This is a genomic window from Rhodococcus sp. ACS1 (genome assembly GCF_002300155.1).
Taxonomy (GTDB): Bacteria; Actinomycetota; Actinomycetes; order Mycobacteriales; family Mycobacteriaceae; genus Rhodococcus_F; species Rhodococcus_F koreensis.
This window is the reverse complement of record NZ_NSDZ01000004.1, coordinates 172,671-228,570: the sequence shown is the minus strand read 5'-3', so window position 1 is coordinate 228,570 and position 55,900 is coordinate 172,671. Positions and strand designations below refer to the sequence as shown.

The 55,900-nt window shown below is 66.2% G+C and carries 58 protein-coding genes and 1 pseudogene (1 of these 59 running past the window's edge); 16 read left to right on the top strand and 43 right to left on the bottom strand.

The window, feature by feature from the left end; genetic code table 11:
- Positions 1–138: 138 nt before the first annotated feature.
- The 3 genes from CJ179_RS13410 to CJ179_RS13400 form a co-directional block, all read right to left on the bottom strand.
- Positions 139–1,341 (bottom strand): cytochrome P450, encoded by a 1,203-nt coding sequence (locus tag CJ179_RS13410; RefSeq protein WP_179377616.1) that lies wholly within the window; start codon positions 1,339–1,341, stop codon positions 139–141.
- 29 nt (positions 1,342–1,370) lie between these two features.
- Entirely contained in the window at positions 1,371–2,345 is a 975-nt protein-coding gene (locus CJ179_RS13405; RefSeq protein ID WP_072936866.1) for a PDR/VanB family oxidoreductase, read from the bottom strand.
- Positions 2,346–2,443: 98 nt separating this feature from the next.
- Positions 2,444–3,112, bottom strand: coding sequence for a TetR/AcrR family transcriptional regulator (locus CJ179_RS13400; protein WP_072936865.1), 669 nt, complete (start codon positions 3,110–3,112; stop codon positions 2,444–2,446).
- A gap of 104 nt (positions 3,113–3,216) precedes the next feature.
- Here CJ179_RS13400 and CJ179_RS13395 point away from each other — a divergent pair, with 104 nt between their 5' ends.
- Complete coding sequence (locus tag CJ179_RS13395) at positions 3,217–4,257, top strand: NAD(P)-dependent alcohol dehydrogenase (RefSeq protein ID WP_244163712.1); 1,041 nt, start codon at positions 3,217–3,219, stop codon at positions 4,255–4,257.
- A 1-nt stretch (position 4,258) separates the two neighbouring features.
- On the opposite strand, the gene CJ179_RS51360 is transcribed toward CJ179_RS13395, so the two are convergent.
- The 7 genes from CJ179_RS51360 to CJ179_RS13365 all read right to left on the bottom strand — a co-directional run bounded on the left by CJ179_RS51360 (position 4,259) and on the right by CJ179_RS13365 (position 9,743).
- Positions 4,259–4,414 (bottom strand): hypothetical protein, encoded by a 156-nt coding sequence (locus CJ179_RS51360; RefSeq protein ID WP_179377577.1) that lies wholly within the window; start codon positions 4,412–4,414, stop codon positions 4,259–4,261.
- Between the two features lie 76 nt (positions 4,415–4,490).
- Positions 4,491–5,243: an IclR family transcriptional regulator gene (locus CJ179_RS13390; RefSeq protein WP_095861858.1), complete on the bottom strand. Its 753-nt coding sequence runs from the start codon at positions 5,241–5,243 to the stop codon at positions 4,491–4,493.
- Between the two features lie 27 nt (positions 5,244–5,270).
- Positions 5,271–6,908: an ABC transporter permease gene (locus tag CJ179_RS13385; RefSeq protein WP_095861857.1), complete on the bottom strand. Its 1,638-nt coding sequence runs from the start codon at positions 6,906–6,908 to the stop codon at positions 5,271–5,273.
- Positions 6,905–7,834: an ABC transporter ATP-binding protein gene (locus tag CJ179_RS13380; RefSeq protein ID WP_095861856.1), complete on the bottom strand. Its 930-nt coding sequence runs from the start codon at positions 7,832–7,834 to the stop codon at positions 6,905–6,907. Before CJ179_RS13380 ends, CJ179_RS13385 begins: the two co-directional genes overlap by 4 nt.
- Positions 7,835–7,842: 8 nt before the next feature.
- The gene (locus tag CJ179_RS13375; protein ID WP_095861855.1) at positions 7,843–8,547 is read right to left on the bottom strand and encodes a TetR/AcrR family transcriptional regulator; all 705 of its coding nucleotides are present in this window, start codon (positions 8,545–8,547) and stop codon (positions 7,843–7,845) included.
- A 48-nt stretch (positions 8,548–8,595) separates the two neighbouring features.
- Entirely contained in the window at positions 8,596–8,976 is a 381-nt protein-coding gene (locus CJ179_RS13370; RefSeq protein ID WP_095861854.1) for a decarboxylase, read from the bottom strand.
- Between the two features lie 146 nt (positions 8,977–9,122).
- Entirely contained in the window at positions 9,123–9,743 is a 621-nt protein-coding gene (locus CJ179_RS13365; RefSeq protein ID WP_095861853.1) for a hypothetical protein, read from the bottom strand.
- Between the two features lie 126 nt (positions 9,744–9,869).
- On the opposite strand from CJ179_RS13365, the gene CJ179_RS13360 reads away from it, so the two are divergent.
- The 3 genes from CJ179_RS13360 (at position 9,870) to CJ179_RS53765 (ending at position 11,851) form a co-directional block, all read left to right on the top strand.
- Positions 9,870–10,760 (top strand): alpha/beta fold hydrolase, encoded by an 891-nt coding sequence (locus tag CJ179_RS13360; RefSeq protein WP_095861852.1) that lies wholly within the window; start codon positions 9,870–9,872, stop codon positions 10,758–10,760.
- 174 nt (positions 10,761–10,934) lie between these two features.
- A complete protein-coding gene (locus CJ179_RS13355; protein WP_095861851.1) occupies positions 10,935–11,189 on the top strand; it encodes a hypothetical protein in 255 nt (84 codons plus the stop codon).
- 122 nt (positions 11,190–11,311) lie between these two features.
- Positions 11,312–11,851 (top strand): hypothetical protein, encoded by a 540-nt coding sequence (locus tag CJ179_RS53765; RefSeq protein WP_095861850.1) that lies wholly within the window; start codon positions 11,312–11,314, stop codon positions 11,849–11,851.
- Between the two features lie 54 nt (positions 11,852–11,905).
- Here CJ179_RS53765 and CJ179_RS13345 read toward each other — a convergent pair whose 3' ends face one another.
- Positions 11,906–12,385: an SRPBCC family protein gene (locus CJ179_RS13345; RefSeq protein ID WP_095861849.1), complete on the bottom strand. Its 480-nt coding sequence runs from the start codon at positions 12,383–12,385 to the stop codon at positions 11,906–11,908.
- Positions 12,386–12,481: 96 nt separating this feature from the next.
- Here CJ179_RS13345 and CJ179_RS13340 point away from each other — a divergent pair, with 96 nt between their 5' ends.
- The gene (locus tag CJ179_RS13340; protein WP_095861848.1) at positions 12,482–12,943 is read left to right on the top strand and encodes a hypothetical protein; all 462 of its coding nucleotides are present in this window, start codon (positions 12,482–12,484) and stop codon (positions 12,941–12,943) included.
- A 29-nt stretch (positions 12,944–12,972) separates the two neighbouring features.
- Positions 12,973–13,344 carry a hypothetical protein gene (locus tag CJ179_RS13335; RefSeq protein ID WP_072936853.1) on the top strand — a complete coding sequence of 124 codons (372 nt, stop codon included), beginning with the start codon at positions 12,973–12,975 and terminating at the stop codon, positions 13,342–13,344.
- Positions 13,345–13,598: 254 nt separating this feature from the next.
- Here the strand turns inward: CJ179_RS13335 and tnpB are convergent, their stop codons facing one another.
- On the bottom strand, positions 13,599–14,900 hold the full coding sequence (gene tnpB, locus CJ179_RS13330) for an IS607 family element RNA-guided endonuclease TnpB (protein WP_095861847.1): 1,302 nt from the start codon (positions 14,898–14,900) through the stop codon (positions 13,599–13,601).
- A complete protein-coding gene (locus CJ179_RS13325; protein ID WP_095861846.1) occupies positions 14,897–15,493 on the bottom strand; it encodes an IS607 family transposase in 597 nt (198 codons plus the stop codon). The genes tnpB and CJ179_RS13325 overlap by 4 nt, the downstream gene beginning before the upstream one ends.
- A 70-nt stretch (positions 15,494–15,563) precedes the next feature.
- Between CJ179_RS13325 and CJ179_RS13320 the strand changes: the two genes are divergently transcribed.
- From CJ179_RS13320 to CJ179_RS13295, 6 genes are all read left to right on the top strand, one after another.
- Positions 15,564–16,106, top strand: coding sequence for an SDR family oxidoreductase (locus tag CJ179_RS13320; protein ID WP_373560147.1), 543 nt, complete (start codon positions 15,564–15,566; stop codon positions 16,104–16,106).
- A gap of 36 nt (positions 16,107–16,142) precedes the next feature.
- A complete protein-coding gene (locus CJ179_RS13315; RefSeq protein WP_095861845.1) occupies positions 16,143–17,618 on the top strand; it encodes an aldehyde dehydrogenase family protein in 1,476 nt (491 codons plus the stop codon).
- Between the two features lie 191 nt (positions 17,619–17,809).
- Positions 17,810–19,228, top strand: a complete 1,419-nt coding sequence (locus CJ179_RS13310; protein WP_095861844.1) for a wax ester/triacylglycerol synthase family O-acyltransferase — start codon at positions 17,810–17,812, stop codon at positions 19,226–19,228.
- A gap of 394 nt (positions 19,229–19,622) precedes the next feature.
- Complete coding sequence (locus tag CJ179_RS13305; RefSeq protein WP_257015479.1) at positions 19,623–20,828, top strand: cytochrome P450; 1,206 nt, start codon at positions 19,623–19,625, stop codon at positions 20,826–20,828.
- Between the two features lie 77 nt (positions 20,829–20,905).
- Entirely contained in the window at positions 20,906–21,232 is a 327-nt protein-coding gene (locus CJ179_RS13300) for a 2Fe-2S iron-sulfur cluster-binding protein (RefSeq protein ID WP_095861842.1), read from the top strand.
- A 2-nt stretch (positions 21,233–21,234) separates the two neighbouring features.
- A complete protein-coding gene (locus CJ179_RS13295) occupies positions 21,235–22,473 on the top strand; it encodes an NAD(P)/FAD-dependent oxidoreductase (protein ID WP_095861841.1) in 1,239 nt (412 codons plus the stop codon).
- A 243-nt stretch (positions 22,474–22,716) separates the two neighbouring features.
- Here the strand turns inward: CJ179_RS13295 and CJ179_RS13290 are convergent.
- The 8 genes and pseudogenes from CJ179_RS13290 to CJ179_RS13255 form a co-directional block, all read right to left on the bottom strand.
- Positions 22,717–23,727, bottom strand: a pseudogene (locus tag CJ179_RS13290) (transposase).
- A gap of 179 nt (positions 23,728–23,906) precedes the next feature.
- Positions 23,907–24,152, bottom strand: a complete 246-nt coding sequence (locus CJ179_RS13285; protein WP_095861840.1) for a hypothetical protein — start codon at positions 24,150–24,152, stop codon at positions 23,907–23,909.
- Between the two features lie 181 nt (positions 24,153–24,333).
- The gene (locus CJ179_RS13280; RefSeq protein WP_241031354.1) at positions 24,334–24,645 is read right to left on the bottom strand and encodes a DUF3263 domain-containing protein; all 312 of its coding nucleotides are present in this window, start codon (positions 24,643–24,645) and stop codon (positions 24,334–24,336) included.
- 199 nt (positions 24,646–24,844) lie between these two features.
- On the bottom strand, positions 24,845–26,062 hold the full coding sequence (gene ribB, locus CJ179_RS13275; protein WP_095861839.1) for a 3,4-dihydroxy-2-butanone-4-phosphate synthase: 1,218 nt from the start codon (positions 26,060–26,062) through the stop codon (positions 24,845–24,847).
- Positions 26,063–26,114: 52 nt separating this feature from the next.
- Positions 26,115–26,432: a hypothetical protein gene (locus CJ179_RS13270; protein WP_074933867.1), complete on the bottom strand. Its 318-nt coding sequence runs from the start codon at positions 26,430–26,432 to the stop codon at positions 26,115–26,117.
- Positions 26,429–26,941 carry a flavin reductase family protein gene (locus CJ179_RS13265; RefSeq protein ID WP_072936842.1) on the bottom strand — a complete coding sequence of 171 codons (513 nt, stop codon included), beginning with the start codon at positions 26,939–26,941 and terminating at the stop codon, positions 26,429–26,431. The genes CJ179_RS13270 and CJ179_RS13265 overlap by 4 nt, the downstream gene beginning before the upstream one ends.
- Before the next feature lie 4 nt (positions 26,942–26,945).
- Positions 26,946–28,112, bottom strand: coding sequence for an LLM class flavin-dependent oxidoreductase (locus CJ179_RS13260; protein WP_095862656.1), 1,167 nt, complete (start codon positions 28,110–28,112; stop codon positions 26,946–26,948).
- 94 nt (positions 28,113–28,206) lie between these two features.
- On the bottom strand, positions 28,207–29,421 hold the full coding sequence (locus tag CJ179_RS13255) for a zinc-binding dehydrogenase (protein ID WP_095861838.1): 1,215 nt from the start codon (positions 29,419–29,421) through the stop codon (positions 28,207–28,209).
- A gap of 202 nt (positions 29,422–29,623) precedes the next feature.
- Between CJ179_RS13255 and CJ179_RS13250 the strand changes: the two genes are divergently transcribed.
- On the top strand, positions 29,624–30,268 hold the full coding sequence (locus CJ179_RS13250; RefSeq protein WP_257015475.1) for a LuxR C-terminal-related transcriptional regulator: 645 nt from the start codon (positions 29,624–29,626) through the stop codon (positions 30,266–30,268).
- Here the strand turns inward: CJ179_RS13250 and CJ179_RS13245 are convergent.
- The 22 genes from CJ179_RS13245 to CJ179_RS13140 all read right to left on the bottom strand — a co-directional run bounded on the left by CJ179_RS13245 (position 30,239) and on the right by CJ179_RS13140 (position 52,847).
- Entirely contained in the window at positions 30,239–31,051 is an 813-nt protein-coding gene (locus tag CJ179_RS13245) for an SDR family NAD(P)-dependent oxidoreductase (RefSeq protein WP_072951366.1), read from the bottom strand. The genes CJ179_RS13250 and CJ179_RS13245 overlap by 30 nt on opposite strands.
- Before the next feature lie 330 nt (positions 31,052–31,381).
- A complete protein-coding gene (locus tag CJ179_RS13240; RefSeq protein ID WP_095861836.1) occupies positions 31,382–32,326 on the bottom strand; it encodes a LysR family transcriptional regulator in 945 nt (314 codons plus the stop codon).
- A 141-nt stretch (positions 32,327–32,467) separates the two neighbouring features.
- Complete coding sequence (locus CJ179_RS13235; protein ID WP_095861835.1) at positions 32,468–32,911, bottom strand: hypothetical protein; 444 nt, start codon at positions 32,909–32,911, stop codon at positions 32,468–32,470.
- A 128-nt stretch (positions 32,912–33,039) separates the two neighbouring features.
- Complete coding sequence (locus CJ179_RS13230; RefSeq protein ID WP_095861834.1) at positions 33,040–33,489, bottom strand: succinate dehydrogenase; 450 nt, start codon at positions 33,487–33,489, stop codon at positions 33,040–33,042.
- A 14-nt stretch (positions 33,490–33,503) separates the two neighbouring features.
- A complete protein-coding gene (gene sdhC, locus CJ179_RS13225; protein ID WP_083395731.1) occupies positions 33,504–33,926 on the bottom strand; it encodes a succinate dehydrogenase, cytochrome b556 subunit in 423 nt (140 codons plus the stop codon).
- Between the two features lie 89 nt (positions 33,927–34,015).
- On the bottom strand, positions 34,016–35,236 hold the full coding sequence (locus CJ179_RS13220) for an NAD(P)/FAD-dependent oxidoreductase (protein ID WP_072951375.1): 1,221 nt from the start codon (positions 35,234–35,236) through the stop codon (positions 34,016–34,018).
- A 69-nt stretch (positions 35,237–35,305) separates the two neighbouring features.
- Positions 35,306–35,788, bottom strand: a complete 483-nt coding sequence (locus tag CJ179_RS13215) for an Rrf2 family transcriptional regulator (protein WP_072951377.1) — start codon at positions 35,786–35,788, stop codon at positions 35,306–35,308.
- Between the two features lie 262 nt (positions 35,789–36,050).
- Positions 36,051–36,413 carry a WhiB family transcriptional regulator gene (locus CJ179_RS13210; protein WP_072951380.1) on the bottom strand — a complete coding sequence of 121 codons (363 nt, stop codon included), beginning with the start codon at positions 36,411–36,413 and terminating at the stop codon, positions 36,051–36,053.
- Between the two features lie 20 nt (positions 36,414–36,433).
- Positions 36,434–37,912, bottom strand: coding sequence for a pyruvate kinase (gene pyk / locus CJ179_RS13205; RefSeq protein ID WP_244163708.1), 1,479 nt, complete (start codon positions 37,910–37,912; stop codon positions 36,434–36,436).
- Positions 37,913–37,962: 50 nt separating this feature from the next.
- Entirely contained in the window at positions 37,963–39,165 is a 1,203-nt protein-coding gene (locus CJ179_RS13200) for a glycerate kinase (protein ID WP_095861833.1), read from the bottom strand.
- Positions 39,166–39,284: 119 nt separating this feature from the next.
- Positions 39,285–40,427 carry a sugar diacid recognition domain-containing protein gene (locus tag CJ179_RS13195; protein ID WP_095861832.1) on the bottom strand — a complete coding sequence of 381 codons (1,143 nt, stop codon included), beginning with the start codon at positions 40,425–40,427 and terminating at the stop codon, positions 39,285–39,287.
- A 109-nt stretch (positions 40,428–40,536) separates the two neighbouring features.
- A complete protein-coding gene (locus tag CJ179_RS13190) occupies positions 40,537–41,793 on the bottom strand; it encodes an ATP-grasp domain-containing protein (protein WP_095861831.1) in 1,257 nt (418 codons plus the stop codon).
- Positions 41,790–43,109 carry an MFS transporter gene (locus CJ179_RS13185; protein WP_095861830.1) on the bottom strand — a complete coding sequence of 440 codons (1,320 nt, stop codon included), beginning with the start codon at positions 43,107–43,109 and terminating at the stop codon, positions 41,790–41,792. The genes CJ179_RS13190 and CJ179_RS13185 overlap by 4 nt, the downstream gene beginning before the upstream one ends.
- Positions 43,106–43,855: a hypothetical protein gene (locus tag CJ179_RS13180; protein ID WP_095861829.1), complete on the bottom strand. Its 750-nt coding sequence runs from the start codon at positions 43,853–43,855 to the stop codon at positions 43,106–43,108. The genes CJ179_RS13185 and CJ179_RS13180 overlap by 4 nt, the downstream gene beginning before the upstream one ends.
- Positions 43,852–44,772: a branched-chain amino acid transaminase gene (locus CJ179_RS13175; protein ID WP_095861828.1), complete on the bottom strand. Its 921-nt coding sequence runs from the start codon at positions 44,770–44,772 to the stop codon at positions 43,852–43,854. The genes CJ179_RS13180 and CJ179_RS13175 overlap by 4 nt, the downstream gene beginning before the upstream one ends.
- On the bottom strand, positions 44,763–46,028 hold the full coding sequence (locus CJ179_RS13170) for a GNAT family N-acetyltransferase (RefSeq protein ID WP_095861827.1): 1,266 nt from the start codon (positions 46,026–46,028) through the stop codon (positions 44,763–44,765). Before CJ179_RS13170 ends, CJ179_RS13175 begins: the two co-directional genes overlap by 10 nt.
- Positions 46,025–47,251 carry an acetyl-CoA carboxylase biotin carboxylase subunit family protein gene (locus tag CJ179_RS13165; protein ID WP_095861826.1) on the bottom strand — a complete coding sequence of 409 codons (1,227 nt, stop codon included), beginning with the start codon at positions 47,249–47,251 and terminating at the stop codon, positions 46,025–46,027. Before CJ179_RS13165 ends, CJ179_RS13170 begins: the two co-directional genes overlap by 4 nt.
- Positions 47,248–48,327 carry an Ldh family oxidoreductase gene (locus CJ179_RS13160; RefSeq protein WP_095861825.1) on the bottom strand — a complete coding sequence of 360 codons (1,080 nt, stop codon included), beginning with the start codon at positions 48,325–48,327 and terminating at the stop codon, positions 47,248–47,250. Before CJ179_RS13160 ends, CJ179_RS13165 begins: the two co-directional genes overlap by 4 nt.
- Positions 48,324–49,814 (bottom strand): GNAT family N-acetyltransferase, encoded by a 1,491-nt coding sequence (locus CJ179_RS13155; RefSeq protein ID WP_095861824.1) that lies wholly within the window; start codon positions 49,812–49,814, stop codon positions 48,324–48,326. Before CJ179_RS13155 ends, CJ179_RS13160 begins: the two co-directional genes overlap by 4 nt.
- Complete coding sequence (locus CJ179_RS13150) at positions 49,811–51,133, bottom strand: KamA family radical SAM protein (RefSeq protein ID WP_095861823.1); 1,323 nt, start codon at positions 51,131–51,133, stop codon at positions 49,811–49,813. Before CJ179_RS13150 ends, CJ179_RS13155 begins: the two co-directional genes overlap by 4 nt.
- Entirely contained in the window at positions 51,130–52,140 is a 1,011-nt protein-coding gene (locus tag CJ179_RS13145) for a diiron oxygenase (protein WP_095861822.1), read from the bottom strand. The genes CJ179_RS13150 and CJ179_RS13145 overlap by 4 nt, the downstream gene beginning before the upstream one ends.
- The gene (locus tag CJ179_RS13140; protein ID WP_244163706.1) at positions 52,137–52,847 is read right to left on the bottom strand and encodes a TauD/TfdA family dioxygenase; all 711 of its coding nucleotides are present in this window, start codon (positions 52,845–52,847) and stop codon (positions 52,137–52,139) included. Before CJ179_RS13140 ends, CJ179_RS13145 begins: the two co-directional genes overlap by 4 nt.
- 386 nt (positions 52,848–53,233) lie before the next feature.
- Between CJ179_RS13140 and CJ179_RS13135 the strand changes: the two genes are divergently transcribed.
- The 3 genes from CJ179_RS13135 to CJ179_RS13125 all read left to right on the top strand — a co-directional run.
- Positions 53,234–54,229 carry an alcohol dehydrogenase catalytic domain-containing protein gene (locus tag CJ179_RS13135; protein WP_095861821.1) on the top strand — a complete coding sequence of 332 codons (996 nt, stop codon included), beginning with the start codon at positions 53,234–53,236 and terminating at the stop codon, positions 54,227–54,229.
- A 12-nt stretch (positions 54,230–54,241) separates the two neighbouring features.
- The gene (locus tag CJ179_RS13130) at positions 54,242–55,603 is read left to right on the top strand and encodes an MFS transporter (RefSeq protein WP_095861820.1); all 1,362 of its coding nucleotides are present in this window, start codon (positions 54,242–54,244) and stop codon (positions 55,601–55,603) included.
- 134 nt (positions 55,604–55,737) lie between these two features.
- Positions 55,738–55,900, top strand: partial view of a dihydroxyacetone kinase subunit DhaK gene (locus tag CJ179_RS13125; protein ID WP_095861819.1) — the 5' portion only. Its footprint extends 845 nt past the window's final position; only the first 163 of its 1,008 coding nucleotides appear in the window; it begins with the start codon at positions 55,738–55,740; the stop codon falls past the right edge of the window.

The following is a 55,900-nucleotide window of genomic DNA, read 5'->3' as shown; positions in this document are numbered from 1 at the left end:
TCGGTGGTGAGTTCGGTGGATACGGACGAGCGAGTCCGTGGTCCCTCTCTCCGCGGCGATGGGGGTTGGGAGCATCGTATCGGCGGGACCGCCCGAGTCGTGCGACTTTCCGCAGTATCAATACATACGTACGTATGGTCAGGCGAGCCGCACCCGCACCGGCACCGATTCCCACGACCGCAGCGTGTTGTTGAGGTGACGGCGCACCGGCCCGGCGATCTCCAGCGACTCCACCCGGGATGCCAGCGCCGTCAGCAACGCCTCCGATTCGAGGCGGGCGACATGCTGGCCGACGCACTGGTGGATGCCCATCCCGTACCCCACGTGCCCGGACGGATTCCGGCCGAGATCGAACGCGTCCGGATTGTCCCACCTGCGCGGATCACGGTTCGCGGCACCGAGGAACATCAGAATCTTCCTGCCGTCGGGGATCACCGTGCCGCCGATCTCGGTGTCACTCGTGGCCGTGCGGAAGAACGTCTGGACCGATGACTCCCACCGCACGGCCTCGTCGAACGCCGTCCGGGCCAGCGTGCGGTTCTCCCGCAGCCTCGCCCACTGCTCCGGATGTTTTGCGAACGCGTAGAGCACGGCCGCGAGCCCGTTGACCGTGGTGTCCACGCCTGCCGTCAGCAGCGAGCGCACGGCGAGCGGCGCCTGCTCGTACGTGATGTCGCCGCGGTCCGCCGCCGCCCAGATCTGCGCACCGAAGCCGTCGCCGGTGAGCGCGTCGCGCGCGCACTGCTCGTTGACCCAGCCGGACAGTTCGGCTACCCGGGGCGCCCCCTTCTCCACCAGGCTGTTGAGCGGACCGAAACTGTTGAAGGCGTGGTCCCCGTACGGCAGCAGGTTCTCCCGTCCGGTGCCGGAGATGCCGACGGCATCCGGGAAGACCCGCAGCGGGAACGCGGCAGCGAGGTCGGTGACCACGTCGAATTCGGTTGTGTTAGAGAGCAACTGGTCGACAAGGATGTCTGCGTCCCGAATCCACGACGCCCTGAGCTTCTGCAGTGCGCGCGGACCCAGAATTTTGCTCAGCACCGCCCGCGGGGCGTCGTGGTGCGGCGGGTCGGCCTCGAGCAGGATGCTCGGGGGCCGCCACGGGGTCTCGTACCGGAAGTTGCTCAACCCGACCCCGGCGGCGGAGTGGAACGACTGCCAGTCGGTCAGCGCGGCATGGACCTGCTCGTAGCGACCGAGCGCGAAGACGTCGTAGCGCCGCAGGTACACGACCGGGCCCGCATCCCGCAGGTCCGCCTGGAACGGCAACGGGTCCTGCAGGACGTCGAGGGCGAACGGGTCGGCGTCGCTGACGGGCAACGCGGGGGCGGGGGCGAACATCGTCACGGGAAATCCCTTCGCTGGGTGTGTCAGAGATCGAGCACGAGACGGTCGGAGCACGACCGTGAGACGCAGATGAGCATGCAGTCGCCTGCGGATCGCTCGTCGTCATCGAGGACGGAATCGCGGTGGTCGGGGGCGCCGGCAAGGACGGTCGTCTCGCAGGTCCCGCACGTGCCCTCGCGGCACGAGGACAGGACGTTGACCCCGGCCGCCTGCACCGCGTCGAGGACGCTGGCGCCGGGAGTCACCGTCACCGCGAGGCCGGAGCGCGCGAGTTCCACCTCGAACGGTACGTCGCGCAGCGGTGCGCCCCGGTCCTGCGGCACGAAACGCTCGGTCCGTAGCGAGCCCACACGCCAGTCGGCGCAACAGCTTTCGACGGCCGCGAGCAGCGGCCCGGGTCCGCACACGTAGACCTTCGCCTCGGCGGCGGCCGCGGCGGCGAGATACGCGGGCAGGTCGGGGTGGCCCTGCTCGTCCCGGGGCACGACGACCACCCGGTCGCCGTAGCCGGCGAGTTCGTCCCGGAACGCCATGGACGTCCGGGTGCGGCCGCCGTACAGGAGTTGCCAGTCGATTCCCATCAGTTCTGCCTGGCGGATCATCGGCAGCAGCGGAGTGATTCCGATACCGCCGGCGATGAACAGGTACCTCGGCGCGGGGGCGAGCGGGAAGTTGTTGCGCGGGCCGCCGACCCCGACGAGGTCGCCCTCGGCCAGTTCGTCGTGGACGTACGCGGACCCGCCGCGGCCGGCGGGTTCCCGCAGCACCCCGACCCGGTAGGTGTGCGCGTCCCAACGGTCACCGCACAGCGAGTACTGGCGGGTCAGCCCGTTCGGGAGCATCAGGTCGATGTGGGCGCCGGGCGCCCAGTCCGGCAGCCGCCGGCCGTCCGGGTGCCGCAAGGTCAGCGCTACGACACCCTCCGCGACAACCTCTTTGGCGACAACTCGCAGCGCCGCGTCCGCTGGCGCACCGGAAGAAACCGGGTTCTGTGGCATCTCGACTCCTCGATCTCGCGTTTGTTCGAGGATCTTCCGAGCAGGGGCCGAGCCGCCAGAGCATTTTCAATAGTTGAAAGTCGAGGCCGCAACCGAGGTCACTCCCCCAGGCGAATTTCCGGTGCCGTCACACGCTCGAGTCCGTCCAGAACGAGATCCAGCCCGTACTCGTACTCGTCGCCGAAGTCGTAGCCGGGAGCCATCGCGTGCTCCGTCACGAACTCGGTGAGGTGGGGGTACTCGTCGGCCCGGACACTCGCCAGGATCGCCTCCGCCACGTCGGCGAGTTCGCCGGAGGAGCCGAACGGCAGACTCGCCTCCTGCATCGCGAACCCGTAGATATAGCTGTCCAGCACCGAGAAGGCGTGCGCGGCAAGCTCGATGGAGAATCCCGCTGCCCGCAGAATCCCCAGTACCGCGTCGTGGTGGCGGAGCGTCGCGGGACCGGGCGTCGCGCGGGACTCCATCAGAACGGTGGCCCAGCGGTGCCGAGCGAGCACGTCGCGTGCGGAGATCGCCCGCCGGCGCATCGCGGTCTTCCAATCAAGCCCGGTCTGCGGCAGGTCGATCTCGCCGAAGACGACGTCGACCATGCCGTCGAGGAGGTCGGGCTTGTTCTTCACGTGGCGGTACAGCGACATCGCCTCCACCCCGAGCGCCTGCGCGATCCGGCGCATCGTGAGCGCGTCGACACCGCTGTCGTCGGCAAGGTCGACGGCGGCGCGCAGGACGCGCTCCCGGGTCAGGGGAACACGGAGTTCCGTCATCGCTCATTCTCCATCGGGACAGTTAAACGTTGTACGCATCAGGCTTACATTGTAAGCGTACGCTGTAAGCAGAGGCCGATCACTCTCCGAACGGAGCCCCGACAATGGAGTCACCGACCGAACCCGAACGCCCCACTTCCGCGTCCGAGCACCAACGCGGCACGATGAAGGCCGTCGTCCGGGACGTCTACGGGCCGCCCGAGATCCTCGAACTGCGGGACGTCGCGATACCCGTTCCTGCCGCCGAACAGGTGCTGGTCCGAGTGCACGCGGCGGGAGTCGATCGCGGCGTGGCGCACCTCGTGACCGGACTCCCGTACCCGTTGCGCCTCGCCGGGTACGGCCTCCGCAGGCCCAAGGTCGCCGTTCCCGGGATGGACCTCGCCGGGCGCGTCGAAGCGGTCGGCCCCGGCGTCACCGGATTCCGGCCCGGCGACGACGTCTTCGGCATCGGCACCGGGACGTTCGCGGAGTACGCGTGCGCGCCCGCGGCCAAACTCGCGCACAAGCCGGCCGACCTGACGTTCGAGCAGGCCGCGGCGATCGCGATCTCCGGGCTCACGGCGCTGCAGGCGGTACGCGACCACGGCAGGGTCGCGGCGGGGCAGTCGGTGCTGATCCTCGGCGCCTCCGGCGGTGTGGGCACGTTCGCCGTGCAGATCGCCAAGGCGTACGGCGCGGAGGTCACCGGCGTGTGCAGCACCGCGAAGGTCGACCTGGTCCGGTCGACCGGCGCCGATCACGTCGTCGACTACGCAACCGACGACGTCACCCGGCTCGGACGACGCTACGACGTCGTCCTCGACATCGGCGGCAACACGTCGCTGTCGCGGCTGCGCCGGGTCCTCACTCCGCGCGGGAGACTCGTCATCGTCGGCGGCGAAACGGACGGACGGTGGCTGGGCGGCACGGATCGCCAACTCCGCGCGCTGGCGCTGTCCCCCTTCTCGAGTCGGACGCTGTGCGCGTTCGTCTCGAAGGAGGACGGCACCGACCTGCGCGTGCTCCGCGACCTCGTCGAGTCGGGAGACGTCACACCGGTCGTCGAGCGGACGTACCCGCTGGGCGAGGCCACCACGGCCCTCCGTCGCCTCGTCGACGGGCAGGTGCGCGGAAAAGTCGTGCTCGCCGTGTCTGCCGACTGAGTCAGGTGGTGTGTGCCCGTCGGCTGATGTCCTTGTCGACCGCGGTGGCGATGTCGTGCACGAGCCGGGAATGCCAGAGTTTGTGGGCCTCGAGATCCGCGGTGAGGGCGTGGCAGTCCGGGCATTCCAGGGGGCTGGGTTGTGCGGTGCTTTCCATGGCGCTGCGCTTTCCGGGAGAAGTGGTTCCGATTCCACCGTGGCACGGGCGGGGCGGATAGTCCACCGCAGAGGGCCTACTTCGACGCGGTCGCCATCACGCGGCCGATGCCCTTCGCGGCCGCCTGCAGCGCGGGGATCTGCGCGTACGCCTTCTCGTCGTTCGGCACGACGACCGACAGCGCGGCGACCACCTTGCCGGTGCCGTCCCGCACCGGAACCGCGACACCCGTCGTGTCCGGGTACAGGTGACCGGCACAGAGGATGTAGCCGTGCCGGCGCACGTCCGCCAGCACACCCCGCAACTGTCGTGGGGTACGAATCGTCTTGTCGGTGAACACCTTCAACGGCTCTCCGAGGATCCGTTCCTGGAGCTCCGACGGTCCGTGCGCGAGCAGGATCAGCCCGGACGAAGAGACGTGCAGCGGCATCCGGCCGGCGATGCGCGTGTAGTTGACGACGGCTCCGGGCGCCGTGAGTCGCTCGATGAACAACACCTCGTCGCCTTCGAGGACACCGAGTTGCGTGTGCTGCCCGACGACGGCGTGCAGGTCCTCCATGAACGGCATCGCCGCCTCTCTGAGCCCGAGGGTCGGGGACGCCCGCGACGCCACCTCCCACAGGCGAACCCCGATCCGCACCTTCCGGTCCTCACGCTCGAGCCAGCCGCATCCCACCAGTTCGTCGATCAGCCGCGACGTCGTGGAGATGTGGAGACCGGACCGCCGGGCGATCTCGGACACCGTGAGCAGCGAATCGTCGGAACGGAACGATTCGACGATCCGCACCGTCCGGGCCAGGACGGACTCGCCGGTGTGCACACGTGCCATGCCTTCAGTGTGCACACCGGCCGGGGATCAGCGCAGATCGCGCCGCCGGAACGCCGCCACACCCACCACGATCAGCGCGGCCGTGATCAGCAGCAGCCACCCGATCGGCGCCCATTCGAACTGGCCGCCCGGCAGCTTCGGAGCGTGGCTGAACGGTTCGAGATTCAGTACCGCCTGCGGGAACTGCGCGATCGACCCCACCATGAAGATCAGCAGGAACGCGACGAGCACTCCCCACGCCACCGGCGTGAACCGCGGAACGACACCGAACATCAGGACCGTCACTCCGGCCAGCATCCAGATCGCGGGAAGCTGCACGAGCGCCGCCCCGACCACGCCGGGCAGGGCCCCACCCACGTCGCCGACGGACGCGCCGTAGGTGAGCCCGCCGGCCACCCCGGCCACCACCATCGCGACCGCCGGACCCAGCAACGCGAACAGGATGTGGCTCGACGCCCACCGGACCCGGCCGACGGAACCGGCGGTCACGGGCTCGAGACGCTGAGCGTTCTCCTCCGAGTACAACCGCAACGACGCGGAGATCGCGTAGGCCGCGGCCGCGATGGCGAGCATGGTGAACGCGTAGCCGATGAACGATTCCTCCAGCGACTGCGACCCACCCATCCGCAGGATGATGTCGCGGATCGTCTGACTGTTGCCGACCTGGCCGCCGACGCCGTTCGCGGCGCTGCCGATCAGCAGTCCGTACAGTCCGAGCCCGGCGGTCCAGGCCGCGAGTGTGCCGCGGTGCATCCGCCACGCAAGCCCGAGGGTTCCGGCGAGCGCAGGCGATGCGTCGGTGGGACCGGGCCGTTCGGCGATCAGGCCGGCGCCGACATCGCGACGGCGCAGGAGAGCGTATGCCGCCCAGGTGAGTACGGCCGCCGTAACCAGGCTGGGGATAACGACCCACCAGCGTTCGTCGGCATACGGACGGATCTGCAAGGCCCAGCCGAGCGGCGAGAACCACGACAGGGTGCCGCTGCCGGCGTCACCGACCGCGCGCAACGCGAACGCGACGCCCAGCACCGTCAACGCGATGCCGCGCGCGACGCGGGCGCCGGTGCTCACCTGGGCCGCAACGGCCGCCACCGCCGTGAACACCAGACCGGAGCAGGCCAGCGACGTCCCGAAGGCCACCGAGCCGCCCACCGGGAGGTCGCGGGCGAGTAACGCTGCCGCACAGAGAATCCCGGTGATGACGGAGGCACCACCGGCGAGGATCAGCGCCGCGGTCAGACCTGAATACCGTCCGACGGCGGTGGAGTCGAGAAGCTCGGCCCGGCCGGTCTCTTCCTCGGCGCGGGTGTGCCGGATGACGGTCAGGATCACCACCAGCCCGATCAGCGTGTAGTAGATGCCGGCCTTCCAGACCCCCACCGAACCGAGGCTGGAGTTGAAGATCGGCCCGTACATGGCGATCTGCGCGGGGCTGGCCGCCGTGGTGGCCGCGAACTCCGCCAGGTCGGCCGGCGAGGTGTAGATGTCGGCGATGCTCGTGACGTACAGCGCGGGCGCGAGCGCGAAGATCAGCACCCACAGGGGCAGCGCGATCCGGTCCCGGCGCAGGAACAACCGCAGAAAGTGCAGCGTCCCCGTGAAATCCGAGGAAGATACCGGCGCCGGTTCCACGGGCCGGAACCGGGACACCGTCGCGGTAGTCATGCCCGCACCTTCTCCACCGTGTCGGACGACGCCGTCGGGCCGTCGTCGATCTCGTAGTGCCGCAGGAAGAGTTCTTCGAGGGTCGGGGGCTTGCTGACGAGGCTCCGCACCCCCGTGTCGCCGAGCACCCGGATGAGTTGGCCGAGATGCTCGCTGTCGACCTGGCAGTGCAGCGTGGTCCCGTCGAACTGGATGTCCGCCACGCCGTCGATGCGACTCAGATCGCCGGGATCACCGAGAAGTTCGGCAGTGATCGATGTTCGGCTGAGATGCCGCATCGACGCCAGTGTCCCGGATTCGACGGTCCGCCCCGACCGGATGATGGTCACCCGCTCGCACAGCGCCTCCACCTCGGACAGGATGTGACTGGACAGCAGCACCGTCACCCCGCGGTCGCGGGCCTCGCCCACGCACTCACGGAACACCTGCTCCATCAACGGATCCAGCCCGGACGTCGGCTCGTCGAGCAGCAGCAGGCGGGCGTCGGACGAAAACGCCGACACCAGGGCAACCTTCTGCCGGTTGCCCTTCGAATACGCCCGCCCCTTCTTCCGCGGGTCGAGGTCGAAACGCTCGATCAGATCCCGCTTGCGGGTCTCGTCCAGTCCGCCGCGCATCCGCGCGAGGAGGTCGATGGTCTCGCCGCCGGACAACGACGGCCACAGTGTCACGTCGCCGGGGACGTACGCCATGTCGAGGTGCAGTGCGACGGCGTCGCGCCACGGATCGCGGCCGAACACGATGGCCTCACCGCTGTCGGGGTGGAGGCTGCCGAGGAGGACGCGGATGGTGGTGGACTTGCCTGCCCCGTTCGGCCCGAGGAACCCGTGCACTTCCCCTTCGCCGACCTCGAGGTCGAGTCCGTCCAGCGCCCGGGTTCGTCCGAACGTCTTCACCAGATTGCGCACTTCGATGATCACGCTCATAGCTGCTCCTAGTTCGGGGAGTCGGTATGTTCTGGGGGTGCCGCACCCGCCTGCGCGGCGCCGTCTTCGGTAGCCAGATACGCCTCGAGCATCGACGAATCCGGCAGCAGACCCTCGGTGTACATCTCGAGGGCGGGCAGCGTGACGTCGGTGGCGAGGTCGCGGATGGCCGTGGCGTAATCGAGCGGAACTTCCTTGTCGGCGCGCATCTGCAGGTAGAGCAGCATCGCGCCGACGTTGTAGAGGGTCAGGTAGCGGGCCCGCGCCGCCGGGTTGCGGCTGGGCCGGACACTTCCGGTCGCCACTCCCAGTTCGAGGTACTGCGTGGTGTCTTCCACCATGTGCTCGAAGAGGGATTCGCCGAGACCTCCGCCCGCCTGGAAACTCCGCACGATGTACGCGACCAATGGGGCGTACTGCTCGATGTCGGCGAGGGCCTGCATGGCTCCCGCCGGCCCGGGCGTCGAAATGGCCTCCGCCTTCTGTTCCCGGATGATCCGCAGAACGTGCTCGTCGCATTCGGCGCGCAGACCGTCCTTCGAACCGAAATGGTGGATGACCAGGCCGGGTGACACCCCGGCGGCAGTGGCGATCGCCCGCACTCCGGTGCCGAAACCGTGATTGCCGAACACCGTGATGGCCGCGTCGCGCACTCGGGCGCGGGTGGTCATGTCGGGTTGCGGGACCCCGGAAGCGACATTGGTTGAACGCATGTTTAATACGCTAAACGCGCGTTCAACCGGGCGCAAGGGGTGACGGCGTCAAGATTTCGTCAAGGCGGAAACAGCCGGGCGCCCGGTGAACACGACACTCGGGCGGGGGAACCGGTTCCGGGCGCAGGCCTCGTCCAGGGCTTCGTCGACGGCCTCGCGCAGATCGACCCGATCCGCGTCCGCCAGGACCAGCTCCGTCAGGATCACCCCGTAGTCGCGCCGGACCTGTTCCATCAGCGCGATCGCGTCGTCGATGGCTTCGGAATCCGCGGCGCAGCGAAAACCGACGAGCCGCGGTTGCGGCTGTTCCACCACCGCGCGCAGCGCGTCCTCGATGCCCGGCCCGGTCGCGCCGAGCACCGAGAGGTCGAGCACCGTGTTCTGCCGCGACTGCTCGTGCGCGAACAGATGGGGAAGATGAAGCGTCATCGGAACCTCCTCGATCCGTCGACGGCCGTGGGTGGGCCGACTCGGGGATTCAGTTCCAGATCTACCCCCGTCGCGCGAGGATTCGGCGGGTCTTGACGCCGATCTGACTCCGGCGACCGCAATCCTGACGCGGTGTTGGCGCGGCCCTATGCCGTGGTGGCCTTCGCGACCGCGTCGCGCGTGAGACCGGTCAGCTTGTCGACGTTCTCGGGAGTGGCCGGATAGCCGGCCGAGGTCACCCCGATGACGTACTCACCGGCGAGCGCGCCGTACCCGATGTGCGTGTCCGCTCCCTGAGTTACGGAACCGGCGAACGCCTTGTCGCCGACGCCGGCGGGCGCAGGCAGCGCCACGAAACCCGGAACGACTTCACTTTTGCCGATCGCCTGCTCGAATGCGGTGGAGGCCGCGTCGGGGCTGGCATATTGATCCACGGAGATCGTGACCCTTCGCCCATCGCCGCCTTCGTAGATGACCATTCGCGTCGCTTCGGGGGCACCGGCCGCCGTGGAGTTCTCACCCGTCGCGGTCTGTCGCTCGATCTCAGGGAAGTAGCTCTGCACTCCATCCAGCGCGACGACCACGTCCTCGGGCACGAGGTTCGCCTCGGACGTCGTCTGGTCCTGCTGCGATTCGCCACCGGACTCGGAGTCCTGCTGCCCACACCCGGCGGCAAGCAGGACCCCGGCCAGGACGATCGAGAGGAAGGCGAGAGATCCGCGACCGCCGCGCGTGCGCACACCGTGCCGCTCCGTCGATTGCACCACGCCGGATACCCCCTACTGCTCGGGACAGACTACCCGTCGAGCCTAGTATGGAAAAGATCCGAGTACCTGCAGTTTCGACGCCGCCCACCCGGTTTCGGCGTCCGGCCAACACTGTGAGGAGTCCACGTGACGAGCGAGGGAAGCATCCGGATCGGCAGCCGGACCATCACGTATCTCGAAGCCGGTGACCCGAGCGGGCCGCTCGTGCTGCACAACCACGGCGGACCGTCGAGCCGACTGGAGGCCGAACTGTTCGACTCGTACGCGAAGGCCAACGGACTGCGATTCGTCTGCGCGGATCGGCCGGGCATCGGTCGGTCCGACCTCCAGCCGGGTCGCACCTTCGAGAGCTGGACCGACGACCTCCTGCTGCTGGCCGACTCGTTCGACGCCGACCGGTTCGCGGTGACCGGCTGGTCCGAGGGCGGGCCGTGGGCCCTGGCGGCGGCCGCGTATCTGGACCCGATGCGACTGGTCAGCGTCGTGTGCATCGCCGGCGGCAACTACGGAACGTTCGGCGCGAACTGGGCCGCGAAGCATCTGAGCAGCGTGGACGCGCTGGGCGGTCGCCTGGCGCTGCACTTCCACCCCGGTTTCACGCTCATGTACGAGCTGCTCGGCATGAGTGCCACACATTTCGAGGATCGCTACGGGCAGGCGATCACGAAGTCGGCGTGCGCGGCAGACCAGGAGGTACTGGCCGACGAGGACGTCCTCACAGCCTTTCTGAAGGCAAGCCGGGAGTGTTTTCGCCACGGCGCAGACGGACTCGTCGTCGACGCCACGATGCTCTACGAGGCCTGGCCGTTCGACATGTCCAAAGTGAAACGCCCGGTGCACTTCTGGCAGGGCAGCGCAGACACCCTGGTCCCCGAAATCATCAACAAGACGGTGGCCGACAGGACTCCGGGCGCCGTCTGGCACCCGGTCAGCGGTGGTGGTCATTTCATCGCCGTCAGCCACGCCGACGACATCCTCGCGCTGACAGCGAGCGATCTTGCGTCAGCATCCAACTGAAGGGCCCGGCCGAGAACTGCCACGCCACTGCCGCTTCCGGCATCCGGTCGGGACCGAAATTCACTGTGTAATAGTCATGTTCCGAGTTACTTTGGGTTAATGCCACCCCGCTACCACGTCACCTCGGTGTTGAATCGTGCATCCATTTCCCGATACGGGTTGGACTGGAGTCGGATGGGTGCGGCTCGCGGTATCGCAGGGAGCTACCGCCCCGAGCAACAGGGCTGTTTCCTCGCTGCAGGCGAGCGGGAACGCGACTGGTTCGTGCGGATGAACAACACCGGTGGAGCAGTGGACGTGTGGGAAGTCCACGGCATCGACGATGCCGATCTGGTCCAGTCCCCGGAGGGCTACTTCTACTTCCCCGGTGTCATCGCGGCCTCCGAATTGCTGTTGGTGCAACGCGACCTGCCACCGGCCCGGAACTAGTGAATACGTGTGCGTGAGAGAGGCCCGACTCGCACGAGCTGTAACGAATTCTTGTCCGCCGCCGAAAGTCCAGGGGGCGAGGTACGTCTCGAGTCTCGGGGAATGAAGAAATGGGAGGGCTCATGAGCAACCAGTTGGGGCGCCGCGCATGCGCTGCGGCACTCACTGTCGGGTTGGGAACCGCTGTCGTGGCAGGAGGGGGTGCGGTCGCACATGCTCAGCCCGCACCACCGACATCGACGACGATGACGTGCTCGAGCGCGAATCCGCTCGTCTGGGCGCCGCCGTTCACGTGGACCGTCAATGCTTCGTCCGGGGAGTCGCTGCGACCGGGTGGGTCGGTGTTGGAGCCGGCGATCCTGCTCAGCGGCGGGAACGAACTGCCCACGCCGCCCGGCGGTCTGATCCCGAGCATCGGAATCAACTGGTACGGCACGCGGGTGTCGGTCGACTGGCACAACACGACGACGGGCGCGACCGGCCACAGCGTCAGCGACGAGGCGGCGTGGCAGCAGAACCCGGGAATCCCGATCAACCGGACCTGGACGGGAACCGGAACGGTGTCGTTCACCGTCACCGTCCAGACCGGCGCGGGATGGTGGTTCGTCAATTCCCAGAACGCCGTCTGCCAGGGAACGATCTCCGTCGTACCGGGGCGGTAATCGGAGCCGTCGGCGGCGTGGCGCACAGTGCCCGCCGCCGACAGGCCTCGATTGTCAGGCGGGTGGTTGCCCGTCGCTCGCCTCGGCGAGTTCGGCAAGCCGGTCCGCCGATGCCAGCAGCCAGTCGGAGGTGGTGCTGCGGGCCCGCTCTTGGCGTTTCGGGTCGTCGGTCAAGCACGACCAATCATAGGTGTGCGTGACCCGGACGCGGTTCTCGTCGAGCGGCTCCAGCTCCCAGCGCCACAGATGCCCGGGCGGTGGATGGCCCTGCTCGGACGGCGTCCAGGCGATCAGCCGTCCCTCGTCGAATTCCACCACGTGGTTGTCGCGGATGCCTGCGTTGGTCAGCGTCATGGTAAATACGTCTCCCACGGCGCGCACCCGCTGTCCGGGCGCGGCCTCGGCCAGATTGTCGTTGCCGTCCCAGCGCGGCTGTTGCACCGGGTCGGCGATCAGTTCGAAGATCACCCGCGCCGGGGCAGTGATGACGCGGCTGGCGGTGACGATGGTGGGAATCTCGTTCTCCTCGGTCATGACTCGATCACACCACGGAGTGACTACAGGTTCGACGCCGACGCTCGGTTTCCGAGGTACCGTCGGGACCATTGACCGACGGCGATCTGGAGCACCATGTCTCTTCCCACGCTCGGCAAGTCGATCGCGATCACCGGACTGGTGCTGGCCGGATTGTTCGGTGCCGCCGCCCCTGCCGCGGCGGATCAAACGCAGGACCGGTGGGTGAACATTCCGGACACCGCGACGGTCGCTCACGGTATTGCCTGTGGCGGCCGGATCGGAGGAGTCACCGTTGCCACCGACGCGCTGCCCGGGCTGGTCTACGTTCGGCTGAACGCGACGTTCGTCGGTGTGTCGGCGACGCCGGGAGTGCTGTGCTCGGTATTCGCGACGCTGCACTGGCGCAACCTGGATACCGGTGCCACAGGATCGTGGTCGGCCGACGTCAGCGGCGGACTGCTCGACTTCCCGGCGGAACCGTGGGCCCACCTCGAGACGGGATCCGGTCGCGTCGAGGTCACGCTGACCACCGACCGCCCGCACATCCCCAGCAGCACCGAGATCACTGTGTATTGAGTACCGGACAACCGAGGAAAGGGCACAACATGCGCAACCTTCGACGTACGGCAGTGGCGGGGGCAATGATCGCGGGACTGATGGCCGTCGGAACGGCAACGGCGTCCGCCGCGCCGTTCGGCTCCCTGGGTGACGGCCCCGATCTCGTGATCACCCAGGCAAATATCGAAGGCATCAGTGCGTGCGCCGTGCGCGTCACCAACGAGGGCGACGGCACCGCCACCGGTGTCACTGTCCACACCCCGCTCGTGTACGAGAGCACGACCCTCGGCACGCTCGCTCCCGGCGAATCGAAAATCGCCCAGTACTTCGACTGCGGATTCTCCGAGCGCATCTTCTACTTCGCCACGACTGCCGGTGAGACGAACTGGGGCGACAACTTCCTGTACATCGAACTCTGACCGCCCGTCGTTGCGGGGAACCCCCTCGTGCCGACCTCGACAATCGCGGATCCGATGACGGTCGAGAGCGCCACGCCCACTCCCCCGCCACGAGTTCCCTGTTGACGACCGGCGGCAACAACATTCGCCTATTCGCTAGGAGAAGGGCCTCACCCTTGCGCAGCTCTCGGACATCACGGGAGAGTGAAATGAAATGCCGTGATGCGTCATACCGTTCGATGAAGTGTGATGCTATGTCCCGCTTCATCGAGCCACTACCTTGCGGTGGTGGCGTTGAGTCCTGTCGGACTCTTCCCGTGGCGGTGCGACTGCGGAGCGTGCGAGCACGCCCGTCTGACATCGCTTCCATCGGGCAGCTCCCGGCGCAACTCGCCGGTGTCGACCGCCAAAGCGGCCAAATTCCGGGCCGCGTTCTCATCCCGATCAAGGACGATCCCGCAGGCCAGGCACGCGAACACCCGCTCATTCAGGGGCAGCTTGGCTTTCGCTGTCCCGCACTCCGAGCAGGTCTTGGAAGAAGCGAACCAACGGTCCGCCACAACGAGCCGGACCCCGGCCCGTTCGGTCTTGTAGGTGAGCTGACGGCGGATCTGCCCCCACGACACACCGGCGATGTGCCGGGCCAGACGCCGGTTCCGCAGCATCCCGGCCACGTGCAGGTCTTCGATCACGATCGTGTCGAACTCCCGCACCAGACGGGTAGTGAACTGGTGGGTGTCGTCGCGACGCAGGTTCGCCACGCGGGTGTGGATGCGGTCGGCGCGGGCGCGGGCCTTCTTCCACCGGTTCGACGGCGCGACACCGGTTCGGCGGTCCGGGCCCAGGCGGCGAGCGCAGGCCCGTTCGGCGCGGCGCAGGTTCCGCAACTCGGCATCGAGGCGACGCTGGTTCTGCACCTGCTCACCGGTCGAGAGGGTAGCCAGATGCGAGATACCGAGATCGACGCCGACCACCCGGCCACCGGTGCGTTCTGCGGGTTCGGTGTCGGGGAGGTCAACGGAGAACGAGACATGCCAGCGGCCACGCTGGTACGACAGGGTGGCCGACCGGATACGCGCGGTGCCTGCTTCGATCTTGCGGGCCAGCTTGCGGGTCGACTCACTGGTGCGCACCACCCCGATCACGGGCAACTGCACGTGCCGGCGGTCGCGGACCAGCCCGAATTGGCCGGTGGTGAACTTGCACGTCATGCGCGCGGTCCGCTTGGACTTGAACCGGGGCATCTTCGCTCGGCCCGCCGTGCGGTTGGCGAGCGCGGCGGCGAGGTTGGCGCAGCCCGAGGCGTACGCCTCCTTGCTGTTCTGTTTCCACCACGGCGCCACCTCATTCTTGGCCGCGTTCCACGCTTTCCGCAGGCCGTAGGCGGAAGTGGCCATCCATGGGGTGAGTTGATCACCGGTCAGGCCGTAGGTCTGCTCCGCGGCACGCTGCGACCAGTTCGCCTTCACTCGCGCGAGGCACCAGTTGTAGGCGACCCGTGTGGCACCGCAGTGCGAGGCCATCGCGTCGGCTTGCGCCTCGGTCGGATCGAGGGCGAACAGATACGCCCGGATCACGTCGGCTCCCCGGGCTCGGCTTGCGCTGCGCGCACCCCTGCCGCCGCCCTCCGAGGGGCGGAGCGATGGTCATACAGGCGCGCGCACATCGTGGTCAGCATCTCGGTCATTTCGCGCACCAGGTCGTCGGCGACCCCGGAATCATCAAGGACCTCGGAATCATCGAGCACGACAATGCGTCGCCCCTGCGCGGACAACGCGGCTTCCAGGTACTCCACTCCGAAGGAAGCCAGTCGGTCGCGGTGCTCCATCACGATCGTGGTTACGGTCGGGTCGGCGAGCAGCTTCCGCAGCTTCTCGTGCCGCCCGCCCGGCCCGGACCCGATTTCGGTGATGGTGCGGTCGATCGACAGCCCACGCTCCCCTGCGCCGGTCAGGACTCGCCCGGCTTGGCGTTCGAGGTCGGGCTTCTGCTCGGGCGAGGAGACGCGGCAATATGCCACGGTCACACCGGGTTCCCGAACGGGCGGGTCGATGAGGATGGTGCCGGTCGGGAGCTGCCTGGCGGGCACGGGGAGCTTTCCGGCGTGGAACCAATTCAGCGCAGTGCGGTACGAGACCCCCTGCTCCTTGGCCCACGGGCTCAACTTCACGTGGTCATTATGACACAGAAGGACATGTTCTTACAGGTTTACGGCCTACAACCACGCGTGGAACGTCAGACTGCCTGCCGCCGCGCGCAGCTCCTCAACGGCCCCGGGCCCCAGACCGGGCGCGGCGGCGACCCTGGGCGCGGACGATCTCGCGGCGGCATTCGACATCTTGCTCCGCCCGCACCACGCACTCGTCTCGACCGTCCTACCCGGCATGCGGGAGCGTCGCTGGGGCCGGGTTCTGGCCATCGGCTCCTCCGGAGTTGCTGCGCCCCTGCCCAATCTGGCGATGTCCAACACCGGTCGCGCGGCCCTGGCGGGGTACCTCAAGACCCTCGCAGCCGAAGTCGCCCTCGACTGCGTCACCGTCAACCTGCTGCTGCCGGGCCGGATCGCCACCGACCGGGTGGCCGAGCTGGACGCGGCCGCCGCCAAGCGCCGAGGTGTCACCGTCACCGACATCGAAATCGAATCGCGCAAGACGATCCCGGCCCGCCGCTACGGCGACCCCGACGAATTCGGCGCCGCCGCCGCGTTCCTGTGCAGCGCCCCGGCGTCGTACATCACCGGCGTCGCACTCCGCTGCGACGGCGGCCTGATCCGCAGCCTCTAGGGCAGAACACAGCCCTCCACCTCCCGAGGAGACACGATGACCACGACCGTCACCGAGCCCACCGGCTCACACATCCGGAACGACGTCCCGACCGCGCAGCACCTCGTCAACGGCGAATGGCTGGGCGGCGCCGACACCGCGCGCTGGAACCCGGCCCGCCCGAACGAGCTCGCCGCCTACTCGCCGAGTGGTGGTACCGCCGAGGTGGACGCCGCAGTCACGGCCGCCGCCGCGGCGCAGCCGGCCTGGGCCGCGCTCCCCGCACCGGCCCGGGGCGCCATCCTCATCACGGCGGCACACCTGTTGCAGGAACGGGGTTCCGCGGTGGCCGCGGATCTCGTCCGTGAAGAAGGCAAGACCCTCGCCGAGGCCCGGGGCGAAGTCACGCGCGCCGTGGACGTACTGCGGTTCTTCGGGTCCCTCGGATGGGCGGCCACCGGCGAGGTGCTCCCCAGCGGGCTGCCCGGAACCAGCATCACCACCCGCCGCGAGCCCCTGGGCGTCTTCGGGCTCATCACGCCGTGGAACTTTCCCATCGCCATCCCGGCGTGGAAGACGGCACCCGCTCTGATCTCGGGCAACACCGTGGTGCTCAAGCCGGCCGAACTGACGCCCCTGTCGGCCACCCACCTCGCCCGCGCCCTGCACGACGCCGGTCTCCCCGCCGGGGTATTCAACGTGGTCCACGGCAAGGGACGGGTGGTCGGTGACGCCCTGGCCCGCGACCCCCGCGTCGCGGGGCTGTCCTTCACCGGCTCCACCACCGTCGGGTTGGGGCTGCAGGACATCCTGAACGCGCGCCGGGCCCGGGTACAGCTCGAGATGGGCGGCAAGAACGCGGTGCTGGTGCTCGACGACGCCCGGAACGCCGCACAGGTGGTGGCTGCGGGCGCGTTCGGGCTCACCGGGCAGGCCTGCACGGCGACGTCCCGCGTGTACGTCACCCCCGGGATCCGCGAAGCGTTCGTCGATGCGCTGGTCGAGGAGGCCGCGCGGTACGTTCCGGGTGACGGCTCGGCGGACACGACCCGGATGGGCGCGGTGGTGAGCCGCGCGCAGTTCGAGCAGGATCAGGCCGCGGTCCGCTCCGCCGTCGAACGCGGCGCCACACTGCGGCACGGCGACTACGCCGGCGACCCGTCCGCCGGGCTCTTCTTCCCGGCCACCGTGCTCACCGATCTCCCGCTCGACGATCCGGCGGTCACGGACGAGATCTTCGGGCCGGTCGTCGCCGTCCTGGAGGTCGCCGACTACGAGACCGGGCTCGCCGCCGTCAACGATTCCCGCTACGGACTCACCGCGGGCATCTGCACCGACAGCCTGGCGCGCTCGACGGACTTCGCCGCCCGGGCACAGGCCGGCGTCGTCAAGATCAACCGCCCGACGGCCGGGCTGGACCTGAACGTGCCGTTCGGCGGGGTGAAGGACTCGTCCACGAACACGTTCCGGGAGCAGGGTCGCAGCGCCGTGGACTTCTACACCTGGGGGAAGACCGTATACACGGGCGTCTGATCGCAAGAGTGTGATCGTGTGTGTGGCGGAAACGGTGGCTGTGCTGTACAACTAAAACAGCGAGACCGGTTTGTGACATGAACCACACCTAAACGTTACTTTTACACACGGCAATATCGACATGAACGACAGTTCCGGGGGGAACGGATCCGCGCAGGCAGATCCCGTTTCGGGAACGGTAAGGACACCACATGCTGTTCCCGATGGCGCCGACCGACTCACTGTTTCTGCTCGGCGAATCCCGCGAGCATCCGATGCACGTCGGCGGCCTGGCGGTGTTCACCCCACCCGACGGATCGTCCGCGTCCGACGTGCGAGCGATGTTCGATGCGGCGCTGATCGGCGATCAGGTGGCGGCGCCCTTCCGTAAGCGGGCCCGCCGTTCGGTGACGTCGCTCGGCCAGTGGGGCTGGGACACTCTTCCGCACGACGAGGTCGATCTGGAGCACCACGTGCGCCGCGACGCCCTGCCGCAGCCGGGCGGAATGGCCGAACTGATGACCCTGGTGTCGCGGCTGCACGGCACCCTGCTCGACCGCAGCCGGCCGTTGTGGGAGATGCACCTGATCGAGGGCCTCGCCGACGGCCGCTACGCGATCTACACCAAGATCCACCACGCCCTCGCCGACGGCGCGTCCGCGATGAGGTTGCTCCGCGACAGCATGAGCGAGGACCCGCACCGCCGGAACATGCCCACCCCCTGGCAGCCCCGGACCCCGCTGGCGGCCGTGCCGGACGCGGGCACGGCCGTCACGACCGGTCCCGGCTCCGCGCTTCCGGCCATGGCGTGGGACGCGGCCCGCGCCGCGGCGGGCGAGGTGGCCGGACTGCTGCCCGCGGCGTTGGGCACCGTGGACCGCGCCCTGCACGGCAAGGGTGGTGCGTTGTCGCTCACCGCGCCGCACACCCTGTTCAACGTGCCGATCAGCGGGGCCCGTCACGTCGCCGCCCGGTCGTTCCCCATCGAACGGATCCGGCTGCTGGCCAAGCACGCCGACGCGACCATCAACGACATCGTGCTGACGATGTGCGCGGGCACCCTGCGGGCCTACCTGCACACCCGCGACGCGTTGCCCGACAACCCGCTGATCGCGATGGTCCCCGTGTCGCTGCGCGCGCCGGAGACCGGAACCGGTGACCGCACTCCCGGAGGCAACCGGGTGGGAGTGCTCATGTGCAACCTGGCCACCCACCTTCCCGACCCCGCGCACCGCCTCGAGACGGTGCGCAACTGCATGAACGAGGGCAAGGCCGCGCTGCAGGCGATGAGCCCCGCCCAGGTGCTCGCGATGAGCGCCCTCGGCGCCGCCCCGCTCGGAGTCGAGATGTTCCTCGGCCGGCGGGGGCCGCTGCGTCCGCCGTTCAACGTGGTCATCTCCAACGTCGCCGGTCCCCGAACCCCGTTGTACTGGAACGGCGCCCGCCTCGAATCCCTCTACCCGCTCTCGATCCCCACCACCGGGCAGGCACTCAACATCACCGCCGCCAGCAGCGACGACCAGATCGTCTTCGGCCTCACCGGCTGCCGCCGCACCGTCCCGGATCTGCACCCCATGCTCGACCACCTCGACGCCGAACTCGATCTCCTCGAAAGCGCTGTCGGACTGTGACGCGAATTCGCAGTGGCGGTCACCACCGCAACTGCGATCGACCACCGCGTCGGGCAGTCCGGCACCTGCGCGGCGTCCGGCCGTAGACAACGCACGGCTGACACCGCATCCACTGCGGCGACCCACCACACCATCTCGAGTAATTGGCGTAAGCGTCGAACGCCCTGGGTAACGAAGCTTGCATGGTTTTCCACCCCCAACGAATTGACACCGGGGCGACTGCCGACGCCGAGAGCGCGCGCATCGATGACCACGTATTACCACCTTCCTCCATAATCCGGTGGATATACGGAGGATATGTGAACTTTCCCCGCATATGCTCTCCCGCTCATACTTTGGAAGTCGGCGCACGCCAGTCAAGCGACGGATGCGCCCTACGAACAAAGGAGCTTCGGTGACAGTAATTTCCGACAAGCTGAGGGGCGCAGATGCAGCCCCCACTGCCGACTGGGTCACGATTTCCGACTTGCATCAGGATCCGTTCCCGATCTACCGGCGCATGCGCGAGGAATCGCCCATACATTGGGTGCCGGAAGTCAACCGGTACATGGTGACTGGATATCACGCGTGTCACATCATCGAAAACGACCAAGCGACTTTCTCCGCAGATGAGACGGACTCTCTGATGAAGCGCGCGATGGGCCATTCGATGCTGCGAAAGGACGATCCCGAACACGATGTCGATCGCCGATCATATGGTGGCGTCCTCCGGCCGCGCGCAATCAAGGACACGTGGAATGCCATCTTCTTACAAAACAGCGAGAAGTACCTGAGCCAGCTGAAGGCCGCGGGACCAGCAGCCGATCTGGTGTGGGAATACTGCGCACCATACGCGGCGGAAAACCTTCGGCAAGTGATGGGTTTTTACAATGCGACCCAGGAAGACATGCAGCGATGGTCGCAGACGATGATGGATGGAACTGGCAATTATGCTAACGATTCCGACGTGTGGGCCCGCTCGGATCAGAGCTTCGATGAAGTCGACGACGCGATCGACGAGATTCTGCCCTACCTACGGAAGCATCCCGACTCCAGCTTGCTGTCGAAGATGGCCGAACTTCCGATCCCGATGGACGCAATCCGCGCGAACATGAAGATGACCATCGGCGGTGGTCTCAACGAGCCACGCGACGTACTCGGAGTGGCCGTCTGGGCATTGCTGTCGCGCCTTGATCAGTTGGCCCAGGTGCTGGCGGACCCGTCGTCGTATTCGATGGTGTTCGACGAAGCCGTACGATGGGTGGCTCCGATCGGCATGTATCCACGTGAAACCACCTGCGCGACAGTCCTCGAGGGCATCTCACTTCCGAAAGGTGCGCGTCTCGGTGTGGCCGTCGGTGCAGCGAACCGGGACCCCGCCGTCTTCGACGACCCGGAGGATTACGACATCAATCGCGCCAAGCAACCCCACCTCGCATTCGGTGGAGGAAACCACTTCTGCGCGGGCGCCTGGGTGGCCCGCGCGGCGGTAGCCGGCATTGCTCTTCCACAACTATTCGAGGCACTTCCCGGACTGCGACTCGACGAGAACAACCCTGCCACAGCCGCGGGATGGGTCTTTCGCGGAATGACGTCTCTTCCGGTCCGGTGGGGAGCGTAGTTCACCCACTTCGCACTCGGGTGTTCCGCGGACTGATCACCCTTCCCGTCACCTGGGACAACTGAAAGGCATTTTCGATGTCCAAGCTCACGTTTCACCATCCCGGCGGACAGACCGACGTCCTCGACGTCGAACCGGGCACCTCCGTCATGCGCGCCGCCGTCACCCATGGAATCACCGGGATCGTCGGCGAATGCGGCGGACAGGCGATGTGCGCCACCTGCCACGTCTACGTACGCGAGCCCTACCTCGAGGCACTGCCCGCGATGGGTGAAGACGAGGACGAGATGCTCGACTGCACCGCCACCGACCGCGACAACACCCGCTCGCGCCTCGGCTGCCAGATCACGATCACCGACGCACTCACCGACATCGAGGTCGACCTCCCCGAGAGCCAGGTCTGAGCATGGAACACATCGTCATCGTCGGCGCAGGCCACGCCGGAACCCAACTCGCCGAATCACTTCGACATAACGACTTCACCGCCGCGATCACTCTGGTCAACGCCGAGGCAGGGCTTCCGTATCAACGGCCGCCGCTGTCCAAGGATCACCTCGCGCAGGCCGCGCCCCCCGAACCGCTGCCGCTCAAGACACACCAGTTCCTCACCGACCACGACATCACCCTCATCGAGGCCACCTCCGTAGTCGACATCGACCGCACGGCCGGCACGGTGCACTTGTCGAACGGCGAGAACCTGCGCTACTCCGAGTTGGTACTGGCCACAGGGGCACGTAACCGGATCCTGGCCGTCCCCGGGACCAACCTCAGCGGAATCCACTACCTACGCACCGCCGACGACGCCTCGCGCCTGCACGACGCCTTGGCCACCGCACGCACCGTGGCAGTCGTCGGCGCCGGGTTCATCGGGCTCGAGTTCGCCGCCGCCGCCCGGGCCCGGGGCCTCGGCGTGACGGTCATCGAGCACCACTCCCGGCCGATGGCACGCGCCGTCTCCGCCGACATGTCACAGGTCGTGGCCGACACCCACGCCGCGGATGGTATTCGCCTGGTCCTCGGCGAGTCCATCACCGCATTCGACGGCGACGGCACTCAGGTGTCCGCCGTCCTCGGCCAGAACGGTCGGCGCTACCCGGCGGATCTGGTCGTCGTCGGCATCGGCGTCGAACCCGCGACCGAGGTCGCCACCACCGCAGGACTGGCCACAGAATACGGCGGCATCCTCGTCGACGCGTTCCTCCGCACCAATGACGAGCACATCTGGGCGATCGGAGACTGCGCCGAATTCCCCTGCCCGCACGCCGGCACGCCGACTCGCCGTGAATCCGTGCAGAACGCGGTCGACCATGCCCGGACTCTGGCCCGCACACTGACAGGATCCCCCACCGAATATTCGTCACTGCCCTGGTTCTGGAGCAACCAGGGCCGGATAAAACTACAGATAGCCGGCATCGGCAACGCCGACGACCTCTGCGTCCCGCACGGAGACCCGCACTCCGGGCGATTCTCCGTCTACCGGTTTCGCCAGGACAAACTGACCTGCGTCGAATCACTCAACAACCCAGCCGTGCACATAGCGGCCCGCAAGGCACTGGCCAAAGGAACTACACCCACCCCCGCCGAGGTCACCGCAGACGGATTCGACCTCAAACATTTCATCGCACGCGAACCCACGAGCTGCTAATCTATCCGCGATCTGAACGCCGGCCCGAGGGCGCTCTGAATTACAGACTGTTGCAGTTATTTTCAATGAGACCATGAACCATAGACCACGGGGGTTGCGACCAATTCTTCAATGGTTCTCCCGACCCCTCCGGAAATGGGCGCCGACAGGGTCGACGCCCGTGGCACGAACAACACCGGCAATGCAGACGACAACAGGCAACTGGGAGTGTCCAATCAAGGTTGGATCCGACCTCTGCGTCGGTTAGTTACCGTTCGGGGTGATGCGGCCTTCGAAGGTGATTGCGAACGCGTTGAGCGCTGGCTTCCACCTCATCACCCATCGCGCCTTACCCATCCCGGTGGGGTCCAGAGCCCGTGTGGCGAGATACAGACATGTCAGGGCTGCTTGCTCGGTCGGGAAGTGTCCACGAGCCCTTATCGCACGCCTGTAACGGGCGTTGACCGACTCGATTGCGTTTGTCGAGCAGATGACTCGCCTGATCTCGACGTCATAGTCCAGGAACGGCCGCGTTCTCTGTCCACGCGTTCCCCCACATCCGTACGATCGCCGGATAACGCTCGCCCCACTTCGCACCGAATTCACCGAATCGTTCCTTCGCCGCAGACTCGGACGGTCCCGTGTAGACGGGTCTGAGATCACGCGCCATCTCATCCCAGTACTGTCCGGCGTCGATCCGAACGGTGTTGTGTATCAGATGAATAATGCACGTCGGCACCACTGCGAGTTCCGACACCGCGTTGATGGCATCGGGCAATGTCGCGTTCGCCGTTGACGGTGACCCCGATCGCGACAGGGGTCCCTCCCGCGTGCGGGGGAACATCGGCCGGCTCGTGACCTGCCCATCCCGCACTTTCACGTGAATCGCATCGACGAAGACCACGGGGCACACGCGGTCCAACGGCCGTTTCTGCCACTCGGTCATCTCGCCGACGACCTTGTCGGTGATGCGCGAGATGGTGTCCTTCGACACCGTCGCTCCGTAAACATCCTGGAAGTGGGCAGAGACCTCGCCGGTAGCTAAACCCTTTGCTGTCAGCAATGATACGATCTCGCCGATACCGGTCAGCCGACGTTGACGCTTCTTGACGATCTGCGGGGTGAACGAGGAATCAGTATCTTGGTGAGCTGATTCAATAGCCCGTCCGGGCCCATCAAATCCACCCCCTGCTCCTTGGCCTGGGCCATGAGTTGCTCGGCCAACTGCTTCTGATCCACCTCGGTCGCTGCCATGGGATCCAGTGTTTCGGTCATCATCGATCCTTCCCGCCAAGCAGCAGCTCGGCGTATCGAACCAATGACATTGGGCGACTGCTACTCAGAGGTCTGCCGGACTGCAATGGAACTCGCCGTCGAACGGCACCAAATCGGCGTTGCTGATTCCACGTTTACGGAGCGATCGTTTCCGGAGCCACAAGCCAGTTCAGGTCTTATCACCCATCAGTGCGGAGATCCCGATCAAACGCTGCAATGGTGGACAGCCCATAGATGCGCTCGGGAGACGTGATGCCTTGCTGAAGTCTGGCCAACTCGGATTTGGCAGCACCGCCGAGTCGCACGTGGTACTCACGGACATCGATGGCGAAGGCGGCTGCGACATTGTCGAGACCAGGTCCGCCAAGAGGCTCCCAGAGAAGCGCGAAGTCGAGAATGTCATTGTCGTTGTGCCTGTTCCACATCTATTCCTGCCTGAGGTTCTTGATCCGTCCATTCGCAGGTTGGACACGGCGCTCCTCCACGACACAGGTCGTTGACCTCCCGCGGGTTGGCTTCGATCCATCATCGAGGCCGAGGACGATTACGCAGCGAGCTCTGTCCACTGCGAGGACTACGGAAGAGCCGGCGATAGTGCCGTGGCCGTCAAGAAGCCTCTCCCACATCGCACTCCCGCATGCTCCCCGCGCAGAGGGCCTGCGACTCAGACGGCAGATGATGTTCCAGAGGCATGAGCTGGCCCTCCATCGAGAGTAGCTTCTCGGTGCAGTGCCGGCGTAGGTGCTCCTTCGATCGCGTGTCGAGAAACGTGGAGAACCGCTTCTCCACCAACACCAACACACGTTGGTAGAACGTCGCCGGCGATATTCCGAACTCCGTGAAGACATAATCGTCACCGCCACCATAGAAGCTCCACCGCAGAGCGAAGTCGAGCAGCGCCTGATCGTAGGTATCCATCGGTTCTCCGCGGGTGAAGGGATGCGCGACCCCGGCGCACTCACCCGTTTGACTGCGCGCGGGATCGGACGATGCTTGCGGCCAATCGTCCACAGATCAGCCAGTATTGCGACAATTGGAGCTAGGGAGTGATCGGACTCAGCCCCGATGACCAAGTAGGGAACCCGATCGCACAATGACTTCGAAAGGCCAGCTGCCCTCAGGTTGACGCGGGCAGGTCGAGAATGTGCCGCAAACGATCCCGCTTGGCCACCAGGTAGGAAATGTTGAACCTCGTCGGCTGCGTCTGCAGCGGTATCAGTGATGAGATCACCACTCCGAGAGCAGCTAGTTGTTCAGATTTATCCGGGTTGTTGGTCATGAGCGCGACGGATTCGATTCCGAGGTCGACGATGATCGATGCGGCGGAAGCATAGTCCCGATTGTCGACCGGACAGCCGAGGGCCGTGTTGGCATCGACAGTATCGAGTTGCTGCTCCTCTTGCATCTGATACGCCTGCAGTTTTCTACCGAGTCCGATTCCCCTACCCTCGTGGCCATTCATGTAGATCACGACCCCCGAACCGCGACGGCCAATGAGTGTCAATGACGCCTCTAGTTGGTCTCCACAATCGCACCGAAACGAACCAAAGAGGTCACCGGTCATGCACTCACTGTGGACCCGGACCGGCACCGCAACGCCACTGTTGACATCGCCCAGCACCAACGCAAGGTGCTCTACGTTGTTCCTCGCGCGATAGGCCACTGCCGTGAATGTTCCATAGGGAGTCGGCACAGTCGCTCTTCCAGTGCGATGCAACTTGGCTTCTGCTCGCTCGCGAGTGGCAATCAGGTCGGCAATAGTGACTACAGCGAGATTATGCTCCCGTGCGAATGCAATAGCATCGTCACCACGCAGCATCTCCCTTCTGTCCGCCGTTATGAGCTCGCAAATTAGTGCGGCCGGCTGGATTCCGGCAAGCTTGCATAGGTCGACGCCTGCCTCGGTATGCCCGGCGCGTGCCAGGACGCCGCCGCTTCTTGCCTGCAGAGGCATAACATGCCCGGGACGAGCGAGGTCCCCGGCGACCGTCAAGGGGTCTGACAGCAAGCGGATGGTGGCTGCACGGTCCGCGGCGCTGATGCCGGTGGTGATCCCTCTGGCGGCATCGACGCTGTCGAGAAATGCGGTTCGATGGCTCTCGGTGTTGTTCTCTACCATCATGGGGAGATGAAGAGAGTGCGATCGGTCCTCAGTTATTGCGGTACAAAGAAATCCAGACGTGTGTTGCAGGTAAAACGCAATGGCATCGGTATCGGCAAACTCGGCAGCCATAATCAGGTCAGCTTCGTTCTCGCGATCCTTGTCATCGAGGACCACCACCATATTCCCACGCGCGATCGCAGTGATCGCGCGTTCTGCTGTATCGACTTTCATTTTCTTCCCAGAACCTTCAGTTTCTCGAACGATGCCAGTGCGTAAACCCGAGCTACATCTTCGATTCCTTCCTGATGATGTGCGCGCGAAGATCGCGACCGTCGCTCGACACCCAACCCTTGTCTGTCGCGTAGGCGATCATCTTGTCGAACGCTGGGGAACGCGGAGCCCAGACCTCGTTGATGCGAGCTCGAAGTTCACTGATCGTGATCGCCGTACCCAGGTCATCGATTCGGCCGAGGTTGGCAGCTCTCAGTGAAGAGTCGATACTCTCCAACGTCATTTCTGGGGGTGCCTGGACGTGGAGACGAGAAAGATCATCAAATTCTCGCAAGGCGACGAATCCCAACGAAAGTTCGATGAACATCATGCGCTCTCTTCAAGTCGGGACTCGGAGATCGCATGGGTACCGAACGTGCGGTCGTGATAGGTCAACGGACTCGAGGCACGGGTTTCCACCGCCTCGACGGATCCGGTAACTATTGTGTGATCGCCTCCAGACACGAGCTCTTCGGCGACGCAGGCAATCCACACCGGACAATCCTCGATCCTTGGCAACGCCCGGACTCGACTCCACTCGACTCCGTCGAACTTGCTCGGACCCTTCTTCGCGAACGACACGGCCAGATCGCCTTGTTCCGAATTCAACACGTTGACCGCAAATCTGCCTGTAGCCCGGATCAGTTCGAGTAGATCGGAACGATCGTCAAGAGCAATCAGGACCATCGGAGGTGTCATCGACAGTGACATGAAGGCGCTGACCGTTGTTCCGTGCGGACGCTCGCCGTCGAGGGCCGTGATGACTGCGACCGGGGTGCACACGTGAGCCATCGCATCGCGGAAGATTACTTCTAGCGGATCGACTGTACGATTTGTCATGATCTCACGCTTTCTCGGCTAGTTCCTGGGCGTACTTCAGACGCATATGCTCAACGGCGTCGAGCTGGGCCTCCGCGTGCCCTGTGCGGACTGCACGCGCACGATTCGCGGCATCGACAGTCGACTGATACTGCCCCTGAAAATGGGGGAAGACATCTCGAGCGAACAGCTCCGCAGAACTCTTGGTGTCTTGGGGATTCGCCCAGTCGTGGCCCAGCTGCAGCAAGCTTCCGAATCCACCGGACTGGTCCCACAGTCGCTGAACCTGGATCCGTGCCTGTTCGGCGGTTCCGATGACGCCAATGCCCGATCGGTTGATGAAGTCGATCATCTCGTTCACCTCGCTTCCGTTCACGGCCATCTGAGGGAAGGCGGCGACGTGCTGGAAGTATTCGAACCAGTGCTCGATGCCATACGCGACCTGTCGGCGTGCTTCTTCTTCGGTTTCTGCGATATGGAATGGCGAACAAAGGCTCCAGTTGCGCCGATCAACGGTTGCCGAGTTGGCGTCCGCTCGCTCTTCCACGATATCCCAGTGATGGGCAAGAGCATTGAAGCCGTCCGCCGACAGAGTTGCACCGATCGAAAGCAGCCCCAGTCCGTATCTGCCGGCGAGCCGGGCACCAGTGGGAGAGGCGACCGCGGCTACAGTGATGCCGATTCCGTCAGCAGAGAATGGCGAAAGTTGAAGCTTGGCATCGAACAGTTCATGTGTACGCGTCTTTGCGGACACGGTCTCCCCCCGCAGCAGGCGAACCACGATGTCCAAGTTCTCCTGCAGAAGTTCCCGCGTTTCCGTCGGATCCAGACCAATCATCGCCGAATCAGTTGGGAGAGAGCCCGGTCCTACTCCAAAGATTGTCCTGCCCCGAGTGAGATGATCGAGCAGCATGATCCGATCGGCCGCCCATAGTGGATTGTGATATGACAACGAAGTCACTCCGGTTCCGAAGTGAATGCGCGGCGCGCGTTGTGCCGCCGCTGCAATCATGATCTCCGGAGATGCGATGATCTCACTACCGGCAGAATGGTGCTCGCCGAACCACACTTCGTCGTATCCCAGCATGTCTAGGTGTTCCACGAATTGCAGATCGCGTTCGAGAGCTGCCGTGGGGTTCTGGCCCGGCGCATGGACGGGAGCGATGAAGTAACCGAAGCGGAGTTTGGCCATGATTGCCTCCTGTAGGGATTTCTCTTGGGTTCTGATGAATTTCTGCAATGTCATGACATCGATGTCCGATGTCACCGCACTGATAGTGCGGGGACTATCCGCCGTTGACCTCGATGAGGGTCTTGATTGCCTCGCCTGTTCTCAACCGACTCAGCCCAGTCTCGACCAGTGCGTCAAAAGGCACTGTCTCAACCCAGCTGCTCGTCGGAAATGCGCCTCGCGCCTGCTGTTCGATGACATTCGGGAAGTCGTCGCGGTATCCGATCGAGGTGAGAATTGTCTTCTCTGCCATGAGGAGTTGGTTGAGGTCGATCGGCACCGGTTCCAGGTGCGTGGCAACCACCATCAGCTTGCCGCCTGGAGCGAGTATGTCAATCGCTTGCGCCATCACCGGCGCAACGCCGGCGGCGTTGATGCACGCCTGAACTCCTGAGCCTGCAAGTGATGCCAGATTGTCCCGGAAGTCAGCGGATGTTGGATCGAGAGTGTCGAAGCCCATGCCTCTCACGACGCTCCTCCGACGGTGAGCTGGCTCCACGATGACGATCCGGTTGATCTTCTTCGCGCGGAGACTCAACGCTGCGGCAATGCCAATGGGCCCTCCGCCGAAGACCACCACGCTGTCGTCAACGCTGAGATCAGCCCGCTCAACCGCGCGCCAGGCGACCGCGATCGGCTCCGAGAGTGCGCCGTCCATCAGGCTTACCTCGTCAGGCAGGACGTGGAGTGCTCCTCGGGGCACGACGGCGCAGTCCGCCAAGAATCCGTTGAGCGAGAGACCGTAGAAGGCCGCGTCGAGGTTGTAGTTCGCATCGTCGCCAGGCACACGAAAAACCGGTTCGATTGCGACTCGTTGGCCCACTTCGACATCGATGTCGCCCGACCCTACTGCGTCGACGATTCCTGACGCTTCGTGCCCGAGCACGACAGGTCCTCGATGGCCGGTCGTCGGGTGCGCCGTCTCGAGTGGGGTAAACATCGGGCCATTGAATATCTCGTGCAAGTCGGACCCGCAGATGCCGTTGTATGCAATTCGCACCCTGACTTCCCCCGGACCGGGAATCGGTTCTGGCACATCCTCTATCCTTAGATCTTGATTTCCGTGATAGACCCATGCCCGCATCTCATATCCCTTCTGTTTGATCCCAGGTATCCCGAGCACATCGCCGGATTGCCGTATTTTGCGCACATCAAGTTGTTCCTCGCACCGCGGTCCGTTCAGCCGGCGCTTCATCGCCCAGGTCCGCTTGCCATACCGCCGGCGGTGGAGCAGAGTAGTTCGCATCACAACTACCAGGAGTTCGACCATGTCTTCGCCCCGTCGGCCATTGGCGCTTCCCAGTTCTGAATACGAGCGAATCTTCGCAATACTCGAATCATGCTCACGGAGTGCCACGCTGGATTCGTTCAAATTTCAGTTGATGGAGTCACTACATCGGTACTACCGTTGCCCCAACACGACTTTCTGGACTGGGCATACCTTTAGCTCCGCGTTCTCTGATCCGAATCCGGTGACGACTGGCCGTACCACGGGTGCTGCGCTGGACGAATACCAAGAGCGTTGGCATACCAAAGACGTCTTCGCCACTCCACAATCACAAGCACTGCTGAGACGGCACCCGGCAATCAACGCTCGCCAGCTCAGAAATTTGGATTCTGGTCCGTCTGAGTATCTCACCGGTTTCCTTTATCGCAACCACCTCCGTAGCGCATCTTTGATGCACCTTGATCTATCTCATGGCGCCCATGCTTTAGTCGGACTGTTCGATTCTGAAGAGCAGAAACCTGACTCGCAGGGGATATACGCCTTGGGACTATTGGCTCGTCAACTTTCCCTGCTCGCGCGGGCGCTTCCGACCACGAGATTGCGGTCATGGAGGGAGGGTCTCACTGCTCGACAGATTGAAGTGGTCGAGCTGATTGCGGATGGGAGTACCAACGAAGAAGTAGCAGCGATACTGACATTGAGCCTCGACACCGTCAAGAAGTATGCAAGCAGAATCTTCGCGCTGCTTTCCGTCCGCAATCGTGCCGAGCTGGTAAAACTGGTACTCGAGGAAGAACTTTCACTGAATCAGCAGGAGTCTAGTCGCGAGTTCGCGCCGCTCCCGATTCCCGAGTCACGATCAGACGCCATCGAGGGCCGCCTGCTCTAAGGCCGTGTCCCAGTAGCTGTGGAGGCCCCGAATTTCGTTTCCACCATCAACGGAGATCGTCTGCCCTGTGATCCACCCGGCATCTGACGACACCAGGAAGGCGACGACTTTCGCGACGTCACGAGGCTCTCCTACACGCCCGAGTGGGGTCCTCTCCAGGAACCGTTGCCCACTCAGCCCGGTTGTCAATCCAGCCGATTCCGTGAGATTTGTCCGTACCAGTCCTGGCGCCACTGCGTTGACCCGAATCCCATACTGCCCGAGTTCTGACGCGGCGACCTTCGTAAACTGACTGACGCCGGCTTTGGCAGTGCAGTAGTGCGCCAACCCATTGGTCGCTGCTTTGTAGTTCAGCGATGATGTATTCACGACATTAGCTGGGATACCATGCTTTACCGCACGATTTGCCAATATTTTTGTGCCGAGGAAGGGTCCGGTAGTCAACACACTCAGGACCCTTGTCCAATCCTCCTCAGTCAGATGCATCAACGGCGCTATGGTTGAGAATCCGGCATTGTTGATGAGGACGTCAACAGGTCCGAATAGACCTTCGGCAGAATCGAACGCGGCGTCCAGGTCGGACGTGGATGTCACACTACCCGGACACGATGCCACTCTGCCCTTGTACTGCTTCGACAATGAGGCCGCTGCCTCGGCAGCCACGATTCCATTCAGATCGAAGATCATTACGGACGCTCCTTGCTCGAGGAGCGCCTCGACGATCGCGTAACCGATCCCTGCTGCTCCCCCAGTCACGACTGCGATGTTCCCTGTGAGGCTCATATCTGTCCTTTGCTGTGCATTCGAGGATTTGCCGATCGTGGACCGCAGCGTCAGCTGACCCGCATCGAAGACGGATCGCCTCCGGACGATCTAGGCGACAACCGTTACCTGTGTCTACGACTAAATGTAGCCAGCGCGTCGTCGGCGTTAAAGTGCACTAAAGTGGACAATTCCGCGCAAGTAGCGCATCTGTCTCAGTACGGCGGGGTGATCTGAGCTCGATGCCGACGACGCCCGACTTCCGGTGGATGTTCAGTGGGACATCATCTTCTGGTCACGTCCTCGCCGACACATTCCGCGAACGCTACATCAACCTCTCGGGGCGTACCCTCATGTCAGGCGGATGTCGTCGGCAGTGGCGACACCATCGAGATCATCTGCGCCGCAGGAAGAAACTGCGAAGTCGATCATCGCTTGCGCTCGATCGCTGAGTCGTACGTCTCGAGGCCACACGACTTTGACCGAGACGGGAGACACCGCTGGCGTGATTGACTTGACCAGGAGGGGCCGGCCCTCCACCGAGACGCTGGCGACCGGCGTCTGGACGACGATCGAATATCCCATCCTCCGCCCAACGAGAGATCGGGCAAGTTCATAATCGGAGACACGGTATCGGATAGTGGGATCCACGAATGCGTCGCGAAATAGTGACAGGGTGTATTCGCTGCTTGGTGCTGAATCGAGCAGGACCAACGGGTCATCCTCGAGCTCTGCCAGCGTGACGGTCTCTTGATCAGCGAGCCGATGCAGACCGGGCAGGAGGACTTTTCCGTACGTGCGGTACAGGTCTGCGGAAGACAATCCGTCGCCGAGATCGACATCGTAGACAATTGCGATGTCGAGTTCACCAGCCAACAGTCGACGTTGTACCTCGTCCTGAGTGGACTCGACAAAGGCGATGGCGACGTCAGGGTGAAGCGCGCCAAAGCCTTCGAGGAGACCCGGCAGAATTCGCGGCGCGAGTGAGAAGTAGCACCCGATGACCAGTGGTCCCACGAGTTGGGTTCCACAATTTGCCGCACCCAGCTGTACCTCATCTGCGAGGTCCAGCAACTCGACAGCCCGGCTGTAAACGAAATTTCCTGTTGGAGTGAGACTCACACCATGAGCTTTGCGACGAACCATGAGCTGACTTTTCAAGATTCGCTCTAGTTCGGTGATCGCGGCGGACAGAGCTGTCGGAGACACGTGTAGGCGGTCCGCAGCGCCTGAGATCGATCCTGACTCGGCCACGGCTTTGAAGTAAGTCATCTGACGAAGCGTGTAGTCAGGCATCGGACGCTCTCCGATTCAGTAGTGGATACGCGGAGTATCTTTGAACTCTACTTGCGCGTGTGGCTCTTGCCATACTCGCTTATCCCGTATCGAAACTTGCGCCCAATTCGCGTCGCAGTTCGGTCAAGATCGCACGGCGTTTCAGTCCGACTTCTGGAGTGCGGATGCTCGAGCCAACGCGAGCACCGCGTTCCGGTGGTCCCGTGCGATCTCGTACCCCCCGGCCAGGAGGAACCACTCCCGCCAGTCATCGGGGCGAGCGGCGACACCCGCCCGGCATCGGGCAAGATATTCACTGGTCGCGGCGGGCAGCACACGACCGGAGGGACTGCGTGCCAGCTCTGGGTATCCTCGATAGTCTTGTTGAGCAACCATCTTTGCGAGCATGATGTCGGCGGTGCGGCCGAATCGGATCTGGCTGGCTGTCAACACTCCGATGACACCGCCGAACACGGTCAGCGCCACCCCCACCGCGATGCCCGGAATCGTCCCGGTCGCGACCATCGCCACGGCCGTTGCACCCAACGCGAGCAGCCCGGCGCCGACAACAATCGCCGATCCCATCGCCACCAATCTCTTGTTCACCCTACTCACCGTCCCAGCCGATTCCGGACGAGCTGCCGAAGAACGAAAACTGTGAACCACACTATGAATACCGCCGCCACGGCGAGAACGGCTTCGAAGAAGAGTCCCAAAGACATGATGATCCACTCCTAGTGTGACGGTGCTGCCGGTACCGGACAGAACGAGGGCAGATCCCCGACCGCACCAGGACACGGGTCGAACGTGAAAATGGTCAATGCCCCGGCGACCAACATTAGTGCTGCTGCCGCCGTGACCAGTGTGTTCAGCCAGAACCGCAGCGCCGGCCGCGCCGCATAGTCGGCAATGATGACCCGCACCCCATTCGTGCCGTGCAGGACCGCCAACAGCAGGATCAGGAAATCCCACAGTTGCCAGAACGGGCTCGCCCACTTTCCTGCCACGAAAGCGAAGTCGACCTTGAACACCCCGTCGCCGGCCACCACATTGACATACACGTGCACCAGAACCAACACCAGCAGCACAGCTCCAGACAACCGCATGAACAGCCAGGCGTACTTCTCGAAACTCGAGCGTCTCGGCTCGGCGGTTATAGCAGCGATGTTCGCTGTCTCATCCATCGTTAGTTCGCCTTTCACAGATAGTGGCTCAGATGTCGAATGACGAACGGCACCATCACCAGCACCCACAACACGATCACGGTCCACAGCATCCAGCGGGACTTGTCGATGCCCTTTGCCCAGAAATCGAGAAGGACGATACGGATCCCGTTGAACCCGTGTCCGAGGATGGCGGCGACCAGTCCGATTTCGCCGATACCCATCACCAGGGTCTTGTAGGTGCCGATCACCTCGTCGTAGGCGGCGGGCGAGACCCGCAACATCAGGTTGTCCGCCACGTGCACCAACAGGAAGACGTAAATCACCATCCCACTGACTCGTTGCGCCACCCACGCCCACATCGACAACCCGCCCCGATAGAACGTGCTGCGGGCAAGACCGGTTCGGGTCGGCGACCGGTCAACTCGCAGAACTTCGCAGGGTACAGAGTCATCCATCTTGCCTCCTCGAGACCGAACCTTCAATGTCTGACGAGCGCCACCGACGCAGTGGGGCATTCCCGGCATCCGCGTCGTGTGGGCAATTCTCAGGTGAGAGCCGCAAGTTCGGCCGATCGCCAGGTACCGTCCGGGACCGCCAGCGACAGCAGAGCCTCCGGATCACCGACGGGCGGATAGATCGCAACGGTGTTGATCGACTTCTTCACCGCCGCTCCCTCTGCGCCTGTCATCTGCACCTGTCGGTCCCACCCGGAAGCGAAGACTGCCCCGGCCGGTCCAAGAGCAAGGCACGTGACATAAGAGGCGGGAGCAAACGGCACGAGATCTTGGCCGAGCAGATCGGCGACAGCGTTGTGCCCGACGAACTTTCCCTGCGGCAACGCGTGCTGGCAGCTCTGCATCACGACGTGGCCAGGGTCGGCATGCGCGGCGGCGGTATCTCCCGCGGCGAACACGTCCGCGAGACCGGCCACCTTCAGATGCTCATCGACGGTGAGACGGCCGAGGCGATCTCGTTCTCCGGAGATGTGCGCTGTCAAGGGGCTGGCCTGCATGCCCGCCGTCCAGATCACAGTGTTCGCGGCGATCCGGTCGCCGTCGGCGAGCTCCACCCCGTGCGCGTCGATCGAGGTCACATCCACGCCGAGACGGACTTCGACCCCGAGGGTGTCGAGTGCGTCGAGGATCGCCGGACGCGGTCCCTCACCGAGCCCGGATCCGACGACGTCGCCGCGATCGAGCAAGATCACCCGGATCGGCGCATCCGCGGCGATCTCGCGGAGTCGATCGGTGAGTTCGGTGGCGATCTCGAGCCCGGTGAATCCTGCCCCGATCACGACGACCGTGTATCGGCCCTCCGAGTCCGGGCATGCGGGCAGACTACGCAGGTGTCCGTCGAGATAGGTGGCGGCACCGAGCGTGTCGATGTCGAAGAGATGTTGGGAACCGGGAATGGTGGGGGTGACGAGTTGGCTGCCCGTGGCCAGCACCAAACGGTCGTAGCTCAGCGACGTGGTATCACCGGTTCGGGTGATCCCGTGAACCTGGTTGGTGGTGGTATCGATGGATGTGATCGTGGCCGCGACCCGCTCCACTCCGATGGGGCCGAGCAGCCCATCGAGGGAGCAGCGCTTGTTCTCCGGCTCCCGCTCGTAGAGGCGGGGCCTGATGACATGGTCGTCACCAGCATCGACCAGTGTGATCGTAAGGTCGTTCCGCGGCACGCCCGCATCGCGTCGCAGCCGGGCGGCGCTCGCCGCCGCCCAGACCCCTGCGAATCCGCCTCCAATAATCAGGACATTTGACATCTAGATTCTCCTTGTGCGTGAGCCGCCCACGTAGGACGGACGATTCGGAACTACCAGCGGCGCCTGCGATCAGCCCCGGTCGTACGCCTGGCGCATTCGTTCGGCGAGTCCAGGCGCGTGTCGTTCAGCTTCTACTCGCACGTCGTCGACGCTCTGACCGGCCAACTCCCGCCGCCACGCCAGATCCGCCTTCCGCATCGCCATCGACACCGCGCACGGCATCGACAGCTGGCCGGGCGGCATGTCTGCACCGACGCCCTGGGCGCGGATCTCGGTGCACCGAAATGCCTCCTCGGCACCCTCGATAGCGGTGACGACGTCCAGGACACTGATGTGCTTGGCCGAGCGGGTCAACACGAATCCACCTGCGGCACCGGGCACGGAGGTCAAAATCCCTGCGCGCACGAGCGCCTGCAACTGTTTGTTCAGGTACGGCGCCGGTAGATCGTAGCTGCGTGCGAGCACAGCAGTCGACACCGGACGATCGTCATCCACCCATGCCAGCGACAGCACAACGTGCATCGCCCACTCGACACCTCGCGACATCCGCATAACCTAGATACTAAATATCTAGATACCAGTCGTCAAGACGCCACAACTCGGCCAGTGTGGGCCTGAGTTGGCGCCAGCTGTGGTGGAGCAGGTCGGTGACACAATCGCCACGCGTCGGTAGACGTACACCTCGTCGTCATCGGGGTCCGGCACCGATCCCCCCGACGGGAATCTCCTGCTCGGCAGCATCGAACAGCGCATTCTGCTCGACAGTCCCGCACCCGTGCTCGCGGTCGAAGGCTGACCCACCGCGGTCAGCCAGTCACTGCCTTCCGGGGCGAGGGTGCCGCGGTGAGATGCGAAGCCTCTTGGCCGGCTTGCGGTTTGCGTGCGGATCCAGTTGGGGCCGATCGAGGCCGAATCGCCGATCCGATTCGGTCATCCCTCCCCAGACGCCGTAGGGTTCGCCGACGTCGAGTGCGTGGCGTAGGCATTCGTTTCGGACCGGGCAACTCCGGCAGAGTTCCTGCGCCTGCCTCTCCCGGCGAATTCGCGTTGCTCTGCTTTCGCTGTCCGGCCCGAAGAAGACGTCCGCACGGGTGGTGCGGCACAGCGCGCGGGTCTGCCAGTCCCAGAGATCGGAGTGGGGTGTCAGCAGTCGAACCGTGAGTGTCAAAGATGGCATGGGATAGTCGTTTCCGACGCCTAGTGGTCGTCTTCGCCGATTCTGTGGACGTGGATCAGGTTGGTCGAGCCTACGGTGCCGGGCGGCGACCCCGCCACGATGACCACGAGCTCACCCTTCTGGTACCGGCCCAACCCCAGCAACGCGTTGTCGACCTGCCGCACCATCGCATCCGTGCTGTCCACCGGATCGACGATGAACGTCTCCGTCCCCCACGTCAGCGACAACTGGCTGCGCACCTCCGGCAACGGGGTGAACGCCAGCAACGGCAACGGCGTGTGCAACCGCGCCAACCGCCGCACCGTGTCCCCGGACTGCGTGAACGCCACCAACGCCTTCGCATCCAGGCGCTCCCCGATGTCGCGGGCCGCGTACGAGATCACACCCCGCTTGGTGCGCGGCACGTGCGTGAGCGGCGGCACCTGGGTGGACTCGTTCTCCACCGCCTCCACGATCCGCGCCATCGTGCGCACCGTCTCCATCACGTACTTACCCACCGACGTCTCACCGGACAGCATCACCGCGTCCGCACCGTCGAGGACCGCGTTCGCGACATCCGACGCCTCCGCGCGGGTCGGCCGCGAATTCTCGATCATCGACTCCAGCATCTGCGTGGCCACGATCACCGGCTTCGCGTTCTCCCGGGCGATCTGAATGGCCCGCTTCTGCACCAGCGGCACCTGCTCGAGCGGCAACTCCACCCCCAGGTCACCGCGGGCGACCATCACCGCGTCGAACGCCAGCACGATCGCCTCGAGGTTGTCGATCGCCTCCGGCTTCTCCAGCTTCGCGATCACCGGGATCCGCCGGCCCACCCGGTCCATCACCGCGTGCACCAGCTCCACATCGGCCGGGGACCGCACGAACGACAACGCGATGAAGTCGACACCCAACCCGAGCGCGAACTCCAGGTCCGCGATGTCCTTCTCCGACAGCGCCGGAACCGACACGTTCATCCCCGGCAGCGACACACCCTTGTTGTTGCTGACCGGGCCGCCCTCGGTGACCCGGCAGATCACGTCGTTGCCCTCCACACCGGAGACGACGAGACCGACCTTGCCGTCGTCGACCAGCAGCCGATCGCCCGGCTTGGCGTCCTCCGCCAACTGCTTGTAGGTGGTCGAGACCCGGTCGTGGGTGCCCTCGCACTCGTCGACGGTGATCCGCACCTCCTCACCGTTGGCCCACGTGGTGCGACCCTCCGCGAACCGGCCCAGCCGGATCTTCGGGCCCTGCAGGTCGGCCAGGACACCGACCGCCTTGCCCGTCGCGTCCGAGGCCGCCCTCACGCGTTTGTAGTTCTCCTCGTGATCGGCGTGTTCGCCGTGGCTGAAGTTCAGCCGCGCCACGTCCATACCGCTTTCGACGAGTTCGCGAATACGGTCACCGGTGGCGGTAGCAGGTCCAAGTGTGCACACGATCTTCGTGCGCCGGGACGTGCTGAGCAGACCGGGCTGTGCGGTGTGTGACGCGGACCGTTCGAGATCAATGGTGGGCATGTGGCTCCTCGCGGCTGAGATGAGAGTGGTTGTGTGACTCGACAGGTTCCTCACGACGGACTATCCGCGGTCGCCCGCGGATGCGTCGGCGTCGACGCGGGGCGGCTCCACTGACTGTCGATCAGTCCGACGACCTGAGCGGTTGCCTCCCGAAGGAGTTCGGCGGTGTTGTCGAGCAATTCGCAGAGTTCCGCCGGTCCACGGGCGATGGAGAACGCCGCCGAGATCCGGGCAGCGCGAATCTCGGCTGCGGACAAGCGAACCGTGCCGGCGATCACGACCACGGGGCACTCCGGCGGCGTCTGACGAACGACGCCCTGCACTACCTTCCCCTGCAGCGACTGCGCGTCGAACGCCCCCTCCCCCGTGATCACCAGGTCTGCGTCGGCGCACAGTGACCGCAGCCCCACCGTTTCCGAGACGAGGTCGCTCCCGGGCACCAGTTCCGCGGCGAGGATTGCGCTCAGGCAGGCCGACATGCCGCCGGCCGCTCCCGCTCCGCGCAGGGTCAGAACGTCGGCCCCGTACGCAGTGCGGAGAGCGATCGCCAACTGTCCCAGTCCGGAATCCAATTCGCGGACCTGGTCGGCCGTCGCACCCTTCTGCGGCCCGAATACCGCGGCCGCCCCGTTCTCCCCGCAGAGGGGATTGTCGACGTCGGTCGCGACGCGCCAGCGCACCGACCGTGCACGGGGGTGCAGTTGCGACTCGTCGATGACAGCGATGTCACCGAGCCCCGCACCGCCGGGTGCCACGTCGCGACCGTCTACGCCGAGGAATCGGACACCGAGTGCGCGGAGCATCCCGGTGCCCCCGTCGGTAGTTGCGCTGCCGCCGATGCATAGAAGGATCTCGTCGACACCGTCTTCCAATGCGCTGACTGCGATTTCGCCGACGCCGAAGGTATCCGCCCGCAACGGTGACGGTGGAACGTCCGCCACGTGCGGCAGACCGTTCGCTTCCGCGGCCTCGATGATCGCGACCCTGCCGTCGTTCGACAGTCCGTAGCGGGCGGTCCGTTCGCGTCCGAGGGCATCGTGCGCGTGGATCACCCGGGGCTCGGCATTGCCCGCCGAGAGGAAGGTCTGCAACGTGCCCTCGCCGCCGTCCGCGAGGGGGCATTGCACGATCCGGACGTCGGCGCCGAGCGCCACGCGGACACCGGCGGCCATCGCGGCTGCGACGTCAACGGCGGAGAGGCTCCCCTTGAACGAGTCGGGAGCGAGGACAACGGTAGGTGTGCGCTTTCGCATGAATAGAGCGTAGGTCTCCCAAGTCCGGCATCATATGTCCATTCCGCACAGATTTTCACCCAATTTGGACGGCCATATATGTGCATATTGTCGGCCACTCTGGCGCGCTCGGCGGCGCTTCACGCTCCGCGGTACGGATCCTCCAGCGCCGCAGCCGCGAGGAGTGCCAGCCGCATGGCGACGGCGTGGTCGAAAGTGCGCAGGTTCAGTCCGGTCACGTGCTGGATCCGATCGAGTCGCTGGACCAGCGTGTTGCGGTGCACCTCGAGGGCAGTCGCCGTCGCCGCGATCGACAGATCGTGGTCGAGGAAGGCGCGAGCGGTCTCGCGCAGGGTCGCGGACAGCGGTGTCAGGACGCGCTCCACGGTGTCGTGGGAAATATCCAGGGACTGCTGTGCGACAGCTGTTTCGGGCACCAATGCGGAGAGTTCTATCTCCTCCCCCGCGGGCAGCAGGTGCACCCGGGGCAGGAGTAGGCCCAGCCGGGCAGCGTCCACGGACAATTCGTGAGACGAGGCAGCATGCCTGCCGGTGACGAGGCGGACGTCGCCGGTGCGCAGCCGCTGCCGGCTCGCGGCGAGGGTGCGGTCTGTCACCGAACCGCTCAGAACCCACACCGCGCCCTGCAATTCGGCCGCAACCACACCGGAGACCCCCTGGATCCGTCGAAGCAGGGCCACCGATGTGGATGAGGGAAGGGACGACGATCCGCTGCCGGAAGCGGGGACGACCGCGGTGATGTTCCACGGCGGGGTCATCGGTGAACCGATGTGGCGTAACGCTTCCAGCAGGCCGTTCTCGGTGACGGTTCCGTTCACCAGGCCGAGGAGCAGTTCACGCACGGCCGCTTCCCGCCACCGCGAACTGTCCCGGTGCTGTTCATTTCGCAGCAACAGTTCCACGGTGAGCGCGAGGACGTTGCACACCGACTCGACCTCCGCGGGGTCACCGGTGACCCCGACGGCTCCGACGATCCGCCCATCGAGCGTCAGAGGAATGTTGATCCCGGCCCTGACATCCGCCGACTGCTCGTCGGCGTCCACGAGAACTCGCCGGCCGTCCCGGATGGCCTCGAGTGCACCGGCGTGCACCGTTCCGATACGCGCCCCGTCGACCGACCCGATGATCCGGCCATTGCGGTCCATCAGATTGATGTTGTAGTCGAGGCGAGGGCTCACCTCGTCCACCACACGCTGAGCGAGTTCGCCGGTGAACACGTACGCGAATTCGTCCTCGTCGCCGTCCCGCACCGCCCAGGTCATGCAGCAAGACTAGACGTCAGCGGTCGCAGCGGCGGAACAATCCCAACCCGGCCCGGCCCGTTGCCGGCACGGACAGGTCGGTGATCCCGTGGTGCTCGGCGGACGCCGATCACACCGTGACCGTGCTCGCGGCGGCCACGCGCACCTGAAACCCGAGTCGCGCGACGGCTTCCCGGGCGGAATCGAGCGCCCGATCGGCGGTGTTCCCGACCGCGCGCGCGTACGCGACCCGGGAATCGGACGATTCCAGGCCGGTGACCGCGTCGCCCGGCCGGACCAGGAGTTGGACGTCAGTGACGCCCTCGACTTTCCGGGCGTCGTCGAATCCGCTGACGTCGGTGACGACACCCGCGACGGGCACTGCGGCGAACCAGATCGCGGAACAGCGGGCCGGCCGCTCCTCGGCGAGAGCGGCCCTGATCCCTGGGAGGACCTTCTCCCCGACGGTCTGCCGCACGACGCACTCGGCCAGGTCCACGCCGGTGGCGTCGAATGCCAGGGACGGAATCTCGTCGCCACCCATCCGCACATGGGTTTCGATCACCCGGGGCCCGGCCGGAGTGAGCACGACCTCGGTGTGGGTGGCACCGAACTCCACCCCGACGGCGTCGAGCACCCTCGTGACATACGTATGGATCGATTCTTCCTGCGCCGTGGAGAGGTCGGCGGGGGCCACGTGCCCGAGCTCGACAAAGTTCGCCGGATCGGAGAACTTGCGGGTGACGGCCACGACCTGGTGTTCGCCGCATTCCGAGAAGGCCTCCACGCTGAATTGCGGGCCCTCGTGGAACTGCTCCACGAGCACCCCGCTGGTGGTCAGGCCGTCGAAATCGCCCCCGGCGCGCGCGAACGCCGCAGCCAGTGCGCCCTCCTCCCGAACCACGGCCACCCCGGCACTGCCCGCGCCACACACCGGTTTGACGACGCACGGGAGCCCGTGTTCGAACACGAAGGCGCGCAACGCATCCACGTCGGCGACGACGGCGGAGGCGGTTCCGTCGACGCCGGACTCGCGAAGCGCGGCCCGCATGGCGTTCTTGTCGTGGACCGACGCCACGGTGCGGCGCGAGTGAATGGACAGGCCGAGGGCCTCCCCGATCGCGGCGCAGCGGTCCTGGTCGCGTTCGCCGAACGTGGCGATCCGGGTGAACGGATGCTGTGCGTGCGCGGCCGCGGCCAGCGCGATCCACTCCTCGTCCGGGGCGTCGTGCCGCACGGCGATGACCCGCGCATGCTCGGTCAGACGGCGAAGCTTGGCGACGAATTCCAGTCGGCAGATCACCGAGGTCTGTGTGCCGGGCAGGGCGTCACGGACCCGGCCCGGGAGGTCGCGGCCGCTGCCGACGACGAGGACGTGTTCGGTCATTTCTTCACCTCGAGTGTCGAGAAGGGAGACAGGGCAGAAAGGTCGCCGGCCGGGAGTGCCCTCGTCCGTGCGCGTTCCGCGAGACTGCGATGCGCCGCCGTCCGGGAGACCACCGCCGCGGCCCCGAACGTCCCGGCCAGGACGGGCCAGGCCAGGAGCCCGGCCGGCAACAGGACCACGACCAGGATGGTGGGGCCGAGGACCTTCTGGCCCGTCATGCCGAGGCTGAACGCGCCGAGGTAGCGGGCGACGGCGGGCGGCGGGGACAGTTCGGCGGACAGTTCCCAGGCGGCCACGGAGTGGATGTTCTCGGCGATCGAGAGTGCCACCACCGCAACGACAACGGCGACGATCGCCAACGTGGTGGCGGCCATCTGGCCGACGGCGAGTGCACCGCAGCAGAAGGCCATCAGTGCCCCGGTCCACGTCAGGAGTCGCACCGCCGCGGCCGTACCCTCGGCGAACCGGGCGACGTAGACCTGCAGGACCACCGTCAGCACGGTGTTGGCCGCCATGAGCACGGGCACCCAGGCGATCGGCACCGACGTGTACTCGATGACCCAGATCGGGAGCAGAACGATCAGCACGGTGTCGTACAGCGACAGGACGCCGTTGCCGACCGTGAAGACCATGAACCACCAGTCGCGGAACGGCGAGCGCACCGCGGTTCCGGCCGGCTCGGGACCGACGGGGAGAGCCTTGCGTTGTACGACCGTTCCTGTCCTCCGGAGCACGAGCCGGACGGCGAACGCGATGACCACGAAGGAGATTCCGTTGCCCAGGAACAGCGCCGTGAACGCGGCGGGTGTGCCGGTCACGAAGACGACGCCCGCCAGCAGGAACCCCACGGTGAGACCCACGTTCCGGATGGCGCGGATGGTGGCCATCGTCCGGGTCCGGTCGCGGCCGCCGATCACCGCCGTCACGACGGCCTGCTGGATCGGGCTGCTCGCCCGGTCTGCCGCGGTGAGCAGCACGGTGAGCACGAGGTAGCCGGTGAAGTCGGATACGAGCGCGAAGCATCCGTAGCCGAGGCCGCGCAGCAACAGCAGGGCCACGTAGAACCGGCCCGGCCCCACCCGGTCCGCCAGCCTGCCCAGCGGCACCGGGGCGAGGAGCGCGAGCGCACCCGCTGTCGTGGTGGCCAGGGCGATCTGGTTCGCGGTGAGACCGACCACGCCGATGAAGTACAGCGCGAAGGACGCGAAGAACATCCCGGTGCCCAGCGAGTCGATGCCGGCGCCGACGGCCAGCGTGCGACCGGCCGGGCTGTCGGGAAGCAGGGCCTCACCCAGCCGCCGCAGGCGGGCGTTCACGGGAGTGTCCCCGGCGTCACGAATGCCTGCACGAGATCGGCCGACCGCTGCACGTGGGTGGCGGTCGCCGCCTCAGGGGCAGGCCCGCGCAGGTGGTTCCAGGCGTACCGGCGGGCCGCGTTGACGAGGAGGTCGGTGGCCGGGGACGACTCGGCTGCAGCGGACTGCGCGACCAGCGCCGCCGCGGTGAGGAGTCGGCTCATCCGGTCGACGAGCACCCACCCGGCGGCCGCGACGGTCGCGGGGTCTGCCCCCACCCATTCGTGACGGGTGGTGCTCAGGGCGCCGAGCGCGTCGTCCACCATCTGCCAGGCCGCGAGCAACCTTCCCTCGGGAGCCACTCCGAGAAGCTCCCTGGACCGCTGGGCGGCCGCGTCGAAGTGTTCGCGAATCGTCAGCAGTTCCAACGCATGGGTGGTCAGGGCCCAGCAGTCGGCCCGGGCGGTGCCGCTCCCGTCGGCGCGGGCGGTGTCCGCGGCAAGCGAGTAGGCGATGCACCGCCGGGCCACTCTCCGGGCGCGGCCGTGCGACGGCTCCGGCAGGGCGAACCAGGCCCGGGCGGCCATCACGTCGACCACCCGGTCGGCAATCTCCTCGCGACGAGCATTCGCCCACGCGCTGCCGTCGAGCGGGTCTGCCTTACTCGCGAATCCGGTGACGGCGCCCTCCAGGATGCCGAGGCCGTCGGCATCCCAGACCGCCGCGACCTGATCGGGCGCGGCCGAGGGCAGTGAACGTGTGCTCATGCGTACTCCAGCCAGTGACGGTAGGTGGGCTCGCGCCCGCGGACCACGTCGTGAAAGACGTCGCGCAATTGCTTGGTGATCGGGCCGCACCCGCCTGCCGCGACAGGGCGGTCGTCCACCGATGCCACGGGGACGACTTCGGCGGCCGTGCCGGTGAGAAACGCCTCGTCGGCGACGTAGAGCTCACTGCGGGTCAGACTCTGCTCCCGGACCGTGATCCCCAGGTCACGGGCGAGCGTGATCACAGTGTCGCGGGTGAGACCGGGCAGGATGTTGTCGCCGACCGGCGGGGTGATCAGCTCACCGTCGCGGACGGCGAAGATGTTCGCGGCGGACGCTTCGGCCACGTGCCCGGTGGAGGTGAGCATCAGTGCGTCGTCGTATCCGGCGCGCAGCGCCCCGACCTTGGCCAGAGCCGAATTGACGTACGCACCTGTTGCTTTGGCGAGGGGTGGGACCGAGTGGACCCCATTGCGTTGCCAGCTGCTGACGACGAGTCGGCAGCCCTCCTGGTCCGCGGTTTCGCCGAGGTACGAACCCCACGGCCACGCCGCGACGGCCACGCGAGCCGTGTCCAGCGCGGGCGCGACACCCATCGAGCCGTAGCCGAGGTAGACGATCGGTCGCAGATAGCCGGAGTCCAGGCCGGTGCGGCGCAGCAGTTCGAGTGAGATCTCGGTGAGTTCGTCCACCGACCACCCGGGGTCCAGCAGATATACCCGTGCCGAGTCGTGCAGCCGGCGCAGGTGGTCGCGCAGCCGGAACACGGCCGGACCGCGGTCGGTCGCGTAGGCCCGGATGCCCTCGTAGACACCCCATCCGTAGTGCAGACTCGGTGTCAGCACGTGGACCTGCGCCTGGTCCCAGGCAACGAATTCACCGTCCATCCAGACGGTACCGGTCGGGATCAGTTCCATTGTTCTGCTTTCGGTTCGGTGGCGGCGGGCCGCCGGGACGGGACGGGGACTGCCGGTGCGCCGACCAGGTCCAGCCGCCGCTCGATGCTGCGCGACTGCAGCGTCAGAGCCTCTCGATACTTGTCGGCGCCTTCTCCGCGGAAGGCGAACCAGCCCCAGCGGGGTCGTAGTCGGCAGCCGCGGGCGATCTTGGCCTCGTAGGCGGCGAGGCCGTAGTGGACGCGACGGATGCCGTGCTCCACCGCCCACCGCGCCGTCTCGTGGTAGGTCAGTGTCAGGTAGCAGCCACGAACGCCCGGGGCGAATCCGGCTGTCCTGGCGAACAACGTGTCGCGGGTGCGGAGGTAGAGGACGAAACCCACGAGCCGACCGTCGAGTTCGGCGCCCAACACCACGCAGGAATCGCCCAATTCTTCACGGACGGCGTCGAAATCGCGTCGCACCCGGTCTTCTCCGCCGGGCAGTCCGTATTTGGCCCGGTGCGCGACCTGGAGGGCGACAACCTCGTCGTCGATCGCCGTGGGACCGCAGCGGACCACTGTGCGCAGGCCGGCCTCGGTGTAGTCCGCGACCTCCTTGCGGAGCCGGCCGCGACGCCGCTTGCTCAGGCTCGCGACGTACTCCGCCCAATTGTGGCCGCTCAGGTCCTGCACACCCTCGGCGCCCAGCAGGGCCGACGTGTACCCGGCGCGGGACGCGGAACCGTCCACGTCCTCGACCTCCACTCCTCCGATGTACAGCAATGCCACACTGCGGCAGCCGAGTTCGTCACCAGCCTGATGGAGCAGGTCGGGCAGGGCCGCCATGACCGCGCGGCGCTGATCGTGCGAACGGCCGGGGGCGTGCGCGACCCCGTGATGGTTTCCGAACGTCGCGAGCGCCACCGACGGGTATTGATCCTCGCGGGCGGCCGGCAACGCCTCGGTCAGTTCGGCCCAGCGCAGCCGATCGGGGTGATCGAGCAACTCCGGTTCGGCCATCGGCCCTGCGGTTCCCGCCAGCCGGGGCGGGTCGTAGAAGAGCAGGCCCCCGGGTCGCGCCGTGAACAGCAGCGGCGCGATCGCGACGGTCCGGCCGTCCGCACGGACCTCGAGGTAACGCACCTCGTGCAGGTCGGTGCGTTCGGTGAACCGCCACCACCGCGCGTCCTCCCAGATGATTTCCGGGTCGGCGATGCCCGCGAAGTCGGCGGCGGTCGGGCGGGCGCCGCGGGGCAGGACGTGGCCGGTGAACCCGTCGACCTCGGTGGCGGTCATGCCGCGTCCTCGCTTTCGACACGGTCCCAGGCGAATCCAGCACTCACCTGGTCCGCGGTGTCGATCAGCCGGTGTCCCAGTGCGGTGAAATCGGGGTCGGTCACCACCCAGTAGGCGAGGAAGTCCGCCGACTTGCGCTCGTGATACCGGGCGGGGGTCCAGTCGTCCCCGATGTGAGTGTTGAGCGTGAAGTCGTGCACGCCCGGCGGTGCGTCCGGCAGTCGCGATACCCGGCCCTGGCGCGGCGGCACGCCGTAGAACGCTGCGTGCGGGGTGGTCGCCACCCGGTCCCGGACAGCGTCCAGGTCGGTCGGCAGCCCGCATTCCACCCGCGCCCAGAGGTGCCGGGGGTCGATGCCCAGGACGTGGCGGAGCATCGTCGGTATCGGCCCGCCTGCGATCCGTGCGGCCACTTCGCAGAGCACGATGTCGCCGCCGGCGGTGACGAAGAACTCGGCGTGCACGCAGACGGTGGGCGGCGAGGCGAGTGCGTCGACGAGCCGCCAGGTCTCGTCCACGAGGCGCGCACAGACCGGGTCGGTGGTGTCGACCGACCGGGAGCCGAACGGGGCGTCGGTCCAGTGTTCGAGGCACCCTTGGCCGGTGTAGCGGGAGGCGATGGCGGCCACTGGGTCTCCGGCCACGCGGAATGCGTCCACATGGTGTACGACGCCGTCGACGAACTCCTCGACCTCGTACGGTGTGGCCGCGACGATGTCGGCGAGTCCGGTTGCCTGCGTCGGCGAATCGAGTACGTACACGCCGGTCGAGCCGGATCCGCTGCGCGGTTTGACGACGACGCGGCCCGCGTTGCGCCCCATGAACTCGACGATGTCTGCTGGGTGGCGCACCGGCGCGAAGGCCGGGACGGCAATTCCCGCAGCCTGCGCCAATTCCTTCATCAGGATCTTGTCCCGGTAGGCGCCCGCCGTGGCGGTATCCAGACCGGGCAGACCGAGTTCGCCCCGCAGTCGGGCGGCCCGCTCCACGTCGACCTCGGCCAGGGCGAAGACCGCGGTCGGCCGGTGCCGCGCGGCGAGTTCCCGAGCGGCACCCAGCACGGCATCGACGTCGGAGTAGTCGGCGACCGTGACGATCTCGGCGAACCCCTCACCCGGATCCGTTCCCGCGGCGCAGACCGCCACCAGCCGGTCGCGCTCCTCTGGCAGCCACTGGGCGAAGGGCAGCCCGGCCGCGCGTGGGCTGATCAGTACGAGAATCATCGAGACGCTTCCTTCCTGGTGACGGAAATTCCGTCGAAAGTTGTTTCCAGCGCGGCGAAGACCTCCGCGGTCGGGGCGTCCAGCGGTATCCCCCGCACCCTCCGTTCGCGCTCGTGGGCGCGTTGCGGGTCGCCCGGTGCCACCACCGGCGTCCCGGTGGCGGGCGTTGCCCCGCGGACGGTGCCGAGCAGGTCTGCCAGCCCGGCCGCGAATTGCTCATGGCCGCTGAATGCTCCGGGGGCGAGGGCGAGGACGAAATGGCCGACTCCTCGGCTGCGACCGGGGGTTCCCTCACCGACTTGCTCGAGATGCCAGTCGGGCGGCGACCCGGTCAGCACGGCCCCCAGCAGGGTGACTGCCATCGCCAGGCCCTGCCCCTTGTATCCGCCGAGGGGCGACAGGGCGTACGCCTCGTCGGGTTCCGCGGTGGGCCGCCCGTCGCAATCGGTGGCCCAGCCGCTGTTCAGTGGTCGGCCCTCGGCCCGGCGGTGCTTGACCTCACCGAAACACACCTGGCTGGTGGCCATGTCGAGGGCGAGCCCGTCGTCCCCCGTTCCCGCGGCCACGCTGATCGGGTTGGTGCCGAACAGCGGCTCGATGCCACCGAACGGAGCGACCCGGGAGGCGGCGGACGTGACTGCGATACCGATCATCCCCTGCCCGGCCAGGTGCCGGGTGTACACCGAGGCCGCGCCGAAGTGGTTGGAATTGCGCACACCCACCGCCGCGACGCCGAAAGCCTTCGCCCGGTCGGCCGCCAGGCGGGCGGCGGCGAGTCCGGCGAGCACGCCGAGTGCGCCGTCCGCATCCAGCAGCAGTCCGGCCCCGCGGTCCCGGACCACGGTCGGGCACGCCGCGGCATTCGCGACACCGGTGGCGAGTTCGTCCAGGTATTGCGGCAGCAACCGCAACCCGTGAGTGTCGATGCCACGCAGGGAGGTGTCGACGAGCGCGTCGGCCACCAGATCGGCGTCGTCCTCCGGCACTCCCGCCTCGACGAGTGCGATCGAGGCGAGCCAGCGGGCCTCCTGCTCGTCGAGCAGCGAGCCGGTGTCCGATTGTGTCCGGCGAATCATGAAGCACTCCAATGCATGAAGACGTGTGGGCCGATGCCCGGGATGTCGAACTCCGGACCCAGAATCCGGAAGCCCTGCTTGACGTAGAAGCCGGCGGCGGTCGTGCGGGCGTTGCACCAGACCTGGTCGGCGCCGGCCAGCGCGGCGTCGGTGAGAACGGTGCGCAGCAGTGTGGTCCCCGCACCGGTGCCGCGGACCTCCTCGAGGGTGGCCATCCCGCGGAGGCGCCAACCCCGGCCGGGGAGAAGACCGGGCACGGCGTGCCTTTCGGGTGGATCCTCGTGGTACAGCGAGGCCACGCCGACCGCGCGCCCCGCGACGAGCGTCGCGAAGTGCCGGCTGCCGACGTGCGCGTCCTCGGGGTAGGCGCAGGTCTCGGCCGGTTGACCCGGCCGGAGCACCGCGTGGCGGATCGGTCGCACGTCGGCGGCCGGCACCGGCCGCACCCGCCAGCCGTGGGCGGCCGGATCGGGGAGATAGCCGGAACCGGGACGATCCGGGAGGGTGACGCGGCCGGCGCCGTCGAGTGCCAGTCCGTGGCCGGTGTTCACCGCGAGAAGGTCGACGGCGTCGACGTCCAGGCGGTCGGCCAATCCGCCGAGATGGGCCGTCGCCGACACCCCGGCCGCCGACTCGGGCATGCAGCCGAGCATGGTGATCAGGCCGCGTTCACGGGCCCGGCGCAGCAGAGCGAGCGACGGGGTGATGCCCCCGGCCTTCATCGGTTTGACGTTGATGCCGTCGAACGCGTCGGTGCAGGCGTCCAGGTCCCGCGGCGACGCGATACTCTCGTCCGCGATCACCGGGATCGGGCTGCGCTCCTTCAGGATCCGGGCGTCCCGCCACGCCGAGCGCGGAAACGGCTGCTCGATCAACTGCACACCGAGTTCCTGCAGACCGGGCAGCACGGGGAGCAGTCGGGACAACTCCCAGCCGCAGTTGCCGTCCACGTAGAACGGTGCGTTCGTATGGCAGCGCAGTTCCTTGACGACGGTGAGATCGCCCGGATCCGCGAGCTTGATCTTGTACGCCGACCATCCCGGCCGCTCGCGGAGTTTGCGGACCATCACGTCGGTCTCGTCGAGCCCGATACTGAAGCTGGAGCGCAACTCCCGCGGACATTCCAGGCCGAGAGCCTGCCACAGCGGCACACCGAGCAGCCGTGCCCGCAGATCGTGCACCGCGGTGTCGAGGGCTGCGAGGACGAACGGCGAATCGGGCAGCGCGGCGGACAGCGCCCGCCACACCGCGACCGGGTCGTCGGGACCCAGATCGATCAATAGTGGCGCGATTCGCCGCAGATCTGCGTGCATCCGGTCCAGACCCGAGTTGTAGTGGTCGGTCATGAACGCGGAGGCCTCGCCGAACCCGGCGAGACCGTCCTGCTCCACCTCGACCACCAGTCCCCGCTGCACCGGAATCGCCTCTCTGGCGGAACGCCACAGATGCCGTTGCGTCAAACTGATCTCGTGCGCGGTGACCTTCACGCGCTGCCCCCGACACCGAAGAATTCGCGGTCGCGCGGGCCGTGGGGGCGGAGGTCGTCCCACCACTGTGCGTACTCGTCGTACTTCGCGAAGAAAGGCTTGCCGACCAGGTTCGGTCGGCGTGCCTGCAGGAACCGCAGTGCGAACGCGCGTCCGCCGTCGAGATCCACGACGCCGTCGACCACGACCTTCCCCGGCGACGCCGACATCACCGGGCCCCGCGCGGTCCGCCCGAGTCCGGAGACCCGTTGCAGCGCTTCGCGGTAGATGTCGACCGCTCGCGCCAGCGGCAGACCGAAATACGGTCGCGCACCGGTGTCCCGCTCGACGAACATGTAGTACGGCACGACCCGGTTGCGGACCTGCGCCTGCCAGAGGTCGGCCCACGCGCGCGGGTCGTCGTTGACGTGACGCACCACGGGAGCTTGTGCGCGCAGCACCGCGCCGGTCGACGCCAGCCGGGACAACGCCTCCTGTGCGGCATCGGTCTGCAGTTCCGCGACGTGCGACAGGTGCAGCATCATCGCGACGTGCTTGCCTGCGGCGGTCAGTCGCTCGAGCAACCGCAGCAGGTCGTCGGCTTCCGGTCCGGCCAACAGCCGGTACGGCCAGAACGAGACGGCCTTCGTGCCGATCCGGATCGTGTCGACGTGTTCCCGCCCCGGTTCGAGCAGCGGCTCCAGATACGAGGCCAGCAATTCGGTCCGCATGACCAGTGGGTCACCCCCGGTCACGAGCACGTCGGTAATCCCGGGGTGCAGGTCGAGGTACCGGGTCATCGCCTCCGGGCCGGACATGGCCATCTTCAGATCCGGGGTGTCCACGAACTGGGCCCAGCGAAAGCAGTATCCGCAGTAGCTGTGGCAGGTCTGCCCCTGGCGGGGGAACACCAGCAGTGTCTCGGCGTACTTGTGCTGCATGCCCGAACCGTCGATGTCGTCGTGCCGGGGAACGTTCATGCTCAGCTGGTCCCCGGGGTGCGGGTTCAGTGCGGCCCGGACCGTGTCGACCGCCTGCCGGACGGCGCTCCGATCGCCCAGCACCACGGCCTGCTCGATCAGGTCGAAGTGCGCGGTCTCGAGCATGTCGCGGTGCGGGAAGGTCAGCCGGTAGATCGGGTCGTCCGGCGCGCGGTCCCAGTCGATCAACTCGTCGACCACGTAGCTGCTCACCTTGAACGGCAGTACCTGGGACACCACGTGGGCCTCGTGCCCCAGGATCGGGTCGCCGGTTCGCTCGGCGACGAGCTTGTGGAGCCGGGCGCCGCTGATCGATCGCGGCGCGAGGGCCGTGCGGGTGTCGAGATCGAGCACGGTCATTTGTCCGTCACCGCCACACCCCAGTCGAAGTCGACGTCGCCCAGGACATTCATGTCCGACATCAGCGAATACAGACCGCTGTAGTCGCGCACGAGCCGCGAACCGGATTTCTCGGCCCGCACGTCGGCGAGCATCTTCTCCCAACCGGTGACCTTCTCGATCCGGAAGATCGCCTCCCACGTCGAGTAGTCCGTGGCGACGAACGCGTCCAGCCCGGCGACGAGCATGTCCAGGAAGAAGCGGCGCTTGTCGGGGTCCAGCACGTCGTACACCAGCTTCGCCATCTCGTCGGAAATGGATGCGTGACAGTACTCGTCCCGGTTGTGCAGCTTTGCGGTGGTGGAGTTGACCACCTGGATGTCGTGATCGTCGGACAGCAGATCGAGATACGCGTTGATCGAGATCTCGGACACCGTGGCGAAGGCCAGCGTCGTCAGGCTGCGCTGCCAGCGTTCGGCGGCATGGGCGCGCAGCCGGCGGTGTGTCCGCGACGTGTGCGATTCGGGTAAGGCGCTGTCGGGGAACGGGTTTCCCCGTTTTCGTCTGGTCAGCGCGCTCGCGTTGATGTGCATGAGGGTGTGGTATTGCTCGTCGACCATTGCCTGGGCGAGGGCGATATCCATGTCCTGGCCGCCGAGACCGGGGAACTCCCCGTCCATGACGAGCGCGAACGCAGGGTTGGCGACGCGTTGCTCGGCGAGCACCGTGTGCCGGTTGTACGCGATCCAGGCCCAGCTCAGCAGCCGCGACCGCAGCGCGTCGGGCATCGCCCGCCACGTCGGATGGTCACGGAACGGCACGATTTTCTCGGGGTAGTCGGCCCGGCCTGCGTCGAACAGCTCGTCGAGGTCGGGCTCGTCGCGCTTCACCGTCGACCGTCGGTGCCAGTTGCCGGCGAGGCGGCTGATGACGGCGTTCTCCGCTTCGTCGGCGGGATCGAACGACGGCAGTCCGGGGAGATGGACCAGCCCCTCGGCGTCGGAGCACTGCAGGTCGTCGATGATCATGCGCGAGTCCGGTCGCCGGCCCAGAAACGGGTGAGGTGACGGGCGCGGTCGGCGTACTCCGAGCGCGCGTGCAGCATGCGCTGGTTGTCCCAGATGAGCAGCGCATTCTCGGGGATCAGCACGCGGGTGCGCAGCTCGTGGAACAGGTCGCTGACGCGATGCGCCAATCGGCGACCGGCCCGGCCGAGCGGCAGCCGCGAATCGTCGACGTCGGAGTCCCGGTGCGGGTCGTAATCGGCGGCGGTCAACAGGTTGTAACTGAACCGGAGCGCGGCGCGGCCGGTGTCGTCCGAGCCGAGCATCGTGGTGCGTACACCGCCGCCCGGGCCGGGGAACGTCAGTTCGGCATCTGTCAGCAGAGCGACCTCGGCGGGTTCCAGGGCGTCGACGAGTCGCCGGACGTCGAGCAGATCGGTGTGGCCGCCGCCGCAGCGCGCCTGCCGGTGGCAGTACAGCGCCAGGTATGCGGGGCTGGGATCCCAGCCCGGGGCCTCGGTGTGCGCCAGAATCGTGTTCGCGCTCTGCGAGTACGCCCGATGATCGTTGCCCGGGCGGTACGTTACCTCGTGCGTGAGCAGCCCGTTGTATTGCGGGACCAGATCACCAAGGGAACCAACCACTTCCAACGCCGCGAGACGACCTGGCACGTCCCGTACGACGACGTAGCCGTCCTCCTCCAGCCGGTACCGGTCGATACGGCCCTCCATCGTTTCCACACTCGGTTGCGCAAAAGCGACATGACAATTCGGCGACATCCATTCCTCCATTCCGAAGATACGACTGGGATACGTGCCCGTGATGCCGGTCGATCGAGACCGGGAGCGTCGTGATCGGTTTCAAGAATGTGGTCGTGCCGCCACCCACGCCAGTCACCCTAGGGGCGCCAAACCGTCACCCGAACAGAACTGCCGGGGATGTAACAGCCGGGCGACGCTGGTGAGACCTGTCGGTGCAGATTCGTCAGAAACAATATTGTCCGTACAGTACGTATGGGCTAGACAATATGGACACCTCGTTGTAATGTCCGTCACAGCGCTGATGAGTCCGACAGACGGGCACAGAACGAACGGCGCAGGAGCGAGGAGGAAACGACATGCGCGCAGTTGTGCTCGACGGGCAAGGGAATCACCAGTTGGTGGACACGTCCGCCCCGGTGCCCCAGGTCGGCGAGGTCGTCATCGAGCCGGCCGCGGTCGGCGTCTGCGGGACGGACCTGCACCTGGTGATCGGCGACTACCCGACCGGCCGGTTCCCGGTGGTGCCCGGTCACGAGTTCGCGGGCCGCATCGTCGAGGTCGGGCCCGGTGTGGACAACTTCGCGGTCGGTCAGCACGTGGCGGTCGATCCGAACGTGGCCTGCGGCAAGTGCCCCGACTGCCTGGCCGGCGCCCCGAACCTCTGCGACTACCTGGTGCCGATCGGCGTCACCTCGGATGGGGCGTGCGCGGAGTTGGTGAGCGTGCCCACCAAGGTGGTCTATGCGCTGCCCAACGGGATGAGCATGGCCGCCGGCGCGCTGATCGAACCGCTGTCCTGCGTGCTGCACGGCCTCGGCCGTTCCCCGTCACTGACCGACCGCCGGATCACCGTCTTCGGCGCCGGGTCGATCGGGTTGCTGGCGGTCGTCGTCGCCCGGGCCGCGGGTGCTCGCACCATCCACGTCGTCGAGCCCAGCCCGGCCCGCCGCAAGGCCGCGCTCGACGTCGGCGCCGATGCCGCGTTCGCACCGGACGAGAGCCTTCCGCCCCGCAGCGCGGACGTCGCGCTCGAGGCCAGCGGCCACCCCGCTGCCGTGTCTGCCGCGATCGACCTGCTCGACAAACGCGGAACCCTGCTGCAGATGGGTGTCGTCAGCTCCGAGAAGACGATTCCGCTGCGCCCCTACGACCTGTTCGACCGCGAGCTGACGTTCGTCGGCTCACAGTCGGTCGCGAATTCCTTCGCCGACGCCGTCGCGATGATGCCGTCCATCGCCGAGACCGTCGAACGTCTTGTCACCCAAACGTTCTCCCTTGCCGAGTACGGCGACGCCATTGCCGCCGCGCACAGCGACTCGGCACTCAAAGTCCACATCCTGCCCCACTCCTGATCGGACATTTCGATGCAACATCAGATCTCCGAAGGCAGATTCGCCTCGTTCATCGAACGGATCGGCCTTCCCCCGACCTTGTTCCTCGGCTTCGTCGGCCTGCTGTTCTTCATGATCGGCGACGGTGTCGAATCCGGCTACATCGCACCGTATCTGGCCGATCACGGCGCCGGCAGCGACTCGCGTGCCGCGATCGTCATCAGCGTCTACGGCCTGATGGTGACGTTGGGGTCGTGGCTGTCGGGGGCGCTGTCGGAAACGTGGGGCCCGCGCCGGGTTATGTGGCTCGGTCTCGCGATCTGGGGCGTCTTCGAGGTACTGTTCCTCGCCGTCGCCCTTGGCACCGAGAACTACGTGCTGATGCTGATCTGCTACGGCATCCGCGGGCTGGGATACCCCCTGTTCGCGTACGGCTTCCTGGTGTGGGTGCTCGCCGCGAGTCCCGCCCGCCGGCTGGGCTCGGCCGTCGGCTGGTTCTACTTCGCCTTCACCGGCGGCCTGCCCACCCTCGGTTCGCTGCTCGCCAGCGGAACCGAGCCGATCATCGGCGAATACACCACGCTGTGGCTGTCTTTGGGCATCGTGATCGCCGGCGGCCTGCTCGCCCTGATCGGGCTGCGCGGCGTCTCCGGCGGTGACCGGCTGGCCCCGCACTCGACCACCACCGGGCAGAGTCTGGTCGCGAGCATCGCGATCGCGTTCCAGAACCCGCGGGTCGGTCTCGGCTGCGTCATCCGGATCATCAACACCGCACCGCAATTCGGGTTCCTGGTGTTCCTGCCGACGATCTTCTCCGACGACCTCGGTTTCGGCACCAGCGGCTGGCTGCGTCTCGTGTTCATCGTCGGCGCCTCCAACATCTTCGCCAACCTGATCTTCGGCATCGTCAGCGACAAGATCGGCTGGCACCGCACCCTCCGCATCTTCGGCTGCCTCGGCTGCGCGGTCAGCAGCCTGCTGTTGTACTTCCTGCCGCAGACCTTCGGCGCCTACTGGGTGGCCGCGCTGTGCGCCGCGCTGTGCGGCATCACCCTGGCCGGGTTCACCCCCATCTCGGTGCTGATGTCGCTGATGGCCCCGGAGAAGAAGGGCAACGCGATCGCGGTGCTCAACCTCGGCGCCGGTGCCGCGACGTTCGTCGGCCCGCTGATCGTCGCGGTCTTCCTCGGCCTGATCGGCGCGGGCGGTGTCACCATCATCTTCGCCGGGTTGTACGTGGTCGCCGCGCTGTGCGTGCACTGGCTGACCCTGCCGCCCGAGTCGCAGGAGATCGTCGAGAAGGGCCTGAGCCTGAGCGACCTGGACGTCGAAACCCACCACGTCATCGACCACCACGACAACAACACCACGGTGACCGGCGACGCGAGCCGGTAACCACACCCGGTCCGCGGTCCCCCAGACAGCCGGGCCGCCTCCGCCCAGGGGGCGGCCCGGCATTCCACCCACGACATCCCACCCGTGCCGCGCAGCGGCGCACCGCAGTACTCGATTTCGAAGGAGCCGCCGCAATGAAACGGCAGATCATCAACGATTCCGGCGCCGCCGTGACGGAGGCGCTGGAGGGCATGGAACTGTCCTTCCCCGACCTGGTGTCCTACGACACCGATCGCGGCCTGATCCGCCGCGCCACCCCCGCCCGAGACAAGGTCGGACTCGTCTCCGGCGGTGGGT

What these genes read in the sequence shown, in the direction of transcription:
- CJ179_RS13410 (WP_179377616.1), bottom strand. Translation starts at nt 1,341, where the DNA reads ATGTTCGCCCCCGCCCCCGCGTTGCCCGTCAGCGACGCCGACCCGTTC.
- CJ179_RS13405 (WP_072936866.1), bottom strand. Translation starts at nt 2,345, where the DNA reads ATGCCACAGAACCCGGTTTCTTCCGGTGCGCCAGCGGACGCGGCGCTG.
- CJ179_RS13400 (WP_072936865.1), bottom strand. Translation starts at nt 3,112, where the DNA reads ATGACGGAACTCCGTGTTCCCCTGACCCGGGAGCGCGTCCTGCGCGCC.
- CJ179_RS13395 (WP_244163712.1), top strand. Translation starts at nt 3,217, where the DNA reads ATGGAGTCACCGACCGAACCCGAACGCCCCACTTCCGCGTCCGAGCAC.
- CJ179_RS51360 (WP_179377577.1), bottom strand. Translation starts at nt 4,414, where the DNA reads ATGGAAAGCACCGCACAACCCAGCCCCCTGGAATGCCCGGACTGCCAC.
- CJ179_RS13390 (WP_095861858.1), bottom strand. Translation starts at nt 5,243, where the DNA reads ATGGCACGTGTGCACACCGGCGAGTCCGTCCTGGCCCGGACGGTGCGG.
- CJ179_RS13385 (WP_095861857.1), bottom strand. Translation starts at nt 6,908, where the DNA reads ATGACTACCGCGACGGTGTCCCGGTTCCGGCCCGTGGAACCGGCGCCG.
- CJ179_RS13380 (WP_095861856.1), bottom strand. Translation starts at nt 7,834, where the DNA reads ATGAGCGTGATCATCGAAGTGCGCAATCTGGTGAAGACGTTCGGACGA.
- CJ179_RS13375 (WP_095861855.1), bottom strand. Translation starts at nt 8,547, where the DNA reads ATGCGTTCAACCAATGTCGCTTCCGGGGTCCCGCAACCCGACATGACC.
- CJ179_RS13370 (WP_095861854.1), bottom strand. Translation starts at nt 8,976, where the DNA reads ATGACGCTTCATCTTCCCCATCTGTTCGCGCACGAGCAGTCGCGGCAG.
- CJ179_RS13355 (WP_095861851.1), top strand. Translation starts at nt 10,935, where the DNA reads ATGGGTGCGGCTCGCGGTATCGCAGGGAGCTACCGCCCCGAGCAACAG.
- CJ179_RS53765 (WP_095861850.1), top strand. Translation starts at nt 11,312, where the DNA reads ATGAGCAACCAGTTGGGGCGCCGCGCATGCGCTGCGGCACTCACTGTC.
- CJ179_RS13345 (WP_095861849.1), bottom strand. Translation starts at nt 12,385, where the DNA reads ATGACCGAGGAGAACGAGATTCCCACCATCGTCACCGCCAGCCGCGTC.
- CJ179_RS13340 (WP_095861848.1), top strand. Translation starts at nt 12,482, where the DNA reads ATGTCTCTTCCCACGCTCGGCAAGTCGATCGCGATCACCGGACTGGTG.
- CJ179_RS13335 (WP_072936853.1), top strand. Translation starts at nt 12,973, where the DNA reads ATGCGCAACCTTCGACGTACGGCAGTGGCGGGGGCAATGATCGCGGGA.
- CJ179_RS13315 (WP_095861845.1), top strand. Translation starts at nt 16,143, where the DNA reads ATGACCACGACCGTCACCGAGCCCACCGGCTCACACATCCGGAACGAC.
- CJ179_RS13310 (WP_095861844.1), top strand. Translation starts at nt 17,810, where the DNA reads ATGCTGTTCCCGATGGCGCCGACCGACTCACTGTTTCTGCTCGGCGAA.
- CJ179_RS13300 (WP_095861842.1), top strand. Translation starts at nt 20,906, where the DNA reads ATGTCCAAGCTCACGTTTCACCATCCCGGCGGACAGACCGACGTCCTC.
- CJ179_RS13295 (WP_095861841.1), top strand. Translation starts at nt 21,235, where the DNA reads ATGGAACACATCGTCATCGTCGGCGCAGGCCACGCCGGAACCCAACTC.
- CJ179_RS13285 (WP_095861840.1), bottom strand. Translation starts at nt 24,152, where the DNA reads ATGTGGAACAGGCACAACGACAATGACATTCTCGACTTCGCGCTTCTC.
- CJ179_RS13280 (WP_241031354.1), bottom strand. Translation starts at nt 24,645, where the DNA reads ATGGATACCTACGATCAGGCGCTGCTCGACTTCGCTCTGCGGTGGAGC.
- ribB (WP_095861839.1), bottom strand. Translation starts at nt 26,062, where the DNA reads ATGAAAGTCGATACAGCAGAACGCGCGATCACTGCGATCGCGCGTGGG.
- CJ179_RS13270 (WP_074933867.1), bottom strand. Translation starts at nt 26,432, where the DNA reads ATGATGTTCATCGAACTTTCGTTGGGATTCGTCGCCTTGCGAGAATTT.
- CJ179_RS13265 (WP_072936842.1), bottom strand. Translation starts at nt 26,941, where the DNA reads ATGACAAATCGTACAGTCGATCCGCTAGAAGTAATCTTCCGCGATGCG.
- CJ179_RS13260 (WP_095862656.1), bottom strand. Translation starts at nt 28,112, where the DNA reads ATGGCCAAACTCCGCTTCGGTTACTTCATCGCTCCCGTCCATGCGCCG.
- CJ179_RS13255 (WP_095861838.1), bottom strand. Translation starts at nt 29,421, where the DNA reads ATGGTCGAACTCCTGGTAGTTGTGATGCGAACTACTCTGCTCCACCGC.
- CJ179_RS13245 (WP_072951366.1), bottom strand. Translation starts at nt 31,051, where the DNA reads ATGAGCCTCACAGGGAACATCGCAGTCGTGACTGGGGGAGCAGCAGGG.
- CJ179_RS13240 (WP_095861836.1), bottom strand. Translation starts at nt 32,326, where the DNA reads ATGCCTGACTACACGCTTCGTCAGATGACTTACTTCAAAGCCGTGGCC.
- CJ179_RS13230 (WP_095861834.1), bottom strand. Translation starts at nt 33,489, where the DNA reads ATGGATGAGACAGCGAACATCGCTGCTATAACCGCCGAGCCGAGACGC.
- sdhC (WP_083395731.1), bottom strand. Translation starts at nt 33,926, where the DNA reads ATGGATGACTCTGTACCCTGCGAAGTTCTGCGAGTTGACCGGTCGCCG.
- CJ179_RS13220 (WP_072951375.1), bottom strand. Translation starts at nt 35,236, where the DNA reads ATGTCAAATGTCCTGATTATTGGAGGCGGATTCGCAGGGGTCTGGGCG.
- CJ179_RS13215 (WP_072951377.1), bottom strand. Translation starts at nt 35,788, where the DNA reads ATGCGGATGTCGCGAGGTGTCGAGTGGGCGATGCACGTTGTGCTGTCG.
- CJ179_RS13210 (WP_072951380.1), bottom strand. Translation starts at nt 36,413, where the DNA reads ATGCCATCTTTGACACTCACGGTTCGACTGCTGACACCCCACTCCGAT.
- pyk (WP_244163708.1), bottom strand. Translation starts at nt 37,912, where the DNA reads ATGCCCACCATTGATCTCGAACGGTCCGCGTCACACACCGCACAGCCC.
- CJ179_RS13200 (WP_095861833.1), bottom strand. Translation starts at nt 39,165, where the DNA reads ATGCGAAAGCGCACACCTACCGTTGTCCTCGCTCCCGACTCGTTCAAG.
- CJ179_RS13195 (WP_095861832.1), bottom strand. Translation starts at nt 40,427, where the DNA reads ATGACCTGGGCGGTGCGGGACGGCGACGAGGACGAATTCGCGTACGTG.
- CJ179_RS13190 (WP_095861831.1), bottom strand. Translation starts at nt 41,793, where the DNA reads ATGACCGAACACGTCCTCGTCGTCGGCAGCGGCCGCGACCTCCCGGGC.
- CJ179_RS13180 (WP_095861829.1), bottom strand. Translation starts at nt 43,855, where the DNA reads ATGAGCACACGTTCACTGCCCTCGGCCGCGCCCGATCAGGTCGCGGCG.
- CJ179_RS13175 (WP_095861828.1), bottom strand. Translation starts at nt 44,772, where the DNA reads ATGGAACTGATCCCGACCGGTACCGTCTGGATGGACGGTGAATTCGTT.
- CJ179_RS13170 (WP_095861827.1), bottom strand. Translation starts at nt 46,028, where the DNA reads ATGACCGCCACCGAGGTCGACGGGTTCACCGGCCACGTCCTGCCCCGC.
- CJ179_RS13165 (WP_095861826.1), bottom strand. Translation starts at nt 47,251, where the DNA reads ATGATTCTCGTACTGATCAGCCCACGCGCGGCCGGGCTGCCCTTCGCC.
- CJ179_RS13160 (WP_095861825.1), bottom strand. Translation starts at nt 48,327, where the DNA reads ATGATTCGCCGGACACAATCGGACACCGGCTCGCTGCTCGACGAGCAG.
- CJ179_RS13150 (WP_095861823.1), bottom strand. Translation starts at nt 51,133, where the DNA reads ATGACCGTGCTCGATCTCGACACCCGCACGGCCCTCGCGCCGCGATCG.
- CJ179_RS13145 (WP_095861822.1), bottom strand. Translation starts at nt 52,140, where the DNA reads ATGATCATCGACGACCTGCAGTGCTCCGACGCCGAGGGGCTGGTCCAT.
- CJ179_RS13140 (WP_244163706.1), bottom strand. Translation starts at nt 52,847, where the DNA reads ATGGAGGGCCGTATCGACCGGTACCGGCTGGAGGAGGACGGCTACGTC.
- CJ179_RS13135 (WP_095861821.1), top strand. Translation starts at nt 53,234, where the DNA reads ATGCGCGCAGTTGTGCTCGACGGGCAAGGGAATCACCAGTTGGTGGAC.
- CJ179_RS13130 (WP_095861820.1), top strand. Translation starts at nt 54,242, where the DNA reads ATGCAACATCAGATCTCCGAAGGCAGATTCGCCTCGTTCATCGAACGG.